Source organism: Pseudomonas ulcerans (assembly GCF_036324125.1).
Taxonomy (GTDB): domain Bacteria; phylum Pseudomonadota; class Gammaproteobacteria; order Pseudomonadales; family Pseudomonadaceae; genus Aquipseudomonas; species Aquipseudomonas ulcerans.
The window spans coordinates 1-55,274 of record NZ_JAZDQN010000039.1 but is presented as its reverse complement, the minus strand read 5'-3'; the positions used below and the strand labels follow the sequence as shown (position 1 = coordinate 55,274).

Annotated in this window: 55 protein-coding genes and 1 riboswitch (1 of these 56 running past the window's edge); of the genes, 21 read left to right on the top strand and 34 right to left on the bottom strand. The window is 65.3% G+C overall.

Annotated elements, in window-relative coordinates; all coding sequences use genetic code 11:
* Positions 1–97: the 5' end (the start) of a D-2-hydroxyacid dehydrogenase family protein gene (locus tag V0R59_RS25480; protein WP_330077468.1), read on the bottom strand. Its footprint begins 887 nt before the window's first position; only the first 97 of its 984 coding nucleotides appear in the window; the start codon lies at positions 95–97; its stop codon lies off the left edge, out of view.
* 121 nt (positions 98–218) lie between these two features.
* Positions 219–1,319 (bottom strand): S1C family serine protease, encoded by a 1,101-nt coding sequence (locus tag V0R59_RS25475; protein WP_330077467.1) that lies wholly within the window; start codon positions 1,317–1,319, stop codon positions 219–221.
* Between the two features lie 241 nt (positions 1,320–1,560).
* Between V0R59_RS25475 and V0R59_RS25470 the strand changes: the two genes are divergently transcribed.
* Positions 1,561–2,880: a PDZ domain-containing protein gene (locus V0R59_RS25470; RefSeq protein WP_330077466.1), complete on the top strand. Its 1,320-nt coding sequence runs from the start codon at positions 1,561–1,563 to the stop codon at positions 2,878–2,880.
* Between the two features lie 186 nt (positions 2,881–3,066).
* Here the strand turns inward: V0R59_RS25470 and V0R59_RS25465 are convergent, their stop codons facing one another.
* Positions 3,067–3,891, bottom strand: a complete 825-nt coding sequence (locus tag V0R59_RS25465; RefSeq protein WP_330077465.1) for a helix-turn-helix domain-containing protein — start codon at positions 3,889–3,891, stop codon at positions 3,067–3,069.
* Between the two features lie 110 nt (positions 3,892–4,001).
* Between V0R59_RS25465 and V0R59_RS25460 the strand changes: the two genes are divergently transcribed.
* Positions 4,002–4,313: a DUF2834 domain-containing protein gene (locus V0R59_RS25460; protein ID WP_330077464.1), complete on the top strand. Its 312-nt coding sequence runs from the start codon at positions 4,002–4,004 to the stop codon at positions 4,311–4,313.
* Entirely contained in the window at positions 4,310–4,750 is a 441-nt protein-coding gene (locus V0R59_RS25455) for an MAPEG family protein (RefSeq protein WP_330077463.1), read from the top strand. Before V0R59_RS25460 ends, V0R59_RS25455 begins: the two co-directional genes overlap by 4 nt.
* Here the strand turns inward: V0R59_RS25455 and V0R59_RS25450 are convergent.
* The gene (locus tag V0R59_RS25450; protein WP_330077462.1) at positions 4,713–5,651 is read right to left on the bottom strand and encodes a LysR family transcriptional regulator; all 939 of its coding nucleotides are present in this window, start codon (positions 5,649–5,651) and stop codon (positions 4,713–4,715) included. The genes V0R59_RS25455 and V0R59_RS25450 overlap by 38 nt on opposite strands.
* Positions 5,652–5,779: 128 nt before the next feature.
* Positions 5,780–5,977: riboswitch (cobalamin riboswitch) on the bottom strand.
* A 97-nt stretch (positions 5,978–6,074) separates the two neighbouring features.
* On the opposite strand from V0R59_RS25450, the gene V0R59_RS25445 reads away from it, so the two are divergent.
* The gene (locus tag V0R59_RS25445; protein ID WP_330077461.1) at positions 6,075–6,779 is read left to right on the top strand and encodes a hypothetical protein; all 705 of its coding nucleotides are present in this window, start codon (positions 6,075–6,077) and stop codon (positions 6,777–6,779) included.
* 110 nt (positions 6,780–6,889) lie between these two features.
* Positions 6,890–7,321: a hypothetical protein gene (locus V0R59_RS25440; RefSeq protein ID WP_330105845.1), complete on the top strand. Its 432-nt coding sequence runs from the start codon at positions 6,890–6,892 to the stop codon at positions 7,319–7,321.
* Between the two features lie 4 nt (positions 7,322–7,325).
* Here the strand turns inward: V0R59_RS25440 and V0R59_RS25435 are convergent, their stop codons facing one another.
* The 5 genes from V0R59_RS25435 to V0R59_RS25415 form a co-directional block, all read right to left on the bottom strand.
* On the bottom strand, positions 7,326–8,669 hold the full coding sequence (locus tag V0R59_RS25435; protein WP_330077459.1) for an MFS transporter: 1,344 nt from the start codon (positions 8,667–8,669) through the stop codon (positions 7,326–7,328).
* Between the two features lie 249 nt (positions 8,670–8,918).
* Positions 8,919–9,377, bottom strand: a complete 459-nt coding sequence (locus V0R59_RS25430) for a bifunctional diaminohydroxyphosphoribosylaminopyrimidine deaminase/5-amino-6-(5-phosphoribosylamino)uracil reductase RibD (RefSeq protein WP_330077458.1) — start codon at positions 9,375–9,377, stop codon at positions 8,919–8,921.
* A 215-nt stretch (positions 9,378–9,592) separates the two neighbouring features.
* On the bottom strand, positions 9,593–10,045 hold the full coding sequence (locus V0R59_RS25425) for a hypothetical protein (protein WP_330077457.1): 453 nt from the start codon (positions 10,043–10,045) through the stop codon (positions 9,593–9,595).
* 268 nt (positions 10,046–10,313) lie between these two features.
* Positions 10,314–12,686 (bottom strand): TonB-dependent siderophore receptor, encoded by a 2,373-nt coding sequence (locus V0R59_RS25420; RefSeq protein WP_330077456.1) that lies wholly within the window; start codon positions 12,684–12,686, stop codon positions 10,314–10,316.
* A gap of 120 nt (positions 12,687–12,806) precedes the next feature.
* The gene (locus V0R59_RS25415; protein WP_330077455.1) at positions 12,807–13,757 is read right to left on the bottom strand and encodes a FecR family protein; all 951 of its coding nucleotides are present in this window, start codon (positions 13,755–13,757) and stop codon (positions 12,807–12,809) included.
* Between the two features lie 153 nt (positions 13,758–13,910).
* Between V0R59_RS25415 and V0R59_RS25410 the strand changes: the two genes are divergently transcribed.
* Positions 13,911–14,429: an RNA polymerase factor sigma-70 gene (locus V0R59_RS25410; RefSeq protein ID WP_330077454.1), complete on the top strand. Its 519-nt coding sequence runs from the start codon at positions 13,911–13,913 to the stop codon at positions 14,427–14,429.
* Positions 14,430–14,436: 7 nt separating this feature from the next.
* On the opposite strand, the gene V0R59_RS25405 is transcribed toward V0R59_RS25410, so the two are convergent.
* A complete protein-coding gene (locus V0R59_RS25405) occupies positions 14,437–15,489 on the bottom strand; it encodes an NAD(P)-dependent alcohol dehydrogenase (protein ID WP_330077453.1) in 1,053 nt (350 codons plus the stop codon).
* A 174-nt stretch (positions 15,490–15,663) separates the two neighbouring features.
* Between V0R59_RS25405 and V0R59_RS25400 the strand changes: the two genes are divergently transcribed.
* The gene (locus V0R59_RS25400) at positions 15,664–16,548 is read left to right on the top strand and encodes an AraC family transcriptional regulator (protein WP_330077452.1); all 885 of its coding nucleotides are present in this window, start codon (positions 15,664–15,666) and stop codon (positions 16,546–16,548) included.
* A gap of 240 nt (positions 16,549–16,788) precedes the next feature.
* On the opposite strand, the gene V0R59_RS25395 is transcribed toward V0R59_RS25400, so the two are convergent.
* From V0R59_RS25395 to V0R59_RS25380, 4 genes are all read right to left on the bottom strand, one after another.
* Positions 16,789–16,950 carry a DUF2986 domain-containing protein gene (locus tag V0R59_RS25395; RefSeq protein ID WP_330077451.1) on the bottom strand — a complete coding sequence of 54 codons (162 nt, stop codon included), beginning with the start codon at positions 16,948–16,950 and terminating at the stop codon, positions 16,789–16,791.
* Positions 16,951–17,017: 67 nt separating this feature from the next.
* Positions 17,018–19,531, bottom strand: coding sequence for a TonB-dependent siderophore receptor (locus V0R59_RS25390; RefSeq protein WP_330077450.1), 2,514 nt, complete (start codon positions 19,529–19,531; stop codon positions 17,018–17,020).
* A 99-nt stretch (positions 19,532–19,630) separates the two neighbouring features.
* Positions 19,631–20,584 carry a FecR family protein gene (locus V0R59_RS25385; RefSeq protein WP_330077449.1) on the bottom strand — a complete coding sequence of 318 codons (954 nt, stop codon included), beginning with the start codon at positions 20,582–20,584 and terminating at the stop codon, positions 19,631–19,633.
* A gap of 3 nt (positions 20,585–20,587) precedes the next feature.
* Positions 20,588–21,112, bottom strand: coding sequence for an RNA polymerase sigma factor (locus tag V0R59_RS25380; RefSeq protein ID WP_330077448.1), 525 nt, complete (start codon positions 21,110–21,112; stop codon positions 20,588–20,590).
* A gap of 140 nt (positions 21,113–21,252) precedes the next feature.
* Between V0R59_RS25380 and V0R59_RS25375 the strand changes: the two genes are divergently transcribed.
* The 4 genes from V0R59_RS25375 to V0R59_RS25360 all read left to right on the top strand — a co-directional run bounded on the left by V0R59_RS25375 (position 21,253) and on the right by V0R59_RS25360 (position 25,797).
* On the top strand, positions 21,253–22,617 hold the full coding sequence (locus V0R59_RS25375) for an SIR2 family NAD-dependent protein deacylase (RefSeq protein ID WP_330077447.1): 1,365 nt from the start codon (positions 21,253–21,255) through the stop codon (positions 22,615–22,617).
* Positions 22,618–23,328: 711 nt separating this feature from the next.
* Positions 23,329–23,835 carry a hypothetical protein gene (locus V0R59_RS25370; protein WP_330077446.1) on the top strand — a complete coding sequence of 169 codons (507 nt, stop codon included), beginning with the start codon at positions 23,329–23,331 and terminating at the stop codon, positions 23,833–23,835.
* 145 nt (positions 23,836–23,980) lie between these two features.
* Positions 23,981–25,171 (top strand): transporter, encoded by a 1,191-nt coding sequence (locus tag V0R59_RS25365; protein ID WP_330077445.1) that lies wholly within the window; start codon positions 23,981–23,983, stop codon positions 25,169–25,171.
* A complete protein-coding gene (locus V0R59_RS25360) occupies positions 25,168–25,797 on the top strand; it encodes a C39 family peptidase (protein ID WP_330077444.1) in 630 nt (209 codons plus the stop codon). Before V0R59_RS25365 ends, V0R59_RS25360 begins: the two co-directional genes overlap by 4 nt.
* A gap of 36 nt (positions 25,798–25,833) precedes the next feature.
* Here V0R59_RS25360 and V0R59_RS25355 read toward each other — a convergent pair whose 3' ends face one another.
* The 5 genes from V0R59_RS25355 to V0R59_RS25335 form a co-directional block, all read right to left on the bottom strand.
* On the bottom strand, positions 25,834–28,248 hold the full coding sequence (locus V0R59_RS25355) for a TonB-dependent siderophore receptor (protein ID WP_330077443.1): 2,415 nt from the start codon (positions 28,246–28,248) through the stop codon (positions 25,834–25,836).
* 100 nt (positions 28,249–28,348) lie between these two features.
* Positions 28,349–29,308: a FecR domain-containing protein gene (locus tag V0R59_RS25350; protein WP_330077442.1), complete on the bottom strand. Its 960-nt coding sequence runs from the start codon at positions 29,306–29,308 to the stop codon at positions 28,349–28,351.
* 5 nt (positions 29,309–29,313) lie between these two features.
* Positions 29,314–29,823, bottom strand: a complete 510-nt coding sequence (locus V0R59_RS25345) for a sigma-70 family RNA polymerase sigma factor (RefSeq protein ID WP_330077441.1) — start codon at positions 29,821–29,823, stop codon at positions 29,314–29,316.
* An 83-nt stretch (positions 29,824–29,906) separates the two neighbouring features.
* Positions 29,907–30,047, bottom strand: coding sequence for a hypothetical protein (locus V0R59_RS25340; protein ID WP_330077440.1), 141 nt, complete (start codon positions 30,045–30,047; stop codon positions 29,907–29,909).
* A gap of 267 nt (positions 30,048–30,314) precedes the next feature.
* A complete protein-coding gene (locus V0R59_RS25335) occupies positions 30,315–31,094 on the bottom strand; it encodes an alpha/beta fold hydrolase (RefSeq protein ID WP_330077439.1) in 780 nt (259 codons plus the stop codon).
* A gap of 162 nt (positions 31,095–31,256) precedes the next feature.
* On the opposite strand from V0R59_RS25335, the gene V0R59_RS25330 reads away from it, so the two are divergent.
* Positions 31,257–32,039 (top strand): SDR family oxidoreductase, encoded by a 783-nt coding sequence (locus V0R59_RS25330; RefSeq protein WP_330077438.1) that lies wholly within the window; start codon positions 31,257–31,259, stop codon positions 32,037–32,039.
* Between the two features lie 27 nt (positions 32,040–32,066).
* Here V0R59_RS25330 and V0R59_RS25325 read toward each other — a convergent pair whose 3' ends face one another.
* Positions 32,067–32,714 carry a hypothetical protein gene (locus V0R59_RS25325; protein WP_330077437.1) on the bottom strand — a complete coding sequence of 216 codons (648 nt, stop codon included), beginning with the start codon at positions 32,712–32,714 and terminating at the stop codon, positions 32,067–32,069.
* Between the two features lie 37 nt (positions 32,715–32,751).
* Positions 32,752–33,615, bottom strand: coding sequence for a sensor domain-containing diguanylate cyclase (locus V0R59_RS25320; protein ID WP_330077436.1), 864 nt, complete (start codon positions 33,613–33,615; stop codon positions 32,752–32,754).
* 622 nt (positions 33,616–34,237) lie between these two features.
* On the opposite strand from V0R59_RS25320, the gene V0R59_RS25315 reads away from it, so the two are divergent.
* Positions 34,238–34,558 carry a hypothetical protein gene (locus tag V0R59_RS25315; RefSeq protein WP_330077435.1) on the top strand — a complete coding sequence of 107 codons (321 nt, stop codon included), beginning with the start codon at positions 34,238–34,240 and terminating at the stop codon, positions 34,556–34,558.
* 6 nt (positions 34,559–34,564) lie between these two features.
* On the opposite strand, the gene V0R59_RS25310 is transcribed toward V0R59_RS25315, so the two are convergent.
* From V0R59_RS25310 to V0R59_RS25295, 4 genes are all read right to left on the bottom strand, one after another.
* On the bottom strand, positions 34,565–35,134 hold the full coding sequence (locus tag V0R59_RS25310; protein WP_330077434.1) for a hypothetical protein: 570 nt from the start codon (positions 35,132–35,134) through the stop codon (positions 34,565–34,567).
* Positions 35,135–35,167: 33 nt separating this feature from the next.
* Positions 35,168–35,788 carry a hypothetical protein gene (locus tag V0R59_RS25305; protein ID WP_330077433.1) on the bottom strand — a complete coding sequence of 207 codons (621 nt, stop codon included), beginning with the start codon at positions 35,786–35,788 and terminating at the stop codon, positions 35,168–35,170.
* 54 nt (positions 35,789–35,842) lie between these two features.
* Positions 35,843–36,535 carry a tRNA (adenine(22)-N(1))-methyltransferase gene (locus V0R59_RS25300; RefSeq protein ID WP_330077432.1) on the bottom strand — a complete coding sequence of 231 codons (693 nt, stop codon included), beginning with the start codon at positions 36,533–36,535 and terminating at the stop codon, positions 35,843–35,845.
* Positions 36,536–36,602: 67 nt separating this feature from the next.
* Positions 36,603–36,980: a GFA family protein gene (locus tag V0R59_RS25295; RefSeq protein WP_330077431.1), complete on the bottom strand. Its 378-nt coding sequence runs from the start codon at positions 36,978–36,980 to the stop codon at positions 36,603–36,605.
* A 432-nt stretch (positions 36,981–37,412) separates the two neighbouring features.
* Here V0R59_RS25295 and V0R59_RS25290 point away from each other — a divergent pair, with 432 nt between their 5' ends.
* Positions 37,413–38,735: an NAD(P)/FAD-dependent oxidoreductase gene (locus V0R59_RS25290; RefSeq protein ID WP_330077471.1), complete on the top strand. Its 1,323-nt coding sequence runs from the start codon at positions 37,413–37,415 to the stop codon at positions 38,733–38,735.
* Positions 38,736–38,738: 3 nt separating this feature from the next.
* Here V0R59_RS25290 and V0R59_RS25285 read toward each other — a convergent pair whose 3' ends face one another.
* The gene (locus V0R59_RS25285; protein WP_330077430.1) at positions 38,739–39,293 is read right to left on the bottom strand and encodes a lipocalin family protein; all 555 of its coding nucleotides are present in this window, start codon (positions 39,291–39,293) and stop codon (positions 38,739–38,741) included.
* A 139-nt stretch (positions 39,294–39,432) separates the two neighbouring features.
* Between V0R59_RS25285 and V0R59_RS25280 the strand changes: the two genes are divergently transcribed.
* The 3 genes from V0R59_RS25280 to V0R59_RS25270 are packed head-to-tail and all read left to right on the top strand — an operon-like array spanning position 39,433 to position 42,038.
* A complete protein-coding gene (locus V0R59_RS25280; RefSeq protein ID WP_330077429.1) occupies positions 39,433–39,951 on the top strand; it encodes a chalcone isomerase family protein in 519 nt (172 codons plus the stop codon).
* Positions 39,952–39,966: 15 nt separating this feature from the next.
* Complete coding sequence (locus tag V0R59_RS25275; protein WP_330077428.1) at positions 39,967–40,503, top strand: DUF3833 domain-containing protein; 537 nt, start codon at positions 39,967–39,969, stop codon at positions 40,501–40,503.
* On the top strand, positions 40,500–42,038 hold the full coding sequence (locus V0R59_RS25270) for a cryptochrome/photolyase family protein (RefSeq protein ID WP_330077427.1): 1,539 nt from the start codon (positions 40,500–40,502) through the stop codon (positions 42,036–42,038). Before V0R59_RS25275 ends, V0R59_RS25270 begins: the two co-directional genes overlap by 4 nt.
* A gap of 21 nt (positions 42,039–42,059) precedes the next feature.
* Here V0R59_RS25270 and V0R59_RS25265 read toward each other — a convergent pair whose 3' ends face one another.
* From V0R59_RS25265 to V0R59_RS25240, 6 genes are read right to left on the bottom strand one after another with little or no spacing between them, the layout of a single operon-like run.
* Positions 42,060–42,551, bottom strand: coding sequence for a DUF2878 domain-containing protein (locus tag V0R59_RS25265; RefSeq protein WP_330077426.1), 492 nt, complete (start codon positions 42,549–42,551; stop codon positions 42,060–42,062).
* Complete coding sequence (locus V0R59_RS25260) at positions 42,548–43,801, bottom strand: cyclopropane-fatty-acyl-phospholipid synthase family protein (protein WP_330077425.1); 1,254 nt, start codon at positions 43,799–43,801, stop codon at positions 42,548–42,550. Before V0R59_RS25260 ends, V0R59_RS25265 begins: the two co-directional genes overlap by 4 nt.
* Complete coding sequence (locus V0R59_RS25255) at positions 43,776–44,591, bottom strand: DUF1365 domain-containing protein (protein WP_330077424.1); 816 nt, start codon at positions 44,589–44,591, stop codon at positions 43,776–43,778. The genes V0R59_RS25260 and V0R59_RS25255 overlap by 26 nt, the downstream gene beginning before the upstream one ends.
* Positions 44,588–45,835: an NAD(P)/FAD-dependent oxidoreductase gene (locus tag V0R59_RS25250; protein WP_330077423.1), complete on the bottom strand. Its 1,248-nt coding sequence runs from the start codon at positions 45,833–45,835 to the stop codon at positions 44,588–44,590. The genes V0R59_RS25255 and V0R59_RS25250 overlap by 4 nt, the downstream gene beginning before the upstream one ends.
* Before the next feature lie 6 nt (positions 45,836–45,841).
* Positions 45,842–46,594 carry an SDR family NAD(P)-dependent oxidoreductase gene (locus V0R59_RS25245; protein ID WP_330077422.1) on the bottom strand — a complete coding sequence of 251 codons (753 nt, stop codon included), beginning with the start codon at positions 46,592–46,594 and terminating at the stop codon, positions 45,842–45,844.
* Positions 46,591–47,013: a nuclear transport factor 2 family protein gene (locus V0R59_RS25240; RefSeq protein WP_330077421.1), complete on the bottom strand. Its 423-nt coding sequence runs from the start codon at positions 47,011–47,013 to the stop codon at positions 46,591–46,593. Before V0R59_RS25240 ends, V0R59_RS25245 begins: the two co-directional genes overlap by 4 nt.
* A gap of 181 nt (positions 47,014–47,194) precedes the next feature.
* Between V0R59_RS25240 and V0R59_RS25235 the strand changes: the two genes are divergently transcribed.
* Positions 47,195–47,812, top strand: coding sequence for a LysE family transporter (locus tag V0R59_RS25235; protein ID WP_330077420.1), 618 nt, complete (start codon positions 47,195–47,197; stop codon positions 47,810–47,812).
* A gap of 15 nt (positions 47,813–47,827) precedes the next feature.
* On the opposite strand, the gene glsB is transcribed toward V0R59_RS25235, so the two are convergent.
* A complete protein-coding gene (glsB, locus tag V0R59_RS25230; RefSeq protein ID WP_330077419.1) occupies positions 47,828–48,748 on the bottom strand; it encodes a glutaminase B in 921 nt (306 codons plus the stop codon).
* Between the two features lie 208 nt (positions 48,749–48,956).
* Positions 48,957–49,403, bottom strand: coding sequence for a redox-sensitive transcriptional activator SoxR (gene soxR, locus V0R59_RS25225; protein WP_330077470.1), 447 nt, complete (start codon positions 49,401–49,403; stop codon positions 48,957–48,959).
* 138 nt (positions 49,404–49,541) lie between these two features.
* Here soxR and V0R59_RS25220 point away from each other — a divergent pair, with 138 nt between their 5' ends.
* From V0R59_RS25220 to V0R59_RS25210, 3 genes are read left to right on the top strand one after another with little or no spacing between them, the layout of a single operon-like run.
* The gene (locus V0R59_RS25220; protein ID WP_330077418.1) at positions 49,542–50,636 is read left to right on the top strand and encodes an efflux RND transporter periplasmic adaptor subunit; all 1,095 of its coding nucleotides are present in this window, start codon (positions 49,542–49,544) and stop codon (positions 50,634–50,636) included.
* Complete coding sequence (locus V0R59_RS25215; protein ID WP_330077417.1) at positions 50,633–53,722, top strand: MexW/MexI family multidrug efflux RND transporter permease subunit; 3,090 nt, start codon at positions 50,633–50,635, stop codon at positions 53,720–53,722. The genes V0R59_RS25220 and V0R59_RS25215 overlap by 4 nt, the downstream gene beginning before the upstream one ends.
* Positions 53,723–53,731: 9 nt before the next feature.
* A complete protein-coding gene (locus V0R59_RS25210) occupies positions 53,732–55,120 on the top strand; it encodes a TolC family protein (RefSeq protein ID WP_330077416.1) in 1,389 nt (462 codons plus the stop codon).
* Positions 55,121–55,274 lie beyond the last annotated feature (154 nt).

Genomic DNA, 55,274 nt, shown 5'->3' with positions numbered 1-55,274 from the left:
CGTCGTGCAGCACCGTCACCTCGTGCCCGGCCAGGCGGGCGAAGCAATCGAGGCTGCGGATCACGTGCTGGTAGTCGTCGGGGATGACAATGTGCATGGTGGCGGGGTCCGGAGGGGCGGGAGGGTCGACGATACCATCGCCCGGGCCGCAGCGCGGCCCCGACAGCAGCAATCCTGGCAAGGACGAAGGCTCCGCTCCCCCGGGTACGGCAGGCCGGTCAAGGCCAGTCGACGACCACGGCCTGGGGATCGCCTTTCTGCATTTCGGCCCATTGTGTCCTGGCCTGCGCCTCGGTCTTGAAGCAGAACGCAAAGGCGTTCTGCTTCTTGCCGCCGGGGCCGGTGCCTTCGGCGCTGCAGATGACGGCGCCGGGTTGGCAGATGGTGCTGTTCAGCGTGAGCTCGCCCCAGACGCCGGGTTGGGTCTGGCGGACCTTGGCGATATAGCTCCTGAGCGCCGAGGCAATGTCGTTGGCGGCGCCGGGAACCTGCTTGACCGGACTGACCGTCGAGCCATAGGTATGCTGGGTGCCGACCACCGCGTTGCAATAGCGCGCATCGGCCAGCGTCGGGCTGACGGGTGGTGGCGTGTTGACCGGTGCGCTGGCGAGCGCGACCGCCGCAGCCGGCCTGTCCGGAATGGCCAGCGCCACCTCACGGCTGGCACGGTTGCGCCAGACCGTGAGACTGGCCTGGTAGCCGGCGCGCAGTTTCCCGGTGATGGCGAGGAAATCGTCGGGGCTGTCGACCACCTGGCCGGACACGTCGAGGATCACATCCATCGCCTTGAGACCGGCGTTGGCGGCGGCACTGCCCGGGGCCACGTCGACCACCCAGGCGCCCTCGTTGTTCGCCAGGCCCAGGGCCTTGACCAGTTCAGGGCCAGGGCGCTGCAGGGTCAGGCCGAGGTCGCGGGCGCTGGACGTTGCAGCCGGGGCGGAGGGAGCAATGACTGTCGTTGTCGGTTGAGCCTGGGCAACCACGGCATTGCCGCTCAGGCATCCTTGCTCGTTGCGCACCTGCTGGATCGCGTCGAGCTGCCAGCCGTGCACCTTGGCCATGTGGGCATCCCCGGAGGCGGCGGTCTTGCGCTGGATGTCCGCCATGTAGCCATGACTGCTGGCGAGTTCCTCGCAGCTCTTGCCGCGCCAGGTCGCGGGGGTGATGCCCACGCTTTCGGGGGTCTGCAGGCTTTCGCTGGCGGAGGTGATCATGGGCGAGAACACCGCATGGGCTGCTTGCGCCACGCAACCGCCCAGCAGGCCGCCCGCCATCATCAGCGTGCCCAGGCGCAACGCGATTCCCAGTGATCCACCCATCGCCACGATGCTCCCTTCGATCCTGTCCGATTGCCCCGCGATTTCGAGGGGCGTCAATGGGCGGCTAAGCTAAATCAGCTAAAGGCATTACGCCATATCGATTTTCTGGCGCCTGCAAAATGGCCGGATCAGGCTGTTGCGAGGTGATGGTAAGTGCGCAGGGCAATTCCGCTGCCGCCCTCTATGCTGGACAACCAGAGCTGAGACATGATGTCAGTTTGCCCTGGGGAGGGTCGCCAACATGAAACCGTTCAATTCCATGGACGCCGTCTTTACTGCCACACGCACGGTCGCGCTGGGTTCCACCTTCGCCCTGCTGGGCGGCTGCATACTGGACCCGATTTCCATCATCACCGACCCGATCATGTATGCCGCCGATGCCGCAGGGCCGAGCGAGGCCGATTACGCGGCCCAGCACGAGGCGGAAATGAAGACCGTCTTCATCAACCAGTACCGCGGCGAGACCTGCGACAAGATCACCGCCTTCTGGCCCGAGCGCGTCGAGTCCGTGACCCGCGATCCGAAGAGCTGGGGCGGGCGGACGGCGCTGGAAGCGGCGCAGCAGGTCATCGGCGAGAAGGGCTGCGCCATCCCGCAGGCGCTGACATCTGCCACGCCGGCAGCCTCCAGCCCGGCGCCGGTGGAGCGTGACCCGGCGAGCTTTGCCGCGGTGCTGGCCAAGCCTTCCCCTGGGTGGGGCACTGTTTCCTCGACGGGTTTGCCGCAGACCGGGTTGTCGGGCTGGATCGCCCAGGAAACGCCCGCGCGCTACCAGAACCGTTCCTGTGACTACCTCAACCAGGCCTTGGTCTACGCTCGCGCGATGGAAGACACCACGACCCCGGAAATCCAGGCCTGGGGTGCGTACAAGCGCGTGGCCGTGCGCAAGATCTTCGACAACCGCGACTGCCCCGCCTGGGATGGCAATGGCGTGGGCCGCACGGGTGCCTCCGTCAGCGGCATGGACCCGGTCAAGGCGCGACGGCTGAACATGCCGGAGCAGGGGGTTTCGGTGGAGAAAGTGTTGCCGGGTGGCAACGCCGAGCGGGCGGGGCTGAAGTTCGCCGACGTGGTAGTGGCGGTGAACGGGGCGCCGGTGACGGATGCCGAGGAGTATCTGGTGGCCGTCGGCAACATGCCCACGGGTGCGACCGCGCAGTTGAAGGTCTGGCGAGGCAACGGCTTTATCGACGTGCCCGTGCTGGTCGGCCCGCGCAAGCCTTCCACGGTCCCTGCGCGTAGCGCCGCCAGCGCGAAACCGGCGGCGACCCCGGGGCTGCTGGACATGCAGCTGGCGACACTGACCCCCGACTACGCCAAGGCAGTGGGCCTGCCGGCGGCCAAGGGCGCCTGGGTGGTGGAAACCAGCAAGGGCGGGCAGGCCGATCGCGCGGGTTTCAAGGCGCTGGACGTGATCCTCGAAGTGTCCGGCCAGGAGATCGCCTCGCCTGACGACTTCACCGCGGTCGCCGCGAAGACCCGCAAGGGCTACAACGCTTCCGTGGTGGTGTGGCGGAGCCAGGCGCGCAAGGAGCTGAAGCTGGTGCTCAATGGTGACTAACTGGCTGTCGCGCAGAGAACAGGTCTAGAGAGCGACGCAGACCTTGTGGGAGCGGGTTTACCCGCGATGACTCCGGTGAGTTCACTATCGTAATCGCGGCGGTCCGGCGTCCCGGTCAACCCGCTCCCACAAGTCCCTGCTGAGTCAATGAGTTATGCGGTGTTCCATGAGCTGCAGGCATTTATCTCACGCCGGTACCTGCTCCCCGGACCACGCCTCGAATGCCGCCCGCATCCTTTGCCACGTCACCTCGTCCGCAGGAATCAGATGCTCGATCCGCATCGATTCCACGCTGATGTCGAGCGGCATGCCGAACGTGGTGAAGGTGGACAGGAACCTCAGTTCACCGCCCGGGGTATTCACCCGGGTCAGCAGGACAGGCGTGGCCTCCGCCTTTTCATCCCCGGGTTCAGGCGCCGGCAGTTCCCGCAGCAGATCGCTCAGGTACGGGTTGCCCGCCGCTTCGCGAGACGCCCGCTGCCAGGCCGCCGCGCGGACTTCCCGGGCATTGACGATATGACTGCCCAGCCCGTCCGGGTGCATCAGGGTCTGCAGCAGGTTGAGGTTCATGCCCTCGCTCGCCGGCACGCCGACCATGGCCAGCAGCAGTCCCACGCTGGTGTTGCTGGCGGTGATGTCCCAGTTGCGGTCGATGACGATTGCCGGCGCCGGATTGTTCGCCTGGAGAATATGGCCGATGGCGTTGTGCACCATGTCCAGTGCCGGCGCATCCAGCGGCGAGATGGCGTAGCGGGGCGCATAGCCGGCCGCGAGGAAGACTTCGTTGCCGTGCTCCAGCGGCGCGCCGAGGGCCGAGAGCAGGGCATGCAGGGTGCCGGGACCGGGCTTGGCACGGCCGGTCTCCACGCAGCTCAGGTGGCGCTGGGAAATACCGGTCATCAGCGCCAGGTCGAGCTGGCTCAGGCCGGCCTGCCGACGCAGCTGGCGCAGGTGCTGGCCGGCGGGGAGTGTCGAGGCGGGATGGGCGTGGTGGAAGGGTGGCGGGTTCATGGGGCGACTCTGTCCGTCCTTGTGTGCGGTGTCCATGACCTCCCAGGTCATTGAGAGGCGAGCCAGCCTATCACTACCTTTGCCGGGACACACTAACCGGAGACACCCCCATGGTTCGCCTCATCGCGCTGGCAATACTGGTACCACTCACCTTCTACACCGCCTGGACGATCGCCACCGCCGAGCAGTCGCTGCTGGCCTTCGGCCTGGAGCTGATCTCCAGCCCCGACACCGCCCAGCTGGTCATCGACCTGTACCTGATGGCCGGCCTGGCCGGTTTCTGGATGGTCCGGGACAACCGCCAGCGCGGCGGCTCGACCCGGGCGCTGGTGCCTTATCTGTTGCTGACGGCCCTGTTCGTCTCGCTGGGGCCGCTGCTGTACCTGGCGGTTCGTGGCGTGGCGCAGGGGCAGCGGGCGTGAGCGACAGCCTTGCGGTCTACGCCCTGTGCGTGGTGGTCCTGTTCGCCAAGATGCTAGCGGTGTCCTGTTACCAGGGCTACTTCCGCCTGCGCCTCAAGGCCTTCGTCAATCCGGAGGACGCCGCCGTGTTCCAGCGGCGTGCGATGGCGACCGAGCACCCGGAGGTGATACGGGCCTCGAAGGTCTGGGCCAACGACCTGGAGAACATCCCGGTGTTCTTCGCCCTCGGCGCGCTGGCGGTCGCCCTCGATGTGCCGGCGGCCTGGTGCATGGCGTCATGCGTGCTGTTCACCCTGGCGCGGATCCTTCACACGCTGGCCTACCTCGCCCGCTGGCAGCCGTGGCGGACGCTGTTCTACGGTGTCGGGACGGCATGCCTGCTGGGGATTGGCGTGATTATCACGGTTGCTGCGCTGGAGATGCTGGAGCGGCATTGACGCCCTCCAGCGTGGCAAAGGAAATGTCCTTGGCCGTGAGCAGGAAGTCACTCATGTACGGCACCTCCAGCATGTCGCTGCGTACCGCCGCGTACAGCGTGGCCTGCAGGCCGTCCTGGCCCAGGCGCCTGGCAATCACGTAGCCGCGGGCGGTGTATTCGTGCAATGCCCAGTTCGGCAGGCAGCAGACGCCACGGCCGCTGGCCACCAGTTGCATCATCATCACCGTCATTTCGGCGGTGCGTACCTGGGCCGGCTCGACGTCGGCCGGGTCGAGGAAGCGGGTGAAGATGTCCAGGCGATCGCGCTCGATCGGGTAGGTGATCAGGGTCTGGCCGGCGAGGTCGGCCGGTTCCAGGCACGGCTTCCTGCGCAGGGCATGGTGCTTGTCGAGGGCGAGCATGGCCTCGTAGCCGAACAGCGGCACGTAGGTGATGCCGGGCAGGGGCAGCGGGTCGGAGGTCACCACCAGGTCGAGGTCGCCGCGCTCCAGGGCCGGCAGCGGCGCGAACGCCAGGCCCGAGGCGAGGTCCAGTTCCACCTCCGGCCAGGCGCTGCGGAATTCGTCCAGCGAGGGCATCAGCCACTGGTAGCAGCTGTGGCACTCGATCGCGATGTGCAGGCGGTCGGCGCTGCCGCCCAGCAGCTTGCTCAGGTTGCGCTCGGTGGTGCGGATCAGCGGCAGCACCTGGTCGGCCAGTTGCAGCAGCTTGAGGCCGGCGGTGGTGAAACGCACCGGCCGGGACTTGCGCACGAACACCGGCAAGCCGAGGCGATGTTCCAGTTCGCGGAACTGATGCGACAGCGCCGACTGGGTCAGGTGCAGGCGCTCGGCGGCCTCGGGCAGGCTGTTGGTTTCGCGCAGGGCATGGAGCGTGCGCAGGTGTCTCAAGTCGATCATGAGCGGACGTCGACCCCCGTCGAACAATACGCGGGAGAGACGCACGGACAGGCATCGGCATGCCCCGCGCAGGCACGGGACAAGCACCCTGGACAGGGCAAAGGATGGCCATCCCGGACACCCCGCCGGTTGGTGAATGTTTGCCGGCAGGTCTCCTGACTGATGCGTCATGGCCCGGCTCCAGCCTTCCCGGACTCTGTCCAGTGGCGTTTCAGGAGCGGGCTCGGCACCTACAGTTGCGGGGGCAGTTCCGTTTGGCTCGCGTGCTGGCGAGCGACGGATTCCCTATTAATTCCGAGGTGGAAACCGGCGGGCGGCATGGTAGACCATCGGGCCGGGCAGGGAAAGGTTGCCATGCCGGGCTGGTGGTGAGGGACAGATTTCGTTACGTTACGACCGCATGTCACGCAAGGAAGCCCCTCCATGTTCAGCCAATGCTGGCGCTACACCCTGGCAGGTTGCCTGCTTTCACCGCTCTGCGCCGCCGATGGATTCCACATCGATCCTCAGGCCGACAGCTTCTACCAGCAGGCCGTCCCGTATCTGCAGAAGGCCAACAGCAAGTTCGAGGCCGTGACGGCGATCACGCCAGGGACCAGCGCGGAGGAAAAGCGGCGATCCCTGGATAGCGCCGCTGAAGCCGGTGAGACGCTCAAGCCGGCGATACCCTTGCTTGAGCAGGCAGCGGCCCTCGATCACCCTGTCGCCCAGTACCGCCTCGGACTGATCTACGTGCTGTTGGAACCGAACGACGTGACACGGGAAAAAGCCTGTTCCCTGTTCGAGCGCAGCCTGGGCCGCGGCTTCGCTCCGCCGGCACTGGAGATCGCCTCCTTCTGCCCGGCCTACACCGACACACCCGAGTACAAGTTGGCGCTGCAGGTCGTTGAGACCAGCATGCCCCGGTACGAGCGCTACTTCCCGCAGCCTGCCAGCTTGCTCGAATGCAAGCGTGAAACGCCTCCAGGCCTGGGCATGCAGTGGGGCAGCAGTCGTGACTTCCAGGCCGAGATCTACCGGTTGCAGGGCGATGGCAATCGCGCCCGACGCGCCGAGTACTACCGCAAGGCCCTCGATCTCAACGACTGCTACAAGGCGAAGAAACGGCTGGCGATCATGGCCAGTTGATCCTCCACGCCGTCTCGGATGCGCTAATTTCGATCCAGTATCGAACCCGGGCCGGCCTGGCCTGTCGAAGGCCGCATTCTCACAGACCGAATAGGAAACTCATGACAAGGATGGTTGCACTACTCGCCCTGCTGGGCACCCTGGCGTCGACAGCGGCACTGGCCGCCTCCGATTGCCCTGTTCCCCAAGGCATGCAGGCCTCCGTCGACCTGGCCAAGCAAGCACTCCGGGCCCGGGAGGCGGGGGTGACCAAGCGCGACCTGCTCACCTATGCGCCGCCCGTGTCCGACGTGCAGATGCCCGAGGTATTCAAGGCGATTGTCGATGAGGTCTACGATTTCCCGCCTCTGCGTCCCGAGGTGTATGCCGCCTACCGCTTCGAGCATTGCTTCGTATCGCAGCAACACGGGGAGCAACTGGCCAGTCTGAAGTTCGCCGATGTCTATCCGCTGTTGAAGCAGTGCGAGCAGGTCGATCCGGAAGGTGCGCGGCCACCGTGCGCGATGCGTGCGTTGCACAAGGTGACCGGTATTCCGGAATGAGGTTTCAGGCCGTGTCGCCGGTCCCCCGCAGCAGGTCGGCGCTGGCGCTGCCCGGTTCGTCATGTAGCGAAATCCGCGAGGTCTCCGGCAATGCCAGCCCACCCAGCAGCGCCACCAGCGCAATCACCACCAGGTAGAACGCCGGCGCCAGGCTGCTGCCGCTGAGGCCGATCAACCAGGTCGCCATCAGCGGCGCGGTGCCGCCGAACAGGGTGTAAGCGACGTTATAGGTCATCGCCGAGGCGGTGTAGCGGGTGCGGGTCGGGAATACTTCGGAGAGCAGGGCGGCGGTGACCACCCCGGACATCACCGCGCCCACCGCCAGCAGGATGACCCCGCACACCGCGGCCGGCACGCTGCCGGAGCTGGCCAGCCAGTACGCCGGGAAGACCATGAGGATCACCCACAGGCAGGTCACGCCGATGGTCCGCCGGCGTCCGAAGCGATCGGCGAAGGCACCTGCCGCCGGGCAGGCGCCGGCGGCGAACAGCAGGGCGATGGTCGACACCATGAGCGCCTGCGCCCGGCTCAGGTGGCCGACCACCTGCAGGTAGGTGGCGAAGTAGGTGGTGAACATGTAGAACGACAGCGCCGTCAGGGAAATGAACGCGCCCAGGCGCAGCATCACGCCTTTCTGCTGGGCCAGGGTCTCGCGCAGCGGTGAATGGGCGTGCTCCTTCTGCTCGGCCATGGCCAGGCGGAACGCCGGCGTTTCCTCCATCCGCCAGCGCAGGTACAGGCCGACCACACCCAGCGGTGCCGCCACCAGGAACGGCACGCGCCAGCCCCACTGGGCCATGGCCTCGGGCGCCAGGCTGGCCTCCAGCAGATAGGCGATCACCGCCGCGCTGGCGAACGCCGAGAAGGTCGACACCGGCAGGAAGCTGCCATACCAGCCGCGACGGTGATTCGGCGCATGCTCCATCAGGTAGGCGCAGGCCCCGGCGTACTCGCCGCCGGCGGAGAAGCCCTGGACGCAGCGGGTCAAGGTCAGCAGCACCGGTGCCAGCAGGCCGATGCTGGCGTAGGTCGGCAGCAGGCCGATCACCGTGGTGGCGCCGGCCATCATCAGCACGGTGATCGACAGCACGCGCTTGCGTCCCAGCCGGTCGCCCATCGCCCCGAACACGATCCCGCCCAGCGGGCGCAGGGCGAAGGCCACGGCGAATACGGCGAAGGTCTGCAGCAGGGCGGCGTTGGGGTCGTCGCTGGCGAAGAACTGCCTGGCGATGATGGTGGCGAGGAAGCCGTAGACGGCGAAGTCGAACCATTCGACGAAGTTGCCCACGGCCGCTGCCGCAGTCACTTTGCGCAAGGTGGCGGGGGATACGGTGATCGTTTCACTCATGACCGGTGCTCTCCTGGATTGTTCTTCCGGCAAAGGATGGGCAGTGGATGAAGTGCTGCGGGATGCGGTCTTGTAGGTTTCGCGCACGATGGAATGCACACCTGCCGGCCGGCAAGGTGCGTGTCTCGTTCAGGATGGTGGGGGTCGTATCGGGTGTGGATCGAAGGTGGCCCAGCCTTGCTCCCGGGCCTGGGCGCTCACTCCGATGAGCAATCGCAGCGCTGCCGATCGTTCAGCGCTGCACTGTCGTCATGCATGAAGGTAGGGTGCCAGGTCACGCCGTGCCTGATCCTCAAGCAAGCCTACCGTGACTTCGATACCCGCCTGCCGAAGCAGCGCAATGCCGGCCCCGGCATTGCGTGGATCAGGATCGATCAGCGCGACATGCACGCGCTTTACGCGGTTGGCTACCAGGGCCAGGGCACAGGACGGCGTCCGCCCCGCGAACGAGCAGGGCTCCAGCGTCACGTAGGCCGTCAGCCCCTCTTGCTCCGCCGGCAGTTGCGCCAACGCCATCGCTTCGGCGTGATGCTGGCCGGGTGGCTGCGTGTAGCCGCTGGCGACAACGACCCCATCGCGCACGAGGACGCAGCCCACGGGGGGATTGGGTCGGCAATCGGGGAGGGCGCGCCGGCCCTGTTCCAGGGCCAGGCTCATCAGGTGCCGGTCCGCATCGGTGAAAGCGTGCTGTTTGCTGGTAGGCGTCATACCCAAGGTCCTTGCGAGTGAAATCAGTGTTTCGGGAAACTGCGCGCTCGATCACTAGTGTGGTGTTTTGCAAATACGGCCAATAAGTCGCGAGTGATTTTTGCGCTCAGGCAAGGCGGCGCGACGAGTCGTAGCCCAGCTACGGCGAGGAGCGACAACGCAGCATGAGCGCAAAAAGCGCCGCGAGTTATGGTCGTTATTTGTGAAACACCACACTAGGGTGTCGGCAGCCCCAACCGATGCGCCTCCTTGCTCACGCTCAGCTTCTCGCCGTCGAGCGTCGGTCGATGACCGAGCAGCACGGTCGCTTTCTCCAGGCTGTCGTCCGCCGGCACCAGCAGCACCCGCAGGCTGTCCGGATCGATCACTCCCCAGTTCGACAGGTCGAAGCAGCCGCTGCCTGCGCAGATGGCCTGGTAGACGATGCGCGGCCGGTTTTCGCTATCGGTGTCGCAGGTGGCGCCCACGTAGTCGATGCTGCCGTAGCGCAGGACGGTCGAACGCGATCCGTTGTCCACCCGCAGGATCACGTCCGCCCCCTCGGTGGAACGCAGGCTGGTGTCGATGCTGAAGTCGACGACGGCTCCCGCGCACTCGAATGACTCCCAGGCGAATGCCGGCTGGGCAACGAGGGCGGCAAGGAGGGAGAGGGTGGCAATCCGTGGCATGGTGATGGCTCAGGTGTCGGGAGCGCGGATGCTAGCAGGTGACGAAGCCGGTTTGTATTGGGGGCGGACCTTGTGGCCAAGGGAGGCCTGTGGGAGTCCGCCCAGCCTTTCAGGCTGCGCTGTCGCGCAGAGAACAGGTCTAAAGAGCAACGTGGACCCTGTGGGAGCGGGTTCACCCGCGATTGCGTCGGTGAATTCACCATTGCAATCGCGGCGTTCCGGTAGAGCCGCTCCCATAGACGTAGAGCCGAGTTCCCGACCCAGAGAATCACCAGTTGTACGTCACACTCCCGTACAGCGTTCGCTGCTGCCCATACTGGCAACCCATGGTGCTGTAGCATCCCGCCACGTACTTCTCGTCCAGCAGGTTGGTCGCGTTCAGCGCCAGCTCCACGCCATCGAGTGACGCATCCAGCTTGCCCAGCTCATAGGCCACCAAGGCGTCGACCACGACATAGCTGTCGACCTTGAAGCTGTTGTCCAGGTCGCCGAAGGTACTGCCGACATAACGGGCACCGCCACCCAGGCGCAGGCCTTCCAGCGGACCGCCCTGGACCCGGTAGTCGGCCCAGGCCGAAGCCATGTGCTCTGGAATCCGGAACGGTGTGTTGCCTTTCCTGCCGAGGTCCGACCGGGTCACTTCGACATCGTTCCAGGTGTAGGTGCCGATCAGGTTGAGGCCGCTGGTGACTTCGCTCCGGGCTTCCAGCTCCACACCTTGCGAACGTACCTCGCCGTCCTGGCGCGAGGAGCCGCCGACGTTCTCGGTGGCGTTCTGCTTGGTCAGGTCGAACACGGCCAGGGTGTACAGGCTGTTGGCGCCCGGCGGCTCGTACTTCAGGCCGACTTCGTACTGTTTGCCGACCTCCGGCTGCAACTGCGCGTTGCTGGCGGTCACGCCCATCACCGGCAGGAACGATTCGCTATAGCTGGCGTACGGCGCCAGGCCATTGTCGAACAGGTAGACGATGCCGGCGCGGCCGCTGAACTTCTCGTCCTTCTGGGTCTGCGGCGTACGGTCGTCCTTCTGGTTGCTGGCCCAGTCGTAGCGACCGCCGAGAAGGAACACCCACTGGCCGATCTTCAACTGGTCCTGCAGGTACAGGCCGGTCTGCGACAGCTTCTGCTCGTAGTCGGCAGCACTGACGGGGACCGTGTCCAGCGGCTGGCCATAGACCGGTTTGAAGACATCGAAGCTTTGCAGGATGAAGTCGAGGGACTGGGCCTGGTCGAACTTGCCGTTGTTGTAGTCGACGCCGGTCAGCAGGGTGTGCTCCACCGCGCCGGTGGCGAAGTTGGCCTGCACCTGGGTGTCCAGGGTGAACAGGCGGCCGTCGCCCTTGCGTTGGTCGCTGTAGCGTGAGTACTGGTCGCCCGCAGGGCCGAACAGGGCGATTTCCGCGCTGGACTGGCGGTAGTCGCTGTAGCGTACGTTCTGGCGCAGGGTCCAGACCTCGTCGAGGTGGCGTTCGAACACATAGCCCAGGGAGGTCTTTTCGTTGGTCATGTAGTCGTGGGCGCTGTCGCCGACGTAGGTGTCGCGATCCAGGCGGCCACGGGGATCATGGAATACGGTGCCCTGGGCCGGCAGCGGGTTGGCGAAGTTGCCGGTCTGCTTCTGGTACTCGGCCAGCACGGTCAGCTCGGTGTCCGCATCGGGCCGGAAGCTGATCGCCGGGGCCAGGTATTCGCGGCGGTTGGTGATGTGCTCGGCCTGGGCGTCGGCTTCGCGGAACAGGCCGGTGAGGCGATAGCTCCAGCGACCTTCCTCGTCGAGGGCGTCGCCGAAATCGAAGGCGACCTGGCGATAGTCGTGGTTGCCCGCCTGCAGCTGGATCTCGTGCAGCGGCTCGGTGGTCGGGCGCTTGCTCACCAGGTTGATCTGGCCGCCGGGGTCGGACGCGCCATACAGCACCGAGCTGGCACCACGCAGCACCTCGACCCGTTCCAGCCCGTAGGGTTCGGGCGCGTCCCAGCCGAGGAACTCGGGCAGGAAGGTGCGGGTGCCATCGCGCAGCATGCGCCCGGTGCCTTGCTGGAAGCCGCGTATGGTCATCTGGTCGGTGACGAACTGCGGGCCGGCCAGCTCGGTGTTGATGCCGGGGGTGTAGCGCAGGGCCTGGGACACGGTCTTGGGTTGCTGGGCCTTGATCTGCTCGCGGGTCACCACCGACACCGAGTAGGGCGTCTCGATGATCGGTGTGTCGGTCTTGCTTCCCGCCGAGGCGCGCTTGGCCACGTAGCCGTCGTCAGGGCTGACCGAACTGTAGGCCTGGCCGGCGATGCTGGTGCTGGGCAGGGCGATCGCAGCGTCTTCGCGCTTGCCCTGCAGGGTCACGTGGTTGCCGTCGAGCTGGTAGGCGATGCCGGTGCCCTGAAGCATTTGGCGCAGCGCCTGCTCTGGCTCCATCTGGCCGCTGACGCCGTGGCTGCGCAGGCCCGAGACAGTGTCCTGGCTGTAGATGATCTGCAGCGCGGTCTGGGTGCCCAGGTCGGCCAGGGCCGACGCCAGGGTCTTGGCGGGGATGTCGACCGATACCGGTTCGGCCTGGGCGGGCAGGGCGATGGCGAGACCGAAAGCTGCGGCGGCAATGGCGCGGCGCAGGCCCTGGGCCGTTGGCGTGAAGGGAAGGGCGCTCATGATGCTCCTGGTGATTCTGCTTTTATGTTGGCGTGACTGCCCCGCTGACAGAGGATGTCCGGGGGCTTGCCTGATCGACGAATGAAGGCGGAATTTGTTCAGCGAAAGGGGCGGGTACCGTCAGCGCGGCGAAACGCGGATCACACCGTCATCCCGACGCAACGTCACCGGCAGGATCTGCGGCAACGCCGACACCAGTCGGTCCAGCTCGGTGGTGTCGTAGATTCCACCCACACGCAGCTCGCCGACACCGTCGCCATCCAGTTGCAGGGGCGCATCGAGGTAGCGATTGATCAACGGCAGCGCCTCGCGCAGGCTGACGTCATCCAGCATCAGCTTGCCGTTGCGCCAGGCCGTGGCCCGTGCCGGATCCACCCGGCGCAGTTGCGCCAGCCGGCCATTGCGCATTTCGGCCTGCAGGCCGGCGGTGAGCTCGGCGCCCTGGTTGCGGCCCTCGCCACCGTCGCCATGGGACACCAGCACCGCGCCTTCGGACACGGTGACAGTGGTCTGCGTCGGGGCGGTCCAGACGTTGAAGTGGGTGCCGGTGACGCGCACGCTGGCGTTGTCGGCACTGATCAGGAATGGCTTGTCGAGGTCGCGCTGGACGTCGAAGAAGGCTTCGCCATCGCGCAGGTATACCTGGCGCTGCTGGCGGTAGCCCAGGTAGAGCAAGCCGGTGCGCTGGTTCAGTTCGACCCGGCTGAGGTCCGGCAACTGCACCTGGCGCCGCTGCCCCTCGGCGGCGAAGTAGCGCACTTCGCCCGGCAGCACGCCCCAGGCCCAGCCCGCGCTCCAGGCTCCGCCCAGCGCCAGTACCACCACCGCAGCCCGCGCCAGCAGCGGCAGGGCCCGGCGCCGGGCCGTGCGGGTGGAGAGTGTCGGCAACTGCTCGCTCACCTGCCATATCCGGCACATGTTCGCGTACTCGGCGGCATGTGCCGGATCGGCATGGTACCAACGCAGGAATTCGGCCCGATCGGCGTCGCTGCATTCCTCGAAATGCAGGCGCACGCACCAGTCGGCGGCCATTTCGCTCGGCGTTTTCTCGGGCAGGGAAGGGTTGGGCATCGGGCAGGACACGACGGAATTTGCGCAAGCTTACTCCATCTGCTTTTTCCTGGGGGTGGCAATTCGAAACCGAGAGACTTGTTGCAAATAGTTCTTATCAATACTAGATTCTGCGGCCGTGCCCACGGCCTTCACGTGCAGATCAGGTGCCTCATGCAAAAAACCGGTGCAGCCCGCGGTGGTTCCCCCTTGCTAGAGGTGTTCTCCGCCCAGCGCTCGCGCCTGGTCGGGCTGGCGGCGAAGATCATCGGCTGCCGCAGTCGCGCCGAAGACATCGTCCACGACGCCTTCATGAAGGTCGACACGGTAGCGCGTAGCGAGCAGATCCATTCCCAGGCGTCGTACCTCAACCGCGTGGTACGCAACCTGTCGATCGACGACTACCGGCGCCGCCAGTTCGAGGACAACCTGATCAGCCAGGAAAGCGACTGCGACGAAGCTTCGACCCTCGCCGGCGGGACCCCGGAAGCCCTGATCGCCGACCAGCAGATCCTCGAACGCATCGCCGTGGCCCTGGCCGACCTGCCCGAGCGGACCCGCCGCGCGTTCGAGATGAGCCGGATCCACGGCATGAAGCAGAACGAGATCGCCAAGGCCCTCGGCGTGTCGCCGGCGCTGGTCAGCACGATGATCCGCGATGCCTTGCTGCACTGCCGCGACAAGGCAATCTGAAACCGCTCTAGCGCTGCAAGGTCGCCATGTCGATCACGAAACGGTACTTCACATCCCCGGCAATCATCCGCTCATAGGCCTGGTTGATATTGCGGATATCGAGCATCTCGATATCGCAGCGGATGTCGCGTTCGGCACAGAAATCCAGGACTTCCTGGGTCTCGGCGATGCCGCCGATCAGCGAGCCGGCGACCACCCGGCGCTTGAGCACCAGTTCGGTGGCATCCAGCGCCGGTTCGATGGGCTCGATCAGGCCCACCAGGATGTGCACGCCGTTGAACTTCAGGGTGCGCAGGTAAGGATTGAGGTCGTGCTGCACCGGGATGGTGTCCAGCAGGAAGTCGAAGCGGTCTGCCGCAGCCGCCATCTGTTGCGAGTCGGTGGACACGATCACATGGTCCGCGCCCTGGGCCCGCGCTTCCTCGGCCTTGCTCGCCGAGCGGGTGAACAGCGTGACCTCGGCGCCGAGGGCCTTGGCCAGCTTGATGCCCATGTGGCCGAGGCCACCCATGCCGAGGACGCCGACCTTGTGGCCCGGGCCGACGCCGTGATGACGCAGCGGCGACCAGGTGGTGATGCCGGCGCAGAGGATCGGCGCGGCGCTGGGCAGGTCCATGCCGTCGGGGATGCGCACGACGAAGTCCTCGCTGACCACGATGCGGTCGGAGTAGCCGCCCAGGGTGTAGCTGCCGTCGATGCGGTCCGGGGTGGTGTAGGTCATGGTCGGGCCTTCCAGGCAGTACTGCTCCAGGTTGGCGCGGCAGGCCTCGCAACTGCGGCAGGAGTCGACCATGCAGCCGACGCCCACCAGGTCGCCCGGTTGATACTTGCCGGCGTTGCTGCCCACCGCGCTGACCCGGCCGATGATTTCGTGGCCCGGCATCAGCGGGAACACGGCGATGCCCCACTCGTTGCGTGCCTGGTGGATATCGGAGTGGCAGACGCCGCAGTAGAGGATGTCGATGACCACGTCGTCGGCGCGCGGGGCGCGGCGTTCGAAGTGCATCGGGGCGAGGGGGGAGGTGGCCGATTGCGCGGCGTAGCCAATGGCTTTGTACATCGGGGTGTCTCACTACGGTTTGCGAAGGCGGCGCACTTTACGCAGGGCAGGGCGGGATGCCGATGGGCATTCCTCCGTTTGTCATGCCTATTCCTCCGCCCGTGCCCTCGGGGCTACTGCGTCGGCATGGAAATCTGGGATCATGCGCCGCCCTGTTCAGCAGCGATCCGCCCCATGTCCGACCTCGAAGCCCTCTGCCAATTGATCCGGCCCCTGGCCAGCCGTCCCGGCTTCGTCGGGACGCGCCTGCCGGGCGTGGAGGTGTTGTCCTGGTCGCACTATGTGGCCAGCAGCCCGCAGATCTACGAGCCGAGCATCATGGTCCTGGCCCAGGGCAGCAAGCTGGCGCGCCTTGGCGAGCGCACCCTGGACTATGGCGCCGGGCAGTACCTGCTGCAGGCGCTGTCGGTACCGTTCATGTGCGAGACCTTCGCCAGCGAAGCAGAGCCGCTGTATGGCGTCGCCATTGGCCTGGACCCGCTGGTGCTCGGTGAAATGACCCAGCACATGGCGCCGCTGCCTGTCGGCATGCTGCGGGCGCAGACCCCGGAATCCATGAGTTCCGCGCCGCTGGATGCGCCGATGCGCGAGGCGGTGGTGCGGTTGCTGCAGTGCCTGCAGGACGACGAAGAGGCGCGGGTGCTGGGGGCGGCGCGAATGCGCGAGGTCTATTACGCGGCGCTCAAGGGGCCGCAGGCCGGGGCGTTGCGGGCCCTGGTGGAACAGCAGGGTGCCTTCGCCCGGATCGGCGCTTCGCTGGCCTACCTGCGCGACCACTACGATCAGCCGCTGAGCATCGAACAACTGGCGGGGCAGGCGAACATGAGTGCTTCGGCATTCCACGAGCATTTCAAGCGCACCACCTTGCTGTCGCCGATCCAGTACCTGAAGCGGCTCAGGTTGCTGAAGGCGCAGCAGATGCTGATCGGCGAAGGATTGGGTGTGGCGCAGGTGGCGCACCGGGTGGGGTATCAGAGCAGTTCGCAGTTCAGTCGCGAGTACAAGCGGCAGTTTGCGCGCAGTCCGGGGGAGGAGTTTGGGGTGTCGGTACGAGGGTAGTCTCAGGCGGATCTTTTTGTCTGGTACGCGCGGATCCTGTGGGAGCGGCTTTAGCCGCGATTGGGCGCGAAGCGGCCATAAAACCTGTGCCCTCGGTGTGTCAGGCAGACTTGGGACTCAGGTTTTACGACGGCTGCGCCGCCGATCGCAGCTGAAGCAGCTCCCACAAGTACGCGGCGCCCTGTCCTTGGATGTGTAGATGCCAATGCAGCGATGAGGCCGGAATGAACAACAAATCAGTCAGCTGTCCTGCTGTTCCTCTGCCACCGATTCCGCTTCCAGCTCCAGCTTCGCCCGCTCGGCCTTGCTGATGTACCTGGGCTTGCTCTTCGGCGCCAGCTTGGCGCTGGCCTTCTTGGCGTGGGCCTTGAGCAACTGGTTGATCTTCTTGCGGCGGTTCATGGTTTTTGCCCGGTGCAGTGCGTGACGGCCGCCACCTTACGGGGCGGCCGCCGGCCTGTCCATGGCGTTACCAGAATGTTCCGCGCAAGGTCAGCATGTGGTTGCGCTCATCGCCGTACCAGTTGCCTGACATCGACGAGCCCAGGGTGGCGTAGTAGGTCTTGTCGAACAGGTTGTTGGCGTTATAGGCCAGGGTCCAGTGATCGTCGATCCGGTACTCGACCAGGGCATTCCAGACCGCGTAGCCGCCCTGGCGGTAGTCGTAGGTTACCGAGCGCAGGCCGGTCGTCGTGCTCGGATCGATCACGCTGGCAGTGCCGCTGACTAGGTTGGCGCTCTGCACGTTGACCCCGCCACCCACCTTGAAGTCCTCAAGCACCCCAGGCATGCGCCAGGTCGTCCACAGCTTGAACTGGTGCTTGGGCGTGATGCTGCTGAACGCGGTATTGGACTGGCGGTTGCGGTTGTGGTTGTAGGTGTACCCGGCCAGCACGTTCCAGTCCGGCAGCACCTCGCCGCTGAGTTCCAGGTCCACGCCCTTGCTGACCACTTCACCTTGGGGCAGGTAGCAGCAGTTGCCACCGAACAGCACGTTGGTCAGCGTGTACGCAGGGTCGACCACCGCCTCGTTGTCCCGGGTGGTGTAGTACAGCGCTGCCGAGGCGTTCACCGCACCGTGCCACAGTTCGCCCTTGATCCCGGTTTCGTAGGTCTTGCCCTTCATGGCTTCGAGCGAGCCGCCCGGCAACGGCCCCGTCAGTTTGTTCTGCTGGGGCTTGTAGATTTCCGAGTAGCTGACATAGGTCGACCAGTCGTCGTTCAGGTCGTAGACCAGGCCACCGTAGGGCACCAGCTTGGTAGGCTCGCGGGTGTCGATGTCCGATTGCACTTCCCACACGCCAGCGTTGTTGCGCGCACGGTACAGCTGTTCGAACTTGTAGCGCTGGGCGCGGGCGCCGAGGATCAGGTGCAGCGGCTCGGCCAGTTGCAGGCGCAGGGTGGAGTACAGGCCGTATTGGGTCTGGGTGTTGGGGCTGTAGTCGCGGTAGAAGTCCTTGTTGGTCACCGGCATCGGCCAAGGCGTCGATTCCGGATCGAACACATCGATCGGGCCGCCGGACCCTGCCGACTGCATGGTGCCTTCCCATTGGCTGGTGATCTTCTGGTAGTCGATGCCCATGAGGAATTCATGCTGCAAGCCGAACGCCGCGAAGGTGCCGGCGAGGTTGGCGTCCCACAGCTTCTGATCACTGCGGTACTGGTTGACGTTGCCGTTCCACGCCGGACCGTCGAGGGTTACCGGATGCACCGCACCGAAGTTGAAGGCACTTTTGCCGAAGCCGGAATCCAGGGTCTGGGTATAGGTGACGTTGCCCTTCCAGTCGTCGTTGAAATCGTGGTCGATCTTGGCGAACACCTCTTGTGAGCGACCGTCCAGATACGCCCAGCTTTCGGTCAGGCTGGTGCTGCGCGGGAGGCCGATGTCGGCACCGGTGACATAGCGCGGCAGGCCGGTGCCGGACCCGGTCTCGTGGATGCGTTCGGAACGGCCGCCAAGGGTCAGGCGGGTGTCCGGGAGAATGTCGGCTTCGAGGATGCCGTACAGGATCGGTTTCTCGGTGGCCCGATCGTCCTGCATGAACTGGCGGTCGGTGTAGGCGGCCACCAGGCGTCCGCGCAGCTTGCCGTCGAAGCCCAGGGGACCTGTGACGTCGAACTGGCTGCGGTAGTTGTCCCAACTGCCAGCGGACAGGTCGACCTTGAGCTGGTAGGTGTCCAGCGGGCGCTTGCGCACCAGGTTGATCATGCCGCCCGGGTCACCGGTGCCGCCGAACAGCGCCGAGGAACCGCGCAGCACCTCGACATGATCGAATTCGACCATGTCGTAGGCCTTGTTCGAGTAGAAGCTGCCGGAGGTAGTGCCCAGCGCCATCGGCGCGGCGCCGTCGATCTGGATGTTCTCAATCTTGAAGCCGCGGGCGTAGAAGTCCGAGAGACGGAAGTTGTTGTTCTTCACGGTGATGCCCGGCGTGGTCTTCATGGCATCGGCCAGGTCGGTCATGCGCTGCTCGTCGATGACCTGGCTGGTCACCACCGACACCGATTGCGGCGTCTGGCGCAGGCTGGTCGGTGACTTCGAGCCGATACTGACCCGTTCGGTGGTATAGGAACCGGTGTTCTCGGTGGCCATGCCCATGCCCATGCCCTGGCCTTCGATTAGCGTCGAGTCCAGTTCCAGCGCTGCTCCGGTGGCCTGGCGCTTTTCGATGAGCAACATGTCGCCGCTGATCGAGGCCTGCAGGCCGCTGCGCCCCAGCAATTGCGCGACCCCGTCGCTGACGCTGAACTGGCCTTGCAACCCGGCACTCTGCTGTCCGCCCAGCAACTCGCTGGCCACCACCAGGCGTAGACCAGCCTGGTCGGCGAAGCGGGTCAGGACCTGGTTCATGGGACCGGCAGCGATATCGAAGGTGTGCAGCGTCCGGGTACTTTCGCTGGCCAGTGCCACGCCCGGCAGGCCCAGGCCGGTGGCCATGGCGATGGCCAGACTCAAGGCGTTGCGTCGAATCAGATTGTGCATGCGTCTCCCCGCTGAAATCAGCTGATTAAAAATCACTCTCAAACGGGAAAGACGCTGGCTTTCGAAAACCTGACAGCGACGAATGAAAAATTTTTCGGGTTATTTTTCGCCGCGCTGTTCGTCCCGTTCCACCACGGTCAGCCAGGGCAGCTTGCGGATGCGGATCGGCAACGACTGTTGCAGCAAGGCCAGTTGCGCGTAGAGGTCACGGGTGTCGAACAGGCCGGTGACCGGCAACTGGCGCAACGCCGGGTCGCGCACCCAGAGCAGGCCGCGGTGGTAGCGCGACAGCTCGTCGAGCACCTCGCCGAGTGGCTGGCTGTCGAAGATCAGGCGGTCGCGGCGCCAGGCGGTGAGGCTGGCGGTGTCGACTTCATGGGGCGTCGAGATGCCGTCGGCATCGAAGCTGAGGGTCTGTCCTTCACGAACCACCGTAGGGCCGGCCGCGCCCTCGCGGGTGACGCCGACGCTGTGCTCCGTCACCACCAGACGCACCCGCGGGCCATCCCGGCGCACGTCGAAGGCCGTGCCCAGGGCGCGCAGGGTGCCGTTGGCCGCCTGCACCTCGAAGGGCCGCGACGGATCCGGGGCGACCTGGACGAACAACTCGCCGGCATACAGCCGGACCGTGCGGCGGCTGCCCTCCAGGGTGATATCGACCCGCGTCTGCGGGGCCAGGACCAGTTGCGAACCGTCGTCCAGGCGCAGTTCCCGACGCTCGCCGGCAGCGGTGCGCTGGTCGGCCAGCCAGCCATCCTCGCGTGCCTGCCAGGCAGTGCCGCCCGCCAGCCCGATCGCCAGCGCCAGGCCGAGCAGCGGACCTGCCCGCCGCCGCGGCGCCGGTCGTTGCAGGGCGCTGCCCAGGCGCTCCCACAGGCGCTCGGCAGCCTGCGCAGCGACCTGGTGTTCGGCAGAGCGCTCGCACCACTGCTGGTACTGCTCCCAGTCGTCATCGCTGGCCGTGCCGCTGTGCAGGTCCACCAGCCATTGCAGGGCGTCGTCGATAAGGCCGGGGAGGGGCTGGTCCAGTTCGTCTGCAGGGACGCTCGCCATGGCTCAGTCCTCCACCAGGTCGAGGCGTCGGGCGCAGTGGCGCAGGGCACGCATGATGTACTTGCTGACCATGCTCGGCGAGACGCCCAGGCGCTCGGCGATGGCCTGGTGGCCGAGGCCGTCGAGGCGGTTGAGCAGCAGCGCGTCGCGGCAGTTCTCCGGTAGCTCGCCGAGGGCCTGGTGCAGGCGTTGCAACTGCTGGCGCAACTCGTGCAGGCGCTCGGGGCCGGGGCGGGTGTCGAGCAGTTCGTCCTGCACGTCGTCCAGTGCGCTGTGCGCGCCCTGGCGCTTGCGTCCGCGGGCCAGGTCGATGATCAGGTTGCCGAGCACCCGCATCAGGAAGAAGCGCGGGTTGAGGATGCTCTCGGTGCGTTGTTGCTGGCCGAGGCCGGCGTAGCGCACGAAGGTGTCCTGGGTGAGGTCCGCCGCCAGTTCGCGATCGCCCACGCGGCGGTAGGCAATGTTCTGCAAGTCGCGGTGGTAGAGACGAAACAAACTGTCCAGATCGTCGGCCAAGGCGAACCTCATGGGTACGAAAGCCGGAACGCTCCGGCGGGAAAGGCCGCAGGATATAGTGATTAAGAATCGTTCGCAAATCTAGCATGGCGTGACACTGGGGGCTGCTTGCGCGCCTTCGATGGCTGCTGGCATGCTTTCCCGCGCGATGGTTGCGTGCTATCGCATCACCATTCGGAAGGTCGGGAACGCTCAAGGAGTTGCGTGTGAGCAGCAGTTTGTTCGAAATCGCTTATGCAGCCGCTACGCAGCGTCTGTGCCTGTTCACCGGGACTGGATTCTCCAAGGCCGTTTCGGCGAATGAGGCGCCGGGCTGGCAGAACCTGCTGGAACAGATCTGTGACTGCCTGCCGGATGGGGGCGGCTTGCAAGCGTCGCTGTTCCCGGTTGCAGGTGTGCCACCGTTGAGCCTGGAAGAGGCGGCACAGGTGATTGCCCTGAGGCTGACCCGTGTCGACGTGAACATCAATGACCGTATCACGCAGATCATCCAGTCTCTCAAGGTCAAGGGAGATGTGGCCGAGGTCGGGAAGTTCTACGCCAACCACTCGTTTCGGGTCATCACGACCAACTACGACAAACTGTCGGAGCAACTGGCCGGACCCGACAGGGTGCAGAGCATCGCGCCTGGCATGCCCATTCCCCGCTCTTCAGCGGCGGTAAAGGTGTATCACGTGCACGGCTCGGTGGACTCGCCCGAGAACCTGGTGGTCACCTCCGACGACTACTTCCGTTTCATGAACAGCGATTCGTACTTCTCCAGGAAATTGAGCACCATCCTGCATGAGAACACCGTGGTCATCCTCGGTTACTCGCTGGCGGACACCAACCTCAAACGCATCATCAACGACTACAAGACCTTCGCCAACAATCACGTGATTGGCTCCAACCTGTTTTTCGTCTCGCGCAAGGCGGTCGATCAGGTCATCAAGGACTTCTATTTCCACAGCTTCGGAATCCGGGTCATCGATGGCCTGGAGGTAGGCCAGTTCTTTGCCAAGCTCAATTGGCAGGTCGGTCGTGTGGCAACGGTGGTGGAGGAGTCGCTGGAATCGATCGAGAATGTCATGAACAAGGGTTATCGCTTCGTCGAGGCCTTCATCAAGCTGGAGGATTCGTTCTTCCAGGTCATCGCTTCGCTATCGGCCAAGGGTTTCAGCTTGAAGAACCCTAAGGTGGTTGCGGTGATCGGCGATTTTCTCGAGCGCAAGCGCACGTTCACCCTGGTTCCCGGTGCCTGGGAGCAATACGACCACCTCGCCAATTGGTTGATCCACCTGGGGGCGTTGTTCGAAGTCGGCAATACCTCGATCAGGGATGTGTACCTGAATGCGGTTGGACGCTCGATGGCGACCATGAGCAAGGAAAAGCGACTCGGATACTCCTGGCAGGCCTACAAGCTGTGGCAGAGCAACTGGGCTTCCATCAGTGCGGCGAACCGCTTGTTGATCCGTGAATACATCACGACTCGGAAGGTCGGTAGCGATGCGCAGTTCATCGTCGATTCTCTGAACTGATCGAAAGGTATCGCGGTGCCGGGCGCGACCGGGTGCAGGCGAGCGGACCCGCTATAGGGTGTCATCGGGCCTGGACCCGCTGGCCTGGACGGATGAGCCATTCATACGGGGGCCTGGGCCAACCTGCCATTTACCCTCGGGTTTGTTTCGTGGGCGTCTGTTCGAGGTGTCAACGCCGTGCAGCAGACGTTCAGATGCATCGTTGAAATATTTTGTAACTCGCGTTCCGCTGACCCGTTCCGGACCATCTCGACAGGTTTTGCGAAGCGCCGGAAACCGTCCGGTTCGCGGCAGATTGATGACAAATCATGGCGAGTGGCCATCCTTATCCCCAGGACAGGGTTCGCCGGAACATCCGGGGTTAGCCGCCAGCACAGTTCCGCAAAGCCTGTATTCGCCGAAAAGAAATGAATAAAGCAGTGTTATTTCGCTGTTGAAAAAGCCTATGCTGGTCGGCAACGGAATTGTAAGTACGCGCCTTGCCATTCAAATGAGTGAATAGTTCGGGCGCCATGGAGCTGCAGATGAAAGTTAAGTCCAGCCTTTGCTGTTTCCCCTTCGTCTTTTGATTCAGGGCCTTGCTGTCTGCAAGGTCCTGAATGTTGGTTAAATGATCGAGCGGCAACTTTAAAGTTTGATCGATGAATAACGCCGGCAGGATTAACCCGGCGTCGAACACTTACGCTTTCATAAACCACCAGAGGCACAAGGATGAAAAATCTGTTCAAACCCACCCTGCTCGCGGCAATGGTCTTCTCGCTGCCGGCCATCAGCCATGCGCAAAACCCGATCCTCGCTTCGCTGAAGGACCAGGGCGTCCACGCGGTCAAGCTCGACAACGCCGCCATGGGCGAGATCAAGGGTGCCGCGCTGCTCACGGGCGCTGCCCTGCCCAGCGTGACCCAAGGCCTGAAAACCTACGAGGTGACCTGGAAGAAGTTCGGCAGCCAGACCGACTATCGCTCCTACAACATCATCGGCAGCAGCTATGACCCACATGGCGCCTACACCTACAACTACGAAGGCAACACCTATCGCGTAGCCGGTGATCGCTGGCTGGCGGACAAGATCAGCAATGCCAACGCCTGGGCACTGGCGAACTCCACCCAGATCGATCTGCATGTTCAGGTCCTCGACCCGAACAACAACTACCAGCCGAGCGTCTACGGCTTCCGTGACAGTTCCTGGAACCGTCCGATCTCTACCTTCTCCTGGTAAGTAACATTGAAGCCATAGGCAACTATGGCTTCAACTTTCTTTTTGCCGCAAGGAATGCTTGATGAAGTGCAGTATGCGCAATGCGTCCGGGTTGTCGTTTGTTCTGTTGTTTCCTCTGTCTTGCGCACACGCCGATACCCTGGTCATGAAGAGCGGTGACAAGTTCTCCGGAAAGATCATTTCCTATGTCAACGGCCTGTGCATCTTCGACACCCAGTACGGTGCTGCGATCAAGGTTCCAACGGCGGGCATCAGTGCCATTTCCACCGACGTTGCGTACAGCATCGACTTCGCCAATGGCGACAAGGTGATGGGCCAGCTCCAGGCCAACGCGCAGGGCCAGACCGTCCTGCAGTCGAAGACCTTCGGCGAGTCGCCGATCGATGTCACGGCCATCAGCCGGATGGTCAAGCACTTCAGCGACGTGCCGAGCACCGCCCAGGCTCCCGGTTCGGGCGCGGCTGCGGTGAACGACGACAAGCAATATGGCGCGGAAGTCGAGAACCAGGCGCCCCTGGACTTCCTCACCGGTTCCACCGTCCTGCTGTCGCCGGGGCAGATGGAGCTCGATATCGGCACCACCTACAAGCAGAGCCGCACCCAGTACAACCTGCCGGATGTCGGCTATTTTCAGAAATCCTCCTATTCCGCGCGCCTGCTGCAGCTCAGCACCGCCCTGCGCGCCGGCCTGTACGAAGGGGTCGAGGGCTATGTCAGCGTACCGGTCACCTATACCCGCATCGAGGATGTTTCGAGCAATGAATACACCCGCGATACCAGCTCCTGGGACCTGGCCGACATCTCCTTTGGCGGCCAGTACCAACTGACCCGGGAGACCGCGGACATGCCGGCGATCTCGGCAACCCTGGACATCAGCGCGCCGACCGGGCGCAAGAAGTACAACGACCAGACCGACAGCTGGAGGGACCCGCTGAACAACGGCACCGGCCATTGGAGCATCGCCCCGGGACTGGCCTTCGTCAGGTCCACCGACCCGGCGATCCTGTTCGGCGGCATCAACTACCAGTACTTCTTCGCCGACAAGGTCGACGGCTACGACGTCCAGCCGGGCTGGATCATCAACAGCTACTTCGGCGTCGGTTTCGCCCTCAACGAAAAGCTGTCCGTCGGCACGCGAGTCTCCTACTCCTACGTGTCCAACATGAAAGCCGAGCATGAAACCATCTACGGCTCCGATTCCGACCCGATGGACATTTCCCTGAACGCCTCGTACCGGTTGTCCAGGGCCTGGGTGGTCTCGCCCGGGGTGACCTTCGGCCTGAACAACGACTCCGGCCCTGCGGCGTTGTCGCTGAGCCTGAAGCGGCAGCTATGAGGCGGGCCTGCCTGCTGGCGCTTGCACTGGGCGTCTGCTCCCCGGGGCTTGCCTACGAGGGGCCGCGCATCCAGTCGATGCAGCAACTGAAGTTTTCCGGGATACAACGCCAGACCCTGGACTACTCCTGCGGTGCGGCGGCACTGACCATCCTGCTCAACCAGTATTTCGGCGACTCGGTGCGCGAGCAGGACCTGCTCGCCGACATCGTCTACCGCCTGCCGCCGGAAGAGATGGTCAACCGCATCCAGGAAGGCTTTTCCATGCTGGACCTGAAGACCGCCGCGGAAAACGCCGGCTACGACGCCACCGGCATCATGCTGCCGAAGGAGTCGGTCGGCCTGCTGCCGGGCCCGGTGATCATCCTGCTGCGCCGCGAGACTCTCAATCACTTCGTGGTGCTCAAGGGCGTGCAGCAGGGCCGAGCCTTCCTCGCCGACCCGGCGCGGGGGCACCTGCGTATTCCAGTGCATGAGCTGTTCGAGCAATGGCGCGGCGAAACCCTGGTGCTCGGGCGCGACGGCGTGGGGCTGCTGAAGGCGCACGCGCTGGCGATCCCCAACAGCGGCAACCTGTATCCGGAAAGCCAGACGGTCAGGGAACTGCAGCACCTGCCGTTCAAGTGAGGCGAGGGTGCGCAGGGCGGCGCACCCCGGTCATCCTCAGAAGTCGTAGCGCAGATTCAGCGTCGCATTGCGCGGATCGCCGTAGTGCCCGACGCTGCCGCCGATGCCGGCGTAGTACTTCTCGTCCAGCACGTTGTTCAGGTTCAGCGTCGCCGCCAGATGCTCGGTGACCTGGTAGCGCGCCATCAGGTTGACCACGCTGTAGTCATCCTGGCTGACCTTGCTGAAGTACGGCGAGGGGTAGTACAGCGAGATCCCCGAGTTCCACGACACGCCACCGCCCAGGATCAGCCTGTCCCACTCGCCCGGCAGGCGGTAGGTGTTCCACAGGCGCAGGGTGTCCATCGGCAGTTGCGTCAGCAGGCGCTGGCCGGACGGGTCTTCGGTGCGCGAGTGGCTGTAGCTGGCCTGCAGGTTCCAGCCCGGCAGCAGTTCGCCGCTCAGTTCCAGGTCGAAGCCCTTGGTCTCGCCTTTTTCCGCGCGGTAGGCGGTATTGCCGTTGCCGGGCACGGTATTGCTGCCGTCCTGTACCGCGAGGTTGTCGCGCTGGATCAGGTACACCGCGGCATTGGCGTTCAGGCGGCCGTCGTAGAACTCGCCCTTCCAGCCCGCTTCATAGTTGCTGCCGATCACGGGTTCGAGGATGGCGCCGGTGCGGTCCTGGGCGCTCTGCGGCTTGAAGATGTCGGTGTAGCTGACATACAGGGTCTGCTGCGGGGTGAAGTCCCAGGTGAGGCCGGCATAGGGCGTGACCTGGCCGGTCTTGTCCACGCCATAGCTCTGCTCCCAGCTGCCCGGCGCGGCGTAGTAGTAGTCGTAGTGGTAGTCCGAGACTCGCGCGCCGAGGATCAGGTTGACGTCGTCGATGACGTTCAGGCGCAACGCCGCGTAGCTGCCGCGCTGGGTGCTTTCGACGTTGAAGATTTCACCCAGCACGCCGTTCTCGGTCGGGCGAGCGACCTGGTTTTCCCAGGTGTAGAAATTCACGGCGATGGGGCTGATGTCGTTGCCGACGTGATGGTTGGCGTAGTCCTGGTAGTTGAACCCGGTGATGAACTGGTGCGTGCGGCCGCCCAGGGTGAACGGGCCTTGCAGGGTCAGGTCGAGGCCTTTCTGGGTTTGCGGGGCGTTGGCGCGGTAGCGGGTGACGTTCACCATGCCCGTGGCCTCGTTGAGGTAGGCGCGGTTCGAGGAGGTCAGCACCGAGCCGTTGTAGTTGTCCCGCTCCGAATCCATGTAGTTGGCGGCCAGCTTCAGCTGCCAGTCATTGGCGAAGGTATGTTCGAGGTTGAGGAAGGTGTTGGTGGTCTCGAACTGATCGTACATCCAGCGCGCGCCGGAGCTGGTCGAGCGCGAGAAGTTCGTCGGCTTGCCGTTGGTGAACAGCAGCGGCACGCCCGGCGAGCCGGTAGTGTGCAGCTTCTGGTAGTCGACGCCCAGGCGCACCAGGGTTGTCTCGTCGAGGTCGGCTTCGAGCACGCCGTAGAGGATGTCCTTGTCCTCCTTGTACCAGTCGCGGAAGCTGTGGTTCTTCTGTTTGGCCGCGACGAAGCGGCCACGCACGCCACCTTCTTCGCTGAGCGGACCGGACACGTCCAGCTCGCTGCGGTAATAGTCCCAGGAGCCGATGCCTTGCTGCACATGGGCCTGGAACTCGCGGGTCGGGCGCTTGCGGATCAGGTTGACCACGCCGCTCGGATCGCCGGCGCCGGTCATCAGGCCGGTGGCACCGCGGACGATCTCGACCCGGTCGTAGATCGCGGTGTCCAGCAGGGTGCTGGGCATGTTGCGGGTCTGGTTTTCCTGGGTCGTGGTCACGCCATCGATCTGGTAGGTGTTCAGCGCGCTGCCACGGGAATAGATGTTGTAGCGTTGCCCGCCGTCCTGGGACATGGTGATGCCGGGCGTCTGGTCGAGTACGCGGGTCACGCTGTCGAGGCGCTGGTCGTCCATGCGCTGGCGGGTGACCACGCTGATGGACTGCGGCGTTTCGCGGATCGACAGGTTCATCTTGGTCGCGGTGCTGGTGGCGGCCGTGGTGTACGAACCGGTGCCTTCGGTGATGGCGCCGTCCAGGTGCGAGTTGATCGAGGTTGCATCCAGCTCCAGCGCGCCGTCCTGCCGGGTGGCCGGCACCAGCAGGTAGTTGCCGCTCTCCGTGCGCAGCGGGCTCAGGCCGGTGCCGGCCAGCAGCCGGGCGAAGCCTTGCTCGATGCTGTGCTCGCCTTGCAGGCCTTGGCTGGTCTTGCCGGCGGTGAGACTGGCATCGATCGACATGGCAATGCCGGCCTGCCGGCCGAACTGGCTGAGCACCTGGTCAAGCGGGCCGGCGCCGATCTCGAAGCGGACGATGCTGGCGGCGGCCGGGCTCTGTGCCTGCGCGGTGGTGGCGAACAGGCTGGCCAGGGCCAGGCTGGTGGCGAGGGCCAGCGGGGTCATGCGGTGGGTCATTGGGCTGATTTCCGAAGGGGCAGGGGAACCGCGTCTAGCGCGGGGATACCCCAAGGGCCAAGCGAGTCGGAAAAAACTGCGCGGCTTTTTGAAAATATTTTCAGGCGACGTTGCGCGGCATCAGCGTGACCCAGTAGCGGGTGCGGCGCTGGATGCTGATCGGCAGGCTGCTTTGCAGCAGGACAAGGATGCGTTCGTTGTCGTCCAGCGGGTAGGAGCCGGTGACCCGCAGATCGGCGACCCGTGGATCGCAGCGCAGGATCCCGGAACGGTAGCGCGCCAGTTGCGTCACCAGGTCGCCGAGGCGGGTGGCCTGGGCGCTGACGAAGCCCTCGACCCAGGCATCGTCCATCATGGTGATCGGCGTGCTGCTGATGCCGCTGGCATCGAGGCGGGCCTGTTCGCCCGGTTGCACGATGCGCTCGCCGCGGCCATGGCGCAGGCTGGCGGCAACGCGGCCGCTGCTGACCGAGAGCAGGGTGCCGCTGGCGTTGTCGTCGCAGCGCACGGTGAAGCGGGTACCCAGGGGGAGCAGGTTGGCGTCGTGGGTTTGCACCCGCAGCGGGCGTCCGTCCGGATCGTTGCCGGTCAGCACGTTGATCTCGCCGTAGCGCAGGAGGATGCAGCGTTCGCTGGCGTTGAAGTTGATATCCACGGCAGTAGCGGTGTTGAGCCACAACTGGGTGCCGTCGGCGAGCACCTGGCGCCGGCGTTCGCCGGTGCCGGTGCTGAAGTCGGCCAGGCCGTCCTGGCCCTTCCAGGCGACGGCGCCGAGCAGGCTGGCGCCCATCAGCAGTTTCAGCACCTGGCGGCGGTCGCCGCTGACGTAGCGCGGCTGTTGCAGCACGCTGCGCGCCACCGGATCGCGCAGCAGGGCGGTGTTGCCACGGATCAGCTGCGGCAGTTCGAGCAGGCGCTGCCAGGCGCGTTCGTGTTCCTGGTCGGCCTGGCGCCAGTGTTCGAGCTGGTGCAGTTCGTCGGCGCTGATTTCGCCGGACTGGGTCAGGGAGTACCAGGCGACGGCCTGCTGGCGCACGGCGGGGGGTATCGGTTCGTGCATCGGGGTCACTCGAAACGGCAGGTGAAGCAGCGGTCGAAGGCCTTGAGCATGGCGCGCTGGACCTGGTCGATGCTGAGGGACAGTTGCTCGGCGATCTGCCGGTAGGTCAGGCCATCCAGTTGCGACAGCAGGAAGATCTCGCGCACCCGCGGCGGCAGGCCGTGCAGCAGCTCGTCCAGCCGGGTCAGGGTCTCGATCAGCAGGTGGCGGGTTTCCGGGGAGATTTCGTGCTGCTCGGGCTGCGCCGCCAGGGCCTCGGCGTAGGCTCGCTCCACCGCCAGGCGCCGCCAGCGGTTGACCAGCAGGCTGTTGGCGATGGTCGCCAGGTAGGCGAGGGGACGCTGCAGGTCGTTGACCGGGCGCCGCGCACGGAGGATGCGCACGAAGGTGTCCTGGGCCAGGTCATCGGCATCCGCCGCCTCGCCCAGGCGCTTCATCAGCCAGCGTTTGAGCCAGCTGTGATGGTCGAGATAGAGGTTTTTCACGTCCGCGTCGAAGGAGCTTGGCGGTGCCATGGGCGGGTGCCTGCATTCGGTCTGTCGAAAGAGGCATATGATAATCATTCACAGTTGGGTGCGGCAAGGTGATATCAGCGCTTCTACCGCACCATGATCGCCTGATTCAGCTCGATCGATGGCACCGGCACCACGTCACGACGCACCTGCAGCCACTCGCGCATCTTCACCGAATCGAAGATCTGGCCCTCATCCATCATCAACAACACCAGGGATTGGGACATCCGGTAACACCCGCATTGCGGGCAGCGGCGCTCTTCCCAGCCAGGGGAACATTCGATGGATTCGGCGCTACCGGCGCAGATCAGACAACTCATGGGACCCCCTGACTTTGTTGTTGGGTGGGGAAAGTGGGTAGTTGACTACCTATTTTGGCGGACTTCCTTCCGTCATGAGAATTTCATGCCAATCATGCGGTGAATGATCCGTCAATTGAAAAATTGTGACAGCCGTGCCGTTCTGCTGATGGAGCAGGGGACCGCGACGCAAGTTCAAAAAATGCATTCGGTGGAGCTGCGGGGCCCTGTGCTATCGAGTATCTGCCGGATAACCCGTGCGAACTGCCCTGGTTGCTCCAGCATCATCAGATGACCTGCCCCAGGCATCACCGTGAAACTGGCGGCTTGCGCCAAGGCCCACTCGGGCACATCCCAGCCGTCGCGGGAGTGCTCGCCTGCCAGCAGGTGGACCGGCGTCCTGGCAAACAACGTTTGAAGCGTTGCGGCATAACTACTTTCTCCGGTGACCGCGACCACCGAACGGGCCATGGCCTGCAACGTGCTCGCCGGCTGATAGGCCAGCCAGGCGGCCGCCGTTTCGAGATGGCGCGGGTTCGGCGTGATACCCGTCCTTGTCAGCCAGCCTGCCGGATCTGCGCGAAAGCCAGCCATCAAGGCCTCCACTTCCGCCGAGGACATGCGCGCGACACTCGACGACCAGAAGGCATCCTTCAACGAGAAATTGCCCTCGACGCTGATGACGCTGGCGATCGCGTCCGGGTACTGGCAGGTGTAGAGCTGGGCGATCACACCGCCGACCGAGTGGCCGACCAGATGAACGCGCTCGCCTGCCATCTGCTCCGTGAGCAGTCGATGCAGATGGCTGATCTGCGCCGGGATATCGATCCCGTCCGGCGACATGCCGTCCAGGCTCCCGTAACCGGGCAGTGCCGGCGCCAGGACGGGATGAGGGGCCAGGGTGGCGTGAAGGGCCTGATAGTCAAGGGTACCGATTAGTCCGTTGATGAACACCACGGGTGCTGGCTGGCGCATGGTGGCTCCTGGAGGTGGGGTAGACGCACTGATCTTGCCGCCATGTCCCCGTGCTCGCCACCGCTGGCTGATTGCGCTGGAGCAAATGCTGGTTGTGGTCGGGCAACGATGGTTCGATCATGCGGTCCGAACCTGAATCCAGAGCAGCCAAGGAAGCTTCCCATGTCCCGACTCCAGGGCAAGACCTGCCTCATCACCGGTGCCGCCCGAGGTATCGGCCGCGCCATCGCCGCGCGTTTCCGCGCGGAGGGCGCCGAGGTCATCGTGACCGATATCGACGAGGCCGGCGGTGCCGCTACGGCCCAGGGGCTCGGTGCGCGGTTCATTCGCCTGGATGTCAGTCAGGAAGCCGACTGGGCCCGGCTGTCCGGCCTGGTCCCGGCCATCGACGTGCTGGTGAACAACGCGGGCATCACCGGTTTCGAAGCCGGCCTGGTCGCCCACGACCCAGAACACGCCAGCCTCGAAGACTGGCGCGCCGTGCACCGGGTCAACCTGGATGGCACTTTCCTTGGCTGTCGCTACGCAATCGCAGCGATGAAAGCCAAGGGCAGCGGTTCGATCATCAACATTTCCTCGCGATCCGGCCTGGTGGGCATCCCCGGCGCAGCGGCCTATGCCTCATCCAAGGCGGCCATCCGCAACCACACCAAGAGCGTGGCCCTGTACTGCGCGCAACAGGGTTGGCGGATCCGCTGCAACTCGATCCACCCGGGCGCCATCCTCACGCCGATGTGGGAGGCCATGCTCGGCGACGGCCCTGATCGGGATGCGCGGGCTGCGGCGTTGGTGGCGGATACGCCGCTCAAGCGCTTTGGATCGGTGGAGGAAGTGGCGGCGGTGGCGTTGATGCTCGCTTCGGATGAGGCGGCCTACATGACCGGGGCCGAGCTGAATATCGATGGTGGGTTGCTGGCGGGGACGGCGGCGAGTCCGGGGAGTTGAGGGCTCGCCGTTGGATGACATTCATCTCTAGCCGAGTGCCTTGGACGTCGACGGGACGGTGTAGGTGCACCAGGTGGCTACAGAGTTCCATCCGCGCTCCCCGACCTGTTTTCCGCTGGCATAAATCCGCACACCAGTGGAGATCCAGGGGCTTTTCCTGTTGTTGTTCGCGACATGAACCACCACGCCACGATGGGAAAGCGCGCTGAGTTTTCGACCGAGAATATGCCAACGCCCCATCACCGTATGTGCGGGATTGATCAGGATCTCGAAAGGCAGGTCGATGCCGGACTTGGTGGTGCCGTCCTGCTGGAAGGCGTTGATCTCACCGCAAATGATGAACGAGACACTGCGCTTGCCGATCTGAACCGTCCTCTGCGGGAAACATGACTCGAGGCTCGAAAGCTCTTGTCGGCCTGGTAACTCGGCAAAAACTTGAATAGGCAACTTGATGGTGTCGGAACGGGAGAGCACGACAGAATGCCCTTTCATCTTTTCTCCCGGTTCGACAAATATCCATGTGTCATCGGGAAGCGCCTGGCGGATTTTCGCCAGCGAGGGAGTGTTTTCGAAGTTTCCGGGCAAAATTATCAGATCCGCCTCCAGCGTCGAAATGACAGCCAGGATCTGTTCTTCAGTTGAATTCTGGTGAGGTGACAGGGCAGTGATCTTCATTCCTTGAGTATCCGGCAGACAATGGGCAGGCAGAATCTTACCCCACCTCCGACCGCCGTCTCTTGATCCGATACATATCCCCGTCCGCGTGGCTCAACAAGGTATCCGCATCCTCCCCATCCCCCGGATAGCAGGCCACCCCGATACTGCATGACGGCATCGTCATCCCCTCGAATTCCGCCCCCAGCGGCTCGGCCATCACCGCCAGGATCTGCGCCACCTTCTCCGACACCGCGTTCTCCGACTGGATCTCCGTCAGCAAGACGATGAACTCGTCCCCGCCCATCCGCGCCACGGTATCGGTCTCGCGCACGCAGCCTTCCAGGCGCCGGGCGATCACGCACAGCACGCGGTCGCCCATGCCGTGGCCATGCTCGTCGTTGATGCCCTTGAAGTCGTTGACGTCGAGGAACAGCAGGGCGAACTTGCCGTGGTGACGGTGCGCGGTGTGCAGGGCCGTGTGCAGGCGGTCGGTGAACAGCGAGCGGTTGGTGAGCTTGGTCAGCGGGTCGTGGTGGGCGAGGAAACGCAGTTCTTCCTCGGCCTGGGCCAGGGCGGTGACGTTACGCGCGACGCCGATGCGCGCGCCCACTTCATCGGACCAGAACGCGGCCCAGAGGATGTAGACCACGCCGCCGTCCTTGCGCACGTAGCGATTGCGGAAATCGAAGTGCGGCTGGCCATTCATCACCCGGACGATGGAGGCGCGGGTGGCGGCGAGGTCTTCAGGGTGCATGTAGCGGGTGATGGGCGTGCCGACCAGTTCTTCGGCGCGGTAGCCGAGCAGGGCCTGGCAGGCATCGCTGACGAAAACGATCTGGTCGTCCCGGTCGACCACGAACACCGTATCCAGCATCAGGTGGATCAGCTTGGGGTAGAGCGCTTGCAGGTCAACGGGCATAAGTCAGGTAGTCCGGTTGGTAAAGCGTGGGCCTGGCCGGGACCCATGAGGCAACGGCGAGCCATCTGGCAGACTTCCTGTCGGCTGGGGCAGCACGGGAGCACCTGTGCTGCGCCACATCGAGCGTACATAAACAGAAAAACGCAGGTAGAAAAAGGGGATAAAAACAGGGGTTATTGGACTTTGAGAAATATAGCTGGGGGTTTGCGGGTTGGCTGGGTGAGTTGGCTGTTTCAGGGCAGATACAGTTCATCGTTTCCACGGGGTGCCAGGAATGCTGGATTTTTCGTGCAAGGTGTCACATATAGCTACGAAAGGAGCGTAATTTCCGGCTTTCTTGTAGGTAATTTCCCAAGCATACTTCCCGGCCGTTTCAGTCGTTGCGCGCTTTGGAATCAGCACCTAGTCTCCGCCGGTCGTTGCAAAATCAGCGACCAGCTTTGACAGGCTGATTCACATACATCAAAGACGCACGTTGCCGTTATGGCGGCTGTGCGTGTGGGCACCTTCGGGTGCGCCAGGTTTCGTCTTTGGTGTCCTGGTCTGTCAACCCGCGTACAGCTGCCACCCCTTGTTTGACAGCAGGTCAGTGGTGGCTCCGATGAACACACCGGAGACGACAATGAAGAAACACGTACCTGATCCGCCACCCGACGTCACTGCTCCAACCCGACGCCTTACCACTACCCACACCCACTTCGCGACTATCTCCCGCAAGCACGCCCCTCTGTTCGCCATACGCGCAGGTGTCGATATTGAAGACGCTCTGGCGCACCTGGCCACGGCCCTGAGGGCAGCCATGGAAACCAACCTGCAGCTGTGTGACCTGGCGGACCGCAAGCATGGCGATCTGTTGTGGGCAACCCAGCAATCGCTGGAAATTGCCCATGCGCTGACGCTGTCGTTGTTGAGTAGCGTCGAGTCGCGGGCATCCGCTGGTTAGGCCCTTTCAGCGAGTCTCACGCCCTTCGACAGGCTCAAGGAAGGGCGCGATTCCAATAGCGACGAGCGAAGGCAGAAACGGCAACAACTGCGAAGTATGGCAAGCACCGGAATAGACACTGAAGCTGTACAGCCGGTTGAACAGCCTGAAGCCTGTATCCCCCGGCGCTGGGCCCACGACCATCATGGTCACTACAGCGGCCACCGCCAGCAGAAACAGTAGATACGGGTAATGGCGCCGATAGTTACGCCACCTGAGAAACCCGATGAAGCTCTCCTTCAGAACGAACCGGCAGGTCAGCGCCAGCCACAGCAGCATGATGGCGAACAGCGCCAGGTCCTTTTCGTATATCCACGCGGCTCTCTTGAGGAAATCCAGCTGGTCGTGGGCGATGAAGTACGCTTCCGCGCGGGCGATGATCGGAAGCCAGCGGTGCAGGTCGCTGGAGAGCGGGAGGTCGCTGTAGAACAGGGCGAGGCTGGTCAGCCAGCTGAAGGGGATGGAGATGAGCCAGCCAACCAGCAGGGCCCTGGTGGCGATCCTTGCCTTTTTGAACTCTGCTTCCGTCGAGATCACTTCAGGGCTTCTGCCAAAAGATTGAGCGGTGGCTTATTTGCGGGTCAGCAGGCTGACCGCTGCGGAGACGGCATGTCCAAGAGCGCTTTCCACCGAAAGCACCAATGCCTTGGCGGCTTCCGTGGAGAACCCCGCCGAGACGGTGACCGATACAAGAAGGCCAAGCAGGCAGTTGAGCCAGTCCTTGCGACCGAGTCGCTGGCTCGCTTCGGCGGCTTCATCCAATTGCTCTTTCAGAGCGGCGATCTGCTCCGCAGTGGCGAGACGGCTGTTGCGGACTTCATTGATCACCTGCGCCAGAGCCGAGCGGATGTCCGCTTGCTCTTTCGGTGTGAAAGGCGTCTGGTCCGCCATCGACTCGAACGCGCCGAATAGCCTGGCTTGTTCCGGGATGCTTGAGAACCGGACCGTTGCGCTGAAGTCAGTGCTATTCATGAGCCTGACTTGCACATAGCCGTCGATACCAGCGTTAACCAGCATGGATGCACCAATGCTCAGTTTTACTAGATGGTCAGCGAAGGTAGTGCCGCCTAGGATAAGGCTGGCAGTCTGCCGGTTACATTCAGTCACCGTAGCGACCAGATCCGGCGGTTGGACTACTTTGCCGTCCTTCTTGGGAAGGGTAATGCTCACGGGGGAAAATTTATGGCTCATGGGCGTCCTTGTCTTGAAGTGCGGCTAGAAAGGCCGCGTCAGGAGAGGCTGGCATCATGCCAGTAATTCGCTGATCCAGCGAATCTGCCTGGCCAATTCCCCAACCTTCTCCTCCGGCACCTGCCGCGCGCGCTCGAACCCCGCCAGCGTCTTGCGCTTCAACTGCAACAACCGCCGCCATTTCTCCAGAAACGCCGCACTGCGCTCCTGCATCAACAAGGGCCCGAAATACAGTTCTTCCTCGCTGTACATTACCGGCCCCGTGCGCTCGGCCACGACGATCTCGTAATCGAAGCGATTCTCCCGCAGCACCTCTTCCGCCACGATCCGATACCCGCTCTCCATCAACCAGCGCCGCATCGGCTGTCCGCCACCATTGGGCTGCAGCACCAGCAACTCGCGGCCGCCGAGGCGATCGGCATCCGCCTGGAGAATGTCGCGAATCGTCTCTCCACCCATACCGCACATCGTGATCGCGGTAATCCCGTCGTCCGCCTCGATTGCCCGCAAGCCGCTGGCATGCCGCACCACGATCGAGCCTTCCAGGCCGTTCTCGCGAACGCTGCGCAAGGCTGCGTTATAGGGCGTCAGCGCCACCTCGCCAGCCACGGCCGAGGTAATTGCCCCGCGCCGCATCAACGCCACCGGCAGGTAGGCGTGGTCCGAGCCGATATCGGCCAGGCGTGCGCCGGCCGGCACATGGGCGGCCACGCGCTCCAGGCGGCGGGAGAGGGTGTGTTCGTTCAACGGGAAACCTCGTGGTGGCTACAGCCGGCAGATCGGGCCGCGATTCTGGCGGGCAAGCCGCCGGATTTCAAATCCCCGGCCAGGGCAGGCGTGATTCCTCATGCACCTGGCGGGCCTTGGCCGGTACGAAGGGCGTGTCCAGCGTCGCCAGCGCCACCGACACCCAGTCGGAAAATTCTCCGCAAGAGCGCGACCAGAACAGGCTTGACCCGCATTCCGCACAAAACTGCCGCAGCACCGTTGCCGAAGAGGCGAATCCCTTGAGCTGCGCCGTCCCGGCAATCACCCGCAATGCCTCGCGGGGCACGCTGCCGTAGGTGGCAAACGCTGCTCCGTGACTCTTGCGGCACTGCCCGCAATGGCAATGGCTCACCGCCTTCGGCTCGCCGTGCACTTCGTAACGCACCGCCCCGCACAGGCAGCTTCCCTGGTAGATCGCGGTCACCTTGCCACCCCTCTGCGCAAAAGCTGACAGCGTAACCAGCACCCACCCGCGCGTCGAGCGCTCTGGAATGCACCATTGACGAGATGTAACAATTGAAGACAATATGTATACACAGATTATTCGTTCTCTGGTTTGCCATGGAAATGAATGTCTTGCGTCGGCAAAGGCCTGCACCAGCGGCTTTCGCACCTACCAGACGATGCGCGGTTTTCTCCTCGTTTTCAGGCCGTTTCCAACACAAGAACAACACCCAGGTGGCCCAGGAGGCGCTGCAGCTCGCACTCCAATCAACCCCCTTTTGTACAGAGTTGAATCCACATGGCCGTTTCAAGAAGAAAGATCCTTATCGGCGCGGGCGTCAGTGCCGGTGTCGTGGCTGCCGGCGGTGCTGCCTCACTGCTGGCCGACGGCACGCCGAGCGACCCGGCGTCGATGCAGCGCATCGGTTCGCTGCCCAAGGATGACCAGGACCCTGGCTGGTTCCATACCAGCCGCCTGCGCCAGCCGCGTCCGCCGCTGGTGGGCGATGCCCAGGCGCCGTGGGTGGTGGTCGGTGCCGGCTTCACCGGTCTTGCCGCGGCGCGCCAGCTGGCGCTGAACTTCCCCAACGACAAGGTGATCCTGGTCGAGGCCCAGCAGGTCGGCTTCGGCACGTCTGGCCGCAACGCCGGCTTCCTGATCGACGTGCCCCACGACATCGGCGCGCCGGACTACATCGGCGACCGCACCATCGCCACCCAGGTCCTGCACCTGAACCAGCGCGGCCAGCGCATCCTTCGCGACCTGGTGGAAGAGCACAACATCGTCGACGCGCAGATGCGCCACTCCGGCAAGTACCAGGCGGCGGTGGAGGACGAGGGCATCGCCGTGCTCAACGCCTACCGCGGCGGCCTGGAAGGGCTGGGGCAGCCTTGCAAGATCATCGAAGGGTCCGAGCTGCACGAACACATCGGCACCTCGTTCTACCGCAAGGCCCTGTACACCCCGGGGACCATCCTCGTGCAACCGTCCGGGCTGGTGAAAGGCCTGGCCGACTCGCTGCCGGCCAACGTCGAACTGTACGAAGACACGCCGATCACCGCCGTCGACTACGGCCAGAAGACCGTGCTGCATCACCCGACCGGGCGCATCACCGCCGACAGGCTGATCCTCGCCAACAACGCCTTCGGTGCCTACTTCGGCTTCCTCCAGGGGCGCATGCTGCCGATCTTCACCTACGGCAGCCTGACCCGCCCGCTGACTGCGGCGGAGCAGGCGAGCATCGGTGGCAAGGACTTCTGGGGCGTGATCCCGGCGGATCCGTTCGGCACCACCCTGCGCCGCACCCACGACAACCGCATCCTGGTGCGCAACAGCTTCAGCTTCAACCCGGATGGCCGGGCCAAGACCAACTACCCGGAGAAGGTGCGCCCGGCCCATCGCCTGTCGTTCGAGCGGCGTTTCCCGACCCTGGCCAATGTCGAGTTCGAGCACACCTGGGGCGGTGGCCTGGCCATGACCCGCAACGGTGCCGGCTTCTTCGGCGAACTGCGGCCGAACGTCTACGGGGCGCTGGGCTGCAATGGCCTGGGCACGGTGCGTGGCACCGCCACCGGTACGCTGTTGGCCAATCTGCTGGCGGGCAAGCGTGAAGAGCTGACCGAGTACTTGCTGGCCGCGCCGAAGCCGGCGTGGAATCCGCCGGAGCCGATGCTGTCGATCGGGGTGAACTTCACCTTGCGTAGCGGGCAGGCGAAGGCCGGCCTGGAGGGCTGACCCTCAGGACTGCGGCGTGCCGCGCCAGACCAGCTCACGGGTGTCGTAGCCACGCTCGTGAGCAATCTTCAGCAGCGCCTCGCGCCCCGCACTATCAACCTCCCGCTCCCGCGACAGCAACCACAGATACTTGCGCTCCGGGTGCCCGACCAGCGCCACCTTGTACTCGGCATCGTGGTACAGCACCCAGTACTCGCCCTTGGTCAGCCCCGGTGCCAGGCGGCTGAACCAGTTGTCGAAGCGCACCCACAGCTTGTCGGTACGGCCCGGCACCTGGGGCTCGGCGATGCCGTGGGCTTCGTTCCATTCGCCATTCTTTTCCTTGCAGCGGTTGGTCACGTCGATATTGCCGTCCTCGCGCACGTCGTAGTTCGCTTCGGACTCCAGGCAATTGCGCTGGAAGAACATCGGCAGTCGCGCCTGCTCGTACCAGGTGCCCTGGTAGCGCTTGAGGTCGACCTGCATGGTCTGCGGCGGCGCCGCCGCACGCTCGGTGCTGGAGCAGGCGGCCAGGGCCAGGACCAGGCAGGACAGCAGCAGGGGATTGCGCATCGCCATATCGACCTCCGAAGGGTTGTGATCACGCTCTCCTGATCTTTGAGGCACGACCGCCGGGAAAGTTGTGCAAACTTTCGCGGGGTAAAGTTGTACAAAGAAAATATACTTGTACAACTAATTGCAATGATGGAGCAGGCACATGGCTGGCACAAGACGATGGCTGATGCTCTGCCTGATGCTGGGTTTCAGCCTTTCAGCCCATGCCCAATGGCGTGCCGACCTGCCCGAGGCGCGGCTCGTGGGCCAGGGCGAGTTCACCTGGTTCGGCCTGCGCCTGTACAACGCGCGCACCTGGAGCCCGGCGGCGCCGCTGGACTGGAGCCGGCCCTTCGCCCTGGAACTGACCTACAACCGCAACCTGTCCCGCGACACCCTGGTCGAGGCGAGCGTGGACGAGATGCGCCGGCTCGGCGGGCCGGGGCTGGACGAGGCCACGCTGGCGCGCTGGACGGCGGTCATGCAGGAGGCCTTCGTCGATGTGCGCCCGGGCATGCGCATCACCGGCCTGTACCTGCCGGGGCAGGGCTGTCGCTTCTATGTCGACGAGCAGTTGCGCCGCGAGGTCGACGATGCCGCCTTCGCCCGCGCCTTCTTTGCCATCTGGCTCGATCCCCGGGCCCGTGATCCACAACTGCGTCAGCGCCTGGTCGGGCGCTGAGCGAGGAGGGTGAACATGCGTGCAATCCTGGTCCTGTTGAGCTGCCTGCTGCTGGGCAGCTGCGGCAATGTCGAGGTGGATAGCTACGCCGGGCAGCAGCCGCGCCTGGACCTGGCGGCGTATTTCTCGCGCCCGGTGGAGGCCTGGGGCATGTTCCAGAAGCGTTCGGGCGAGGTGGTCAAGCGTTTCCACGTAACCGTCGACAGCCGTCGTGACGGCGAGCGGCTGATCCTCGACGAGCATTTCGTCTACAGCGACGGCACCACCCAGCAGCGCACCTGGACCCTCACCCCGCAGGGCCAGGGGCGCTGGATCGGGCGGGCTGGCGATGTGGTCGGCGATGCCACCGGCGAGGTCGCCGGCAATGCCCTGCACTGGCGCTATCGCCTCGACCTGCCGGTGGACGGGCGCAACTGGATCATGGATATGGATGACTGGATGTACCTGATGGACGAGGACACCCTGATCAACCGCACGCGCATGAGCAAGCTGGGCGTGGAGGTCGGGCAGATCACCCTGTTCTTCCGGCGCCTGCCGGAGGCTGGCCGGTGAGTAAGGCGCCACGCCTGGGGCTGTTGCTGGGCGACCAGCTGTCCTTCGACCTCGATCTGCTGCGTGCCCTCGACCCGGCCCGCGACGTGCTGCTGATGGCCGAGGTCGAGGACGAGACCCGCTACGTGCCACACCACCCGCGCAAGATCATCCTGGTGCTCAGCGCCATGCGCCACTTCGCGCAAGCCCTGCGCGAGCGGGGCTGGCGGGTCGAGTATGTGACGCTGGAGGCGCCGGGCAACAGCGGCAGCATCGTCGGCGAACTGCGGCGCTGGCAGAAGAAGCTGAAGGCCGGGGAAGTGCATGTCACCGAATGCGGCGAATGGCGCCTGGAGCAGCGCATGCGCGACTGCGACCTGCCCATGGTCTGGCATCGCGACCGGCGTTTCCTCTGTTCCCGCGAGGCCTTCGCGCGCTGGGCCGAGGGGCGCAACAATCTGCGCATGGAGAACTTCTACCACGGCATGCGCAAGCGCAACCGCCTGCTCCTGGAGCCGGACGGCGGCCCGGCGGGCGGCGCCTGGAACTACGACCACGACAACCGCAAGCCGCTGCCGCGCAAGGTGCACGGGCCATTTACCGCCAGTTTCAAGGCGGATGCGATCACCCGCGACGTCATCGACCTGGTGCGCGAGCGCTTCACCGATCACTACGGCAATGTCGAGGGCTTCGACTATCCGGTGACCCATGCCGACGCCGAGGCGTTGTGGCGGCATTTTCTCGACCACGGGCTGGCGGCCTTCGGCGATTACCAGGACGCCATGGCCGAGGGCGAGCCGTACCTGTTCCATGCGCGGATCAGCGCGGCGCTGAATATCGGCCTGCTGGATGTCCGGCAGCTGTGCGAGGACGTCGAGCGGGCCTGGCGGCACAAGCAAGTGCCGTTGAATGCGGCGGAGGGCTTTATCCGCCAGCTGATCGGCTGGCGCGAATATGTGCGGGGGATCTACTGGCTGCGTATGCCGGAGTACGCGCAGCTGAATTTCCTCGGCAACCGGCGACCGTTGCCCGAGTTCTACTGGGATGGCCAGACCGATATGCGCTGCATGGCCCAGGTGATCGGCCAGACCCTGGAACTGGGCTATGCGCACCATATCCAGCGGCTGATGGTCACCGGCAATTTCGCCCTGCTGGCCGGAATCGCGCCGCCGCAGATTTGCGACTGGTACCTGGCGGTGTACATGGATGCCTATGACTGGGTGGAACTGCCCAATACCCTGGGCATGGTGATGCATGCGGACGGCGGCTACCTGGGGTCCAAGCCGTATTGCGCCAGCGGCAAATACATCCAGCGCATGTCGGATCACTGCGGCAACTGCGCGTATCGGGTGGACCATGCGGTGGAGGAGGATGGCTGTCCGTTCAATGCGCTGTACTGGCATTTCCTGATGCGGCATCGCCAGGTGTTTTCCGGCAACCCGCGGATGGCGTTGCTCTATGGCAACCTCGACCGGATGAAGGCAGCGCGGCGCGAGGCATTGTGGGCGCGCGGCGAAGCGCTGCTGGCGCGACTGGATGCGGGGGAGCGGTTGTGACACTCCACGCCGCGTGAATCATCAGGTGTCCGGACGGGCCAGCCGCAAACACAGCGGAAACCAGACGGCCCAGATCACCGCGAGCAGCAGCGCCGTAGGCAGTGTGCCCAACGGCAAATCCACGCCCGCCAGCCTGGCCCCGGCCAGGTACGCCAAGGGACCACCCACCAGTCCGCACACCACCGCCAGCCACACAGGGTGCCCCAGCCAGGCCAGGCTATGGCGCATCCCGCTCGCCAGGACCAGCCACAGCAAGGCCAGCCAGCCGGGAAGCGGCCATGCGCTGAAGTGGAAAACCCCGAGCACCCCCAGCAGCGTATCCAGCGCGCAACCGGCCAGCCCGACCCGCAGCAGGACCCAGACCTCGCTCAGCGTCTGCCGGCACAGCCACAGATGCACCAGCAACCCGCCCAGCACGGCCGCCAGCAATCCCGGATAACTCGCCCCGAGAACGCACCCCCACCAGCCGGCCTGCAGCCACAGCGCATTGCCGACCAGCCACGCCCGCCTCACCCCAGCGCTGCCCGCCGGGCCTGCGGTGCGGCCCAGACCAGTTGCGCCACGCCGATCGCCCGTTCCTCGAAGCCGCCCTGGCAATAGCACAGGTAGAACTCCCACAGGCGCTGGAAACTCTCGTCATACCCCAGCTCGCCCAGCGCCACCCGCGACTGGCGCAGATTGTCCCGCCAGTGTCGCAAGGTGCGCGCGTAGTCCTGGCCGAAATCCTCCATGTGCACCAGGTTCAGCCCGGTCTGCCGGCTGGCGGTGTCGAGCAGCACGCTCAGGGAGGGCAGGGCGCCGCCGGGGAAGATGTAGCGCTGGATGAAATCCACCGAGCGCCGTGCCTGGGCATAGCGCTGGTCGCGGATGGTGATGGCCTGCAGCAGCATCAGGCCGTCGTCTTTGAGCAGGGCCGCGCACTGGCGGAAATAGGCCGGCAGGTAGCGATGACCCACCGCCTCGATCATCTCGATCGACACCAGCTTGTCGAAGCGTCCGCGCAGGTCGCGGTAGTCCTCGCGCAGGACCGTGATGCGACTTTCAAGGCCCAGCGCGATTACTCGTTGCAAGGTGTGGGCGTACTGCGCCTCGGACAGCGTGGTGGTGGTGACCCGGCAGCCAAAGCGGGTCGCCGCGTGGATCGCCAGGCTGCCCCAGCCCGTGCCGATTTCCAGCAGGTGCTCGTCGGGCTGCAATTCGAGCTTGCGGCAGATGTCCTCCAGCTTGTTCAACTGCGCCTGCTCAAGGCTTTCGTCGGCGTGGCTGAAGCGCGCCGCCGAGTACATCATGGTGGGGTCGAGCAGGCGTTCGAACAGCGCGTTGCCGAGGTCGTAGTGGGCGAGGATATTGCGCCGCGAACCGTGGCGGTCATTGCGGTTGAGCCAGTGCAGCAGGCGCAGAGCCGGCCGGCCCAGGCGCGCCAGGCCGCCTTCCATGGCGTCGAGCACAGCCAGGTTGGCGACGAACAGGCGGGTCACCGCCGCGACGTCGGGACTGCGCCAGTAGCCGTGGATATAGGCCTCGCCGGAACCGATCGAGCCGTTGGCGGCGACCAGGTTCCAGGCTTCCTCGTCGAGGATTTCCACTTCCGCCTGCAAGGCGCTGGCCGGGTCGCCGAAGCTCCACTCGCGCGAGCCCTGGACCAGCCGCAGGTGGCCGTGGCGCAGGCCCCGCAGTTGCGCGGTGACCGCGCTGCGGGCCAGGCCGCCGAGCAAGGGCAGCAGGCCCGTCGATTTGCTAACGCTCAGGGTGGGCTGGGACATGCTCGGACTCCTCGGCAGAACGGGGTTGGCCAAGGCGCAGGTCGCCATGGCTTGGGTGGTGGTCGTGGATCGGCGTGCGTTTGAGCAGCAGGCGCAGGGCCTGCCAGTAGATGGCGCTGACGGTGCGCAGGCTCATCCACGGGAAGCTGAGGATGTAGCGGTGGATCGCTGCGCGATCGAGGGGTTGGCGTTGCAGGGCGAGGTCCGCTTCGAAGGCCTTTTCGCCCTGTCGCCAGTTCTCCATGTGGATGCGGATACGCGCGGCGTCGAGGCGGAAACTCAGGTGGTAGTCCATGTCCGGCGGCAGGAACGGCGAGACATGGAACGCCTTGGCCACGGCGAAGTCATGGGCCTTGCCGGCTTGCACCGGCAGCACGTAGTGGAAGCGCTCGCGCCACGGCGTGTTGCGCACCTCCAGGAGGATCGCCGCCAGCTCGCCGTCGCGGTCATGGCAGAAGTAGAAGCTCACCGGGTTGAATGAAAGGCCCCAGCAGCGCGGCTGGGTCAGCAGCTGCACGCTGCCCTCGACGCGCCGGCCGCAGGCCTGGAACACCAGTTGGCGCGCGGCGTCGGCCAGCGGCATGCCCTGCCGGGTCAGGGCCGGCAGGTAGTCGCGCTCGCGCCAGCCCAGCGCCGCCCAGCGCGACGCGCCGAGCCAGGGCGACAGCCTGAGCAGGCGCGATTGCTCGTCGAGGTCGACATGCAACATGCCGATGCGATAGCGGAAGGCGTGGGCCCGCGGGCCCAGGCGCCGGTGGCTGACCCAGCCACGACAAAGGCTGCTGTTCACAACCGTTCTCCAAACTGCTCGGCCACCCGCAGCGCGCTGAGCACGCCATCCTCGTGGAAACCGTTGGCCCAGTAGGCACCGCAGAAATAGCTGTGGCGCGGGCCCAGCAGTTCGGCGTGGCGGGCCTGGGCGGCGACGGCGGCGAGACTGTATTGCGGATGGGCATAGTCGAAGCGGGCGATGATGCTGGCGGGGTCGATCCGCGCGGTCTGGTTGAGGCTGACGCAGAAGGTCACCGGCGCCTCGATGCCCTGCAGGATGTTCATGTCGTAGGTCAGCGCAGCGGGAACCCGGGCATCGTCGCCAAGGCGATAGTTCCAGCTGGCCCAGGCCTTGCGGCGGCGTGGCAGCAGGCGGGTGTCGGTGTGCAGGACCACCTCGTTGCCGGCGTAGCGGATCGCGCCGAGGATCTCCCGTTCGTTGGCCTCGGGCGCGTCGAGCAGGGCCAGGGCCTGGTCGCTGTGGCAGGCGAACACCACCTTGTCGAAGCGCTCCGGACCGTCGGTGCTGAACACCGTGACGCCCTCGTCATCCCTGGCGACCCGGGCCACCGGGCAATTCAGGCGGATGCGCCCGATAAAGCTGCGGCACAGGGGTTCGACATAACTGCGCGAGCCGCCCTCGATCACCCGCCACTGCGGACGCTGGTTGACCGAGAGCAGCCCGTGGTTGCGACAGAAACGCACGAAGAACTGCAGCGGGAAACCCAGCATGTCGGCCCGCGACATCGACCAGATCGCCGAACCCATGGGCACCACGTAGTGGTCGATGAAGCGTTGGCCATAGCCCAGGGCGCGCAGGTAGTCGCCCAGGGTCGTGGTCGCCGCGATGCGCCCGCCATCGAGGTCGGCGATGGCCTGGCGGTTGAAGCGCAGGATGTCCCGCAGCATGCCCCAGAACCCCGGCGACAGCAGGTTGCGGCGCTGGGCGAAGAGGCTGTCGAGGTTGTGCCCGTTGTACTCCAGGCCACTGGCCGGGTCGTGCACGGAGAAGCTCATCTGCGTCGGGCGCGAGGCGACGCCGAGGTGGTCGAGCAGGCGGATGAAGTTCGGGTAGGTCCAGTCGTTGAACACGATGAAGCCGGTGTCCACGGCGTAGTCGCGACCTTGCCAGTGCACGTCGAGGGTATGGGTGTGGCCGCCGATCCAGCTGGCGGCTTCGAACACCGTCACTTCGTGACGGCGCGAGAGCAGGTGGGCACAGGTCAGGCCGGCGATGCCGCTGCCGATGATGGCGATACGCATGGGCAGTCAGTCCTTTTCGCCACGGGCCAGGTGCTGGCCGAGCTTCAGGCGCCAGCGCCCGGGCAAGGCGCCAAGCAGGCGCAGGATGGGGATGAAGGGGAAGGGGAAGCTGATCTCCAGGGGCCGCCGGGGCAGGTGTTTGACGATGTACCGCGCCGCGCGTTCGGCGCTCCAGCGTTGCGGCATGGGGAAGTCGTTGCGCCGGGTCAGCGGGGTGTCGACGAAGCCGGGGCTGATCAGGGTGACGTCGATGCCCTGGCTGACCAGGTCGATGCGCAGCGACTCTACCAGGTAGCGCACCGCAGCCTTCGACGCGCCGTAGGCTGCGGCACGGGGCAAGGCCAGCCAGTCTACCGAACTGCCGGTCACCACCAGGTGCGGCTGGCGGCCCTGGCGCAGCATCGGCAGTACGGCTTCCAGGCAATGGCAGAGCCCCAGCACGTTGGTGCGTATGACGCGCTCCACCAGGGACGCGTCGAAATGATCGGGTTCCAGGTACTCGCAGGTGCCTGCGTTGAGGATCGCCACGTCGAGACCGCCCCAGGCCGCCTCGATACGCTCGACCATGGCGCGGACGTCGTCGGCGCGCTCGATATCCCCCGGGATCAGCAGGACCTGGTGCGGCCAGGCGGCGGCCAGCGGCTCCAGGGCCTCCTGGTTGCGTCCGCCCAGGGCGACCTGATGGCCCTGCTCCAACAGTTGCAGGGCCAGCGCGGCGCCGAGCCCGCTGCTGGCACCGGTCAGCCAGCAGCGGCTCATGCCAGGCGGCCCTTGAGCCAGCCGATCACCCCGCCCAGCACGGGCACATGTTCGTAGAGCAGGGCGCCTGCATCGAAGTAATCCTGGTGCCAATGGACGTGCTCGCCCCAGTGCAGGTGGCTGCAGCCGTCGAGGCTGATCATCTGCCCGCCGGCCAGGCGCGGGTGGCGAAAGTGCAGGGTCCAGCGCAGGTAGCCTTGCCCGGGACGGGTTTCGGCGGCGTCGTGGAATTCGTAGCTGAGCTCGCGGACATTGGCGTAGAGCTGGGCGAAATAATCGCGAAGCGCAGGCAGGCCATGGACTTCATGCAACGGGTCGCGGAACACCACGTCCGCGCTGTACAACTTTTCCAGCTCGCCGAGGCTGCCCGCATCCAGTGAGGCAAAGCGTTCGGCAAAACGTTGCAGGTAGATGGACATCCGCGGCTCCGGGCTAATCTTGTACAAATAATGGTGTTTGTACAGGTATGACCCAAGGCTAGGCGGAAAGTTGTACAAGTCAAATTGGCCTGTACAGATTTGTCGGGATACCCAGGCGGGAAGGCAGCGGTTAGGCTAGGCGACTCCAAGAAAATTCCTACATCGCTCAGGAGCACTGCCCATGCTTGGCGTGACCGACTATGGCGCCTTCGTCATTGCCTTCATCATCGTCCTGGCCATTCCCGGCCCCGGCAACTTCGCCTTGATCACCGCCACTGGAAAGGGCGGGATCAAGGCGGGGCTGGCGGCCACCTGCGGCGTGATCCTCGGTGACCAGGTACTGCTGTGGCTGGCGGTGGCCGGGGTGGCCACGCTGCTGGCGGCCTATCCGGCGGCCTTCCATGTGGTGCAGTGGGCGGGCGCCGCGTATCTCGCCTATCTTGGCGTGCGCATGCTGCTGACCAAGCCTGGCGGCGCGCCGCGCAAGAGCCGCATGGACAGTGGCCACTACCTGCGCCAGACCATGATGATCACCTTGCTCAACCCCAAGGCGATCATGTTCTACATGGCCTTCTTCCCGCTGTTCGTCGACCCGGTGAAGCACCAGGGGCTGGTCACCTTCGGCTTCCTCGCGGCCACCGTGGCGGTGGTGACCTTTCTCTATGGCCTGATCGCCGTGGTCCTCACCCATCGCCTGGCCGAACGCATGCGGGCCAACCCGAAGGTGTCGAACATGCTCGAACGCCTGGCCGGCGCTTGCCTGGTGGGCTTTGGCATCAAGCTGGCGGCGATGCGCTGAGGCGCAGACGCCGGTTCAAGGCACGGCAGAAAACACCGACCCGGTGATTCGCTCGCTGAGCAGCTCCAGCGCCCGCATCCCCGCCAGGGAGTTGCCCGAGGCATTCAACGCCGGCGACCATACGCAGATGCTGTAGCGTCCCGGCACCACGGCCACGATCCCGCCGCCCACGCCACTCTTGCCCGGCAGGCCGACCCGGTAGGCGAAGTTGCCGGCCTCGTCGTACAGGCCGCTGGTGGCCATGATCGCGTTGACCTGCTGCGCCTGGCGCGGGGTGAGGATCTGCTCGCCGATATGCGGGCAGTAGCCGCTGTTGGCGAGGAAGGCGAAGCCGCGGGCGACGTCGACGCAGTTCATCGACAGCGCGCAGTGGTGGAAATAGCTGCGCAGCACGGCATCCACATCGTTATGGAAGTTGCCGAAGGCCTGCATCAGGTAGGCCATGGCCGCGTTGCGCGCGCGGTGCTGGTATTCCGACTCGGCCACCACCGCGTCGCTGACGATGCGCGGGTTTCCGGACAGATGGCGGACGAAGTCGCGCATCGACAGGGTCGGCGTGGCGTAGCGCGACTGGTTGATATCGCAGATCACCAGGGCCCCGGCGTTGATGAACGGGTTGCGTGGCCGGCCCTTTTCCACTTCCAGCTGCACCAGCGAGTTGAAGGCCTGGCCGGACGGCTCGTAGCCCAGCCGCGACCAGATGTCCTCCCCGCTGTGGCTGATGGCCTGGACCAGGCTGAACACCTTGGAAATGCTCTGGATCGAGAACGGCGCATGGGCGTCGCCGGCGCAGTGCAAGCGGCCGTCGAGGCTGTATACGGCGATGCCCAACTGGTGCGGGTCGACCTGGGCCAGGGCCGGGATGTATTGCGCGACCTGGCCCTGGCTGAGCAGGGGGCGGACCTGATCGAGGATCTCTTGCAGCATGTCTTGCATGGGGCGACTGCCTGGTGCGTGGGCGAGGAGTACTGGAAGACGCCTCGTCAGGGCGCCAGGGCACGTATCGGCGGCGAGTCCCGGGTGATGCGGGTATGGGTGCGGCAGCGGGGGCCTGGTGGTACTCCTGCGGCGCGCTCCTACCCGCGTCGGCCATCGCTCGGAATGTGTAGATACTCATGCAGCGAAGAGGCACACAAGAAAACCCTCACCCCCGAGGCTCGCGACACGCCTGCTCCAGCACCCGCGGCCCCGGCCCTTCCAGCCCCAGCCGGTCTTCCGGGTTGCGCAACGGACAATCCTCCAGCGACAGGCAGCCGCAGCCAATGCAGTTGTCCAGGCTGTCGCGCAGTGCCTCCAGCGCCCTGATCCGCACGTTCAGGTCTTCCCGCCACGCCGTCGACATCTCCCCCCACTGCGCCGCCGTCAGCTTGCTGTTCGGCGGATAGCGACCGAACGCCTGCTTGATTTCCTCCAGCGGAATCCCGGTGCGCTGCGCCACCTTGATAATCGCGATGGTCCGCAGCACCAGCGCCGGGTAGCGCCGCTGGTTGCCCGCATTGCGCGTGCTCTCGATCAGCCCCTTCGACTCGTAGAAATGCAGCGTGGACACCGCCACCCCGGCCCGTTTCGCCACTTCGCCGACGCTGAGCATGCGCATGCCGTCGGTGTTCTTTTTCCCTGGCACCTGTGTTGACCTCAAGTAAAGTTGAGGTTTTATAGTCCCGCCCCGTCGCGTCCTGCAAGCGCTTTCAGCCAGCAGGGCGTTCACCATCGAGGATCGGGGCAAGGCATGAGCAAGAAGATGCTGTGGGGAGCAGGGGCGGCGGCGCTGGTGGTGCTGGCCGTGGTCGGGGCATGGACGGGGCGTGCGCCCTCGGCACAGGCCAGCGCGGCCTGGCCGGCGACCAAGGTGGCGCTGGCGCGTGTCACGGCGATGCCGGCGCCACGGCAGCAGTTTGCCGTGGGCGAGCTGGAAGCCGTGAATCAGGTGCAACTGGCCGCGGAAAGCGCCGGACGGGTGGTACGCATCGCCTTCGAGTCGGGGCAGGCAGTCAAGGCCGGGCAGTTGCTGGTACAGCTCAACGATGCTCCCGAGCAGGCCGAGCGCCTGCGTCTGCGCGCGCAGTTGCGCAACGCCGAGGCGCTGCTGGAGCGCACGCGCAAGCTGCGCGCCACCAACGTCACCACCCAGGAACAACTGGACAATGCCACCGCCGCCACGGACATGGCTCGCGGCGAGCTGCAGCAAGTGGAGGCGCGGATCGCGCAGAAGGCCATTGTCGCGCCGTTCGCCGGCAAGCTCGGCATCCGCCGCGTGCATCAGGGCCAATACCTGAATGCCGGCGACGCCATCGCCAGCCTCGTCGACCCGTCCAGCCTGCGGGTGAATTTCTCCCTCAACGAGCAGGCCGTGGCCGAGCTGCGCGGCGGCCAGCCGCTGCAATTGACGGTGGACGCCTTGGCCCAGCGGGTATTCGATGCCCGGGTCAGCGCCATCGACCCGCTGATCAGCCCCTCGCGCCTGGTCCAGGTCCAGGCCAGCCTGGCCAATCCGGACGGCCAGTTGCAGCCCGGCATGTACGCCAGCGTGCGCCTCGATGCTCTGCAGCCGCCGAAGGTACTGGCCCTGCCGGAAACTGCGATCACCTACACCGCCTACGGCCAGACGGTGTTCGTCGCCAATCGTGACGGCCAGGGCGGCCTCACGGTCAGCCGCGTCGGCGTGAACACCGGTGAGCGCTGGCAGGGCCGGGTGGAGATCACCTCCGGCCTGCAGGAGGGCGACCAGGTGGTGGTCTCCGGCCAGCTCAAGCTCAGTGATGGCATGCCTGTCGAGCAGGTCGCCGAAGACAGCTTGAAAGACAGCGACGGAGGTCAGTCGTGAGGTTCACCGACCTGTTCGTCCGGCGCCCGGTGCTGGCCCTGGTGGTCAGTGCGCTGATCGTGCTGATGGGCCTGTTCGCCCTCGGCAAGCTGCCGATCCGCCAGTACCCGCTGCTGGAAAGCTCGACCATCACCATCACCACCGAATACCCCGGCGCCTCCGCCGAGCTGATGCAGGGCTTCGTCACCCAGCCGATCACCCAGGCGGTGGCGTCGGTGGAGGGCATCGACTACCTGTCCTCGTCGTCGATCCAGGGGCGCAGCACCATCACCTTGCGCATGGTCCTCAACCGCGACTCGACCCAGGCGCTGACCCAGGCCATGGCCAAGGTCAACCAGGTGCGCTATCGCCTGCCGGAAAAGGCCTATGACCCGGTGGTGGAGCTGTCGGCGGGGGATTCCACGGCCGTGGCCTACGTCGGTTTCTCCAGCGAGACCCTGTCGATTCCCGAACTGAGCGACTACCTGTCACGGGTGGTCGAGCCGCAGTTCTCCGGGATCGACGGCGTGGTCAAGGTGCAGACCTTCGGCGGGCAGAACCTGGCGATGCGCCTGTGGCTGGACAGCGAGCGCATGGCCGGGCGCGGCGTCACCGCCGCCGACGTGGCCCAGGCGGTGCGCGCCAACAACTACCAGGCCACGCCGGGCCAGGTGCGGGGCCAGTACGTGCTCGCCGATATCCGCGTCGATACCGACCTGACCAGCGTCGAGGCGTTCCGCGACCTGATCGTGCGCAACGACGGCAGCGACCTGGTCCGCCTGCGGGACATCGGCACCGTCGAACTCAGCGCCGCCATGACCCAGACCAGCGCCACCATGGACGGCAAGCCTGCAGTGCACCTTGGGCTGTTTCCCACGCCCTCGGGGAATCCGCTGGTAATCGTCGACGGCATCCGCCAGCTCCTGCCACAGATCCAGCAGACCCTGCCGCCGGGAGTGAAAGTGGCGCTGGCCTACGAGACCGCGCGCTTCATCGACGCCTCGATCGACGAGGTGATGCACACCTTGGTGGAAGCCATGCTGATCGTGGTGGCGGTGATCTGGCTGTGCCTGGGCTCGCTGCGCAGCGTGGCCATCCCGGTGCTGGCGATCCCGCTGTCGATGCTCGGGGCGGCGGCGCTGATGCTGCTGTTCGGCTTCAGCCTCAACCTGTTGACCCTGCTGGCGATGGTCCTGGCCATCGGCCTGGTGGTGGACGATGCCATCGTCGTGGTGGAGAACGTCCATCGCCATATCGAGGAAGGCCGGACGCCCATCGCCGCAGCGTTGGCCGGTGCCCGGGAAATCGCCGGGCCGGTGGTCGCCATGACCCTGACCCTGGCGGCGGTCTATGCGCCGATCGGCCTGATCGGCGGGCTTACCGGCACCCTGTTCCGCGAGTTCGCCCTGACCCTGGCGGGGGCGGTGATCGTCTCCGGCGTGGTTGCCCTGACCCTGTCGCCGGTGATGAGCTCGCTGTTGCTCCAGCCGGGCCAGCAGGAGGGGCCGATGGCCCGACTGGCGGAAAAGGTCTTCGGCGGCCTGGCCACGGGCTATGGCCGGTTGCTCGGGCAGTCGCTGGCGCGTCGCTGGATCAGCGGTGGCGTGGCCTTGCTGGTGTGCCTGAGCCTGCCCTGGCTGTACCTGCAGGCGCAGCGCGAGTTGGCGCCGCCGGAAGACCAGGCGGCGGTGCTGACCGCGATCAAGTCGCCGCAGTACGCCAACCTGGAGTACGTCGAGCGCTTCGCCGCCAAGCTGGACCGGGTGATGAAGTCGATCCCGGAAACCACCGACACCTGGATCATCAACGGTACCGACGGGCCGGCCTCCAGCTTCGGCGGCATCAACCTCAGCGCCTGGGACGCGCGTGAGCGCTCTGCGGCGCAGGTACAGGCCGACCTGCAGCAGGCGGTGGGCGAGGTCGAGGGCAGCAGCATCTTCGCCTTCCAGGTGGCTTCGCTGCCGGGTTCCAGCGGCGGCTTGCCGGTGCAGATGGTGCTGCGCAGCGCCCAGGACTACCCGGTGCTCTACCAGACCATGGAAAGCCTCAAGCAGCGCGCCCGCGAAAGCGGCCTGTTCGTGGTGGTGGACAGCGACCTCGACTACAACAACCCGGTGGTCAGGGTCAGCATCGACCGGGCCAAGGCCGCCAGCCTGGGCATCGCCATGCAGGACATCGGCGACTCCCTGGCAGTGCTGGTGGGCGAGCAGTACATCAATCGTTTCGCCTTGTTCGGCCGTTCCTACGACGTGATCCCGCAAAGCATCCAGGACCAGCGCCTGACCCCGCAGGCCCTGGCCCGCCAGTACGTGCGCGCCGACCACGGCGGCCTGGTGCCTCTGTCTACCGTGGTGCGCCTGGACATGAGCGTGGCGCCCAATCGCCTGCTGCAGTTCGACCAGCAGAACGCCAGTACCTTGCAGGCGATCCCTGCGCCGGGCGTTTCCCAGGGCCAGGCCGTGGCGTTCCTGGACAAACTGGCCAGCGAGCTGCCGCCGGGCTTCAGCCACGACTGGCAATCGGAATCGCGGCAGTACGTGCAGGAAGGCCTGGCGCTGGTGTGGGCGTTCCTCGCCGCGCTGGTGGTGATCTACCTGGTACTGGCGGCGCAGTACGAGAGCCTGGTGGACCCGCTGATCATCCTCGTCACCGTGCCGCTGTCGATCTGCGGCGCGCTGCTGCCGCTGGCCCTGGGCTGGGCGACCCTGAACATCTACACGCAGATCGGCCTGGTGACCCTGATCGGGCTGATCAGCAAGCACGGCATCCTCATGGTGGAGTTCGCCAACGAGATCCAGGTGCGCGAGGGCCTGGGGCGTATCGAAGCGATCGTCCGTGCCGCCCAGGTGCGCCTGCGCCCGGTGCTGATGACGACCGCGGCGATGACCTTTGGCGTGGTCCCGCTGCTGTTCGCCAGCGGCGCCGGTGCCAACAGCCGTTTCGGCCTGGGGGTGGTGATCGTCTGCGGCATGCTGGTGGGCACGCTGTTCACCTTGTTCGTCCTGCCCACCCTGTATTCCTGGCTGGCCCGGGATCACCGCGTGCACGGCGCGCGCCAGCAGCAGCTGGCGGATGCCGAACGCAGCCTTGGCATCAGTGCGACCTGAGGAGTGTCCATGAAGTCTTTCGTTCTAGTGGGTTCGATGTGCTTCGTTGCGGCCTGCAGCCTCGGGCCGCAGTACCAGCAGCCCGATGTGGCGCCGATCACCCTGGCCAGTCCGCAGGCCGGTGCGTTCGCCGTGCCGGGTACGCGAGAGGAAGCGGCCTGGTGGCGCTTCTTCGAGGACCCGCAACTGGCGCGCCTGGTGGAGACGGCGCAGCTGCACAACAACGATGTGCGGCGGGTCCATGCCAATCTGTTGCTGGCCCGTGCCGGCTTCGACGAGCAGGATCGGCAGCGCTTTCCCGTGGTGACCAGCGAGGCGGGTTACCGGCGCAGCCTCGAACAGCAGGCGCTGGACGGGGCGCCTCCGGCGCGCAGCCTGGCCGAGTCCTGGCGGGCCGGGCTGGACCTGCAATGGGAACTGGACCTGTTCGGCCGTCTCGATCATCTGAGCCGCGCCGCGCAGGCACGGGTGCAAGCGTCGCAGGCGGAGCTGGCGCAGGTGCAGTTGAGCATCGCCGCCGAAGTGGCGCAGGCCTATTTCGAGGCCCAGGGGCAGCGGCAGCAACTGGCCCTGGCGCAGGATGAAATGCGCAGCTGGGGGGAAACCGTGCGCATGGTCGAGGCCCAATTGCAGGCTGGCAGCGGTTTGCCCGAGGATCGTGAAAGCGCCCAAGGCAACCTGCTGCGCGCCGAGGCGTCGATTCCGCCCTTGCAGAGCCAGTTGCAGCGCAGCCTGTATCGCCTGGCCGTGCTCTGTGGCGAGCGGCCGGGGGGCATGGAGGTGACGCTGGGCAACGTGCCGCCTATGCCATTGGCGCGGCAGTTGCCGCTGGGGGATGTCGACCGGCTGATCCGCAACCGCCCGGACGTGCTGCGGGCCGAGCGATTGCTGGCGGCGCGGGTCGAGGATGTCGGGGCGGCGACGGCGGACCTGTATCCACGGGTGAGTCTTGGCGGTTTCATTGGTTTCTTCGCCTTGCGCGACGGTGACCTGGGCAGTGCGTCGCGGGCCTTCGAGCTGGCGCCCGGGCTGACCTGGCCGGCCCTCGACCTGGGCAGCGTGCGCGCCCGCTTGCGTGCAGCGCAGGCGCGCTCGGCGGGTGAGGGGGCGCAGTTCGAGCAGGTGGTATTGCTGGCGATCGAGGAAGTGGAGGGTGCGGTGGTGCAGTTGAGCGAGCACCAGCGTCATCTGCAGACCCTGGTGCGGTCTGCACGGCATGGCGAGGCGGCGTTCGCTATCGCCAGCCGGCGCTATGACGCGGGTGGCGGGAGTTACCAGGCGGTGCTGGAGAGCCAGCGGGAATTGCTGCGGATGCGCCAGGATATCGCACGGGCGGAGACGGCGTCGTACCGCAATGCCGTGACGCTGTACCGGGCGTTGGGCTGGCGCACTATCTGAGGTGTTCTTCAGGGTCCACATCTCGGTAAAGGGAAGCGCGGGGGGGGGGGTGGGGGGGGGGGCCCCCCCTGGGCGGGGGTATAGTACGCAGGATATCCGGGGGCAAACGCCCCCCCCCAGCGGGCGGGGCGCGCGACCACCCCAGTGTTAGGTG

Bases quoted from the DNA above. Each gene is read 5' to 3' on its own strand.
- V0R59_RS25475 (WP_330077467.1), bottom strand. From the start codon at position 1,319: ATGGGTGGATCACTGGGAATCGCGTTGCGCCTGGGCACGCTGATGATG.
- V0R59_RS25470 (WP_330077466.1), top strand. From the start codon at position 1,561: ATGAAACCGTTCAATTCCATGGACGCCGTCTTTACTGCCACACGCACG.
- V0R59_RS25465 (WP_330077465.1), bottom strand. From the start codon at position 3,891: ATGAACCCGCCACCCTTCCACCACGCCCATCCCGCCTCGACACTCCCC.
- V0R59_RS25460 (WP_330077464.1), top strand. From the start codon at position 4,002: ATGGTTCGCCTCATCGCGCTGGCAATACTGGTACCACTCACCTTCTAC.
- V0R59_RS25450 (WP_330077462.1), bottom strand. From the start codon at position 5,651: ATGATCGACTTGAGACACCTGCGCACGCTCCATGCCCTGCGCGAAACC.
- V0R59_RS25445 (WP_330077461.1), top strand. From the start codon at position 6,075: ATGTTCAGCCAATGCTGGCGCTACACCCTGGCAGGTTGCCTGCTTTCA.
- V0R59_RS25440 (WP_330105845.1), top strand. From the start codon at position 6,890: ATGGTTGCACTACTCGCCCTGCTGGGCACCCTGGCGTCGACAGCGGCA.
- V0R59_RS25435 (WP_330077459.1), bottom strand. From the start codon at position 8,669: ATGAGTGAAACGATCACCGTATCCCCCGCCACCTTGCGCAAAGTGACT.
- V0R59_RS25430 (WP_330077458.1), bottom strand. From the start codon at position 9,377: ATGACGCCTACCAGCAAACAGCACGCTTTCACCGATGCGGACCGGCAC.
- V0R59_RS25425 (WP_330077457.1), bottom strand. From the start codon at position 10,045: ATGCCACGGATTGCCACCCTCTCCCTCCTTGCCGCCCTCGTTGCCCAG.
- V0R59_RS25420 (WP_330077456.1), bottom strand. From the start codon at position 12,686: ATGAGCGCCCTTCCCTTCACGCCAACGGCCCAGGGCCTGCGCCGCGCC.
- V0R59_RS25415 (WP_330077455.1), bottom strand. From the start codon at position 13,757: ATGCCCAACCCTTCCCTGCCCGAGAAAACGCCGAGCGAAATGGCCGCC.
- V0R59_RS25410 (WP_330077454.1), top strand. From the start codon at position 13,911: ATGCAAAAAACCGGTGCAGCCCGCGGTGGTTCCCCCTTGCTAGAGGTG.
- V0R59_RS25405 (WP_330077453.1), bottom strand. From the start codon at position 15,489: ATGTACAAAGCCATTGGCTACGCCGCGCAATCGGCCACCTCCCCCCTC.
- V0R59_RS25400 (WP_330077452.1), top strand. From the start codon at position 15,664: ATGTCCGACCTCGAAGCCCTCTGCCAATTGATCCGGCCCCTGGCCAGC.
- V0R59_RS25395 (WP_330077451.1), bottom strand. From the start codon at position 16,950: ATGAACCGCCGCAAGAAGATCAACCAGTTGCTCAAGGCCCACGCCAAG.
- V0R59_RS25390 (WP_330077450.1), bottom strand. From the start codon at position 19,531: ATGCACAATCTGATTCGACGCAACGCCTTGAGTCTGGCCATCGCCATG.
- V0R59_RS25385 (WP_330077449.1), bottom strand. From the start codon at position 20,584: ATGGCGAGCGTCCCTGCAGACGAACTGGACCAGCCCCTCCCCGGCCTT.
- V0R59_RS25380 (WP_330077448.1), bottom strand. From the start codon at position 21,112: ATGAGGTTCGCCTTGGCCGACGATCTGGACAGTTTGTTTCGTCTCTAC.
- V0R59_RS25370 (WP_330077446.1), top strand. From the start codon at position 23,329: ATGAAAAATCTGTTCAAACCCACCCTGCTCGCGGCAATGGTCTTCTCG.
- V0R59_RS25365 (WP_330077445.1), top strand. From the start codon at position 23,981: ATGAAGAGCGGTGACAAGTTCTCCGGAAAGATCATTTCCTATGTCAAC.
- V0R59_RS25360 (WP_330077444.1), top strand. From the start codon at position 25,168: ATGAGGCGGGCCTGCCTGCTGGCGCTTGCACTGGGCGTCTGCTCCCCG.
- V0R59_RS25355 (WP_330077443.1), bottom strand. From the start codon at position 28,248: ATGACCCACCGCATGACCCCGCTGGCCCTCGCCACCAGCCTGGCCCTG.
- V0R59_RS25350 (WP_330077442.1), bottom strand. From the start codon at position 29,308: ATGCACGAACCGATACCCCCCGCCGTGCGCCAGCAGGCCGTCGCCTGG.
- V0R59_RS25345 (WP_330077441.1), bottom strand. From the start codon at position 29,823: ATGGCACCGCCAAGCTCCTTCGACGCGGACGTGAAAAACCTCTATCTC.
- V0R59_RS25340 (WP_330077440.1), bottom strand. From the start codon at position 30,047: ATGTCCCAATCCCTGGTGTTGTTGATGATGGATGAGGGCCAGATCTTC.
- V0R59_RS25335 (WP_330077439.1), bottom strand. From the start codon at position 31,094: ATGCGCCAGCCAGCACCCGTGGTGTTCATCAACGGACTAATCGGTACC.
- V0R59_RS25330 (WP_330077438.1), top strand. From the start codon at position 31,257: ATGTCCCGACTCCAGGGCAAGACCTGCCTCATCACCGGTGCCGCCCGA.
- V0R59_RS25325 (WP_330077437.1), bottom strand. From the start codon at position 32,714: ATGAAGATCACTGCCCTGTCACCTCACCAGAATTCAACTGAAGAACAG.
- V0R59_RS25320 (WP_330077436.1), bottom strand. From the start codon at position 33,615: ATGCCCGTTGACCTGCAAGCGCTCTACCCCAAGCTGATCCACCTGATG.
- V0R59_RS25315 (WP_330077435.1), top strand. From the start codon at position 34,238: ATGAAGAAACACGTACCTGATCCGCCACCCGACGTCACTGCTCCAACC.
- V0R59_RS25305 (WP_330077433.1), bottom strand. From the start codon at position 35,788: ATGAGCCATAAATTTTCCCCCGTGAGCATTACCCTTCCCAAGAAGGAC.
- V0R59_RS25290 (WP_330077471.1), top strand. From the start codon at position 37,413: ATGCAGCGCATCGGTTCGCTGCCCAAGGATGACCAGGACCCTGGCTGG.
- V0R59_RS25285 (WP_330077430.1), bottom strand. From the start codon at position 39,293: ATGGCGATGCGCAATCCCCTGCTGCTGTCCTGCCTGGTCCTGGCCCTG.
- V0R59_RS25280 (WP_330077429.1), top strand. From the start codon at position 39,433: ATGGCTGGCACAAGACGATGGCTGATGCTCTGCCTGATGCTGGGTTTC.
- V0R59_RS25275 (WP_330077428.1), top strand. From the start codon at position 39,967: ATGCGTGCAATCCTGGTCCTGTTGAGCTGCCTGCTGCTGGGCAGCTGC.
- V0R59_RS25260 (WP_330077425.1), bottom strand. From the start codon at position 43,801: ATGTCCCAGCCCACCCTGAGCGTTAGCAAATCGACGGGCCTGCTGCCC.
- V0R59_RS25250 (WP_330077423.1), bottom strand. From the start codon at position 45,835: ATGCGTATCGCCATCATCGGCAGCGGCATCGCCGGCCTGACCTGTGCC.
- V0R59_RS25245 (WP_330077422.1), bottom strand. From the start codon at position 46,594: ATGAGCCGCTGCTGGCTGACCGGTGCCAGCAGCGGGCTCGGCGCCGCG.
- V0R59_RS25240 (WP_330077421.1), bottom strand. From the start codon at position 47,013: ATGTCCATCTACCTGCAACGTTTTGCCGAACGCTTTGCCTCACTGGAT.
- V0R59_RS25235 (WP_330077420.1), top strand. From the start codon at position 47,195: ATGCTTGGCGTGACCGACTATGGCGCCTTCGTCATTGCCTTCATCATC.
- glsB (WP_330077419.1), bottom strand. From the start codon at position 48,748: ATGCAAGACATGCTGCAAGAGATCCTCGATCAGGTCCGCCCCCTGCTC.
- soxR (WP_330077470.1), bottom strand. From the start codon at position 49,403: ATGCTCAGCGTCGGCGAAGTGGCGAAACGGGCCGGGGTGGCGGTGTCC.
- V0R59_RS25220 (WP_330077418.1), top strand. From the start codon at position 49,542: ATGAGCAAGAAGATGCTGTGGGGAGCAGGGGCGGCGGCGCTGGTGGTG.
- V0R59_RS25210 (WP_330077416.1), top strand. From the start codon at position 53,732: ATGAAGTCTTTCGTTCTAGTGGGTTCGATGTGCTTCGTTGCGGCCTGC.